The 57671-nt window shown below is 39.3% G+C and carries 46 protein-coding genes (2 of these 46 only partly in view); 21 read left to right on the forward strand and 25 right to left on the reverse strand.

The features are described 5' to 3' along the window. The 3 genes in view from FNW07_RS02180 to hemH are tightly spaced (at most 59 nt apart) and all read right to left on the reverse strand, a layout consistent with a single transcriptional unit that may run on beyond the window. Positions 1-896: the 5' portion of an ATP-binding protein gene (locus FNW07_RS02180; RefSeq protein ID WP_126742484.1), read on the reverse strand. Its footprint begins 520 nt before the window's first position; the window shows 896 of its 1416 coding nt (coding positions 1-896); it begins with the start codon at positions 894-896; its stop codon lies beyond the left edge, outside the window. Between the two features lie 59 nt (positions 897-955). Then, the gene (locus tag FNW07_RS02185) at positions 956-1501 is read right to left on the reverse strand and encodes a CopD family protein (RefSeq protein ID WP_126742387.1); all 546 of its coding nucleotides are present in this window, start codon (positions 1499-1501) and stop codon (positions 956-958) included. An 8-nt stretch (positions 1502-1509) separates the two neighbouring features. After that, positions 1510-2526 (reverse strand): ferrochelatase, encoded by a 1017-nt coding sequence (gene hemH / locus FNW07_RS02190; RefSeq protein WP_126742388.1) that lies wholly within the window; start codon positions 2524-2526, stop codon positions 1510-1512. 253 nt (positions 2527-2779) lie between these two features. Between hemH and FNW07_RS02195 the strand changes: the two genes are divergently transcribed. The 3 genes from FNW07_RS02195 to FNW07_RS02205 are packed head-to-tail and all read left to right on the forward strand — an operon-like array spanning position 2780 to position 5067. Next, positions 2780-3493 (forward strand): hypothetical protein, encoded by a 714-nt coding sequence (locus FNW07_RS02195; RefSeq protein WP_144265607.1) that lies wholly within the window; start codon positions 2780-2782, stop codon positions 3491-3493. A 14-nt stretch (positions 3494-3507) separates the two neighbouring features. Then, positions 3508-4272 carry a hypothetical protein gene (locus tag FNW07_RS02200; RefSeq protein WP_126742390.1) on the forward strand — a complete coding sequence of 255 codons (765 nt, stop codon included), beginning with the start codon at positions 3508-3510 and terminating at the stop codon, positions 4270-4272. Between the two features lie 6 nt (positions 4273-4278). Further along, positions 4279-5067 (forward strand): hypothetical protein, encoded by a 789-nt coding sequence (locus FNW07_RS02205; RefSeq protein WP_126742391.1) that lies wholly within the window; start codon positions 4279-4281, stop codon positions 5065-5067. Between the two features lie 13 nt (positions 5068-5080). Here FNW07_RS02205 and FNW07_RS02210 read toward each other — a convergent pair whose 3' ends face one another. Continuing rightward, a complete protein-coding gene (locus FNW07_RS02210) occupies positions 5081-5947 on the reverse strand; it encodes an AraC family transcriptional regulator (RefSeq protein ID WP_126742392.1) in 867 nt (288 codons plus the stop codon). A gap of 226 nt (positions 5948-6173) precedes the next feature. Here FNW07_RS02210 and hemA point away from each other — a divergent pair, with 226 nt between their 5' ends. The 13 genes from hemA to FNW07_RS02275 all read left to right on the forward strand — a co-directional run bounded on the left by hemA (position 6174) and on the right by FNW07_RS02275 (position 18022). Beyond that, complete coding sequence (gene hemA / locus FNW07_RS02215; RefSeq protein ID WP_126742393.1) at positions 6174-7430, forward strand: glutamyl-tRNA reductase; 1257 nt, start codon at positions 6174-6176, stop codon at positions 7428-7430. Then, positions 7427-8347, forward strand: coding sequence for a hydroxymethylbilane synthase (hemC, locus tag FNW07_RS02220; protein ID WP_126742394.1), 921 nt, complete (start codon positions 7427-7429; stop codon positions 8345-8347). The genes hemA and hemC overlap by 4 nt, the downstream gene beginning before the upstream one ends. Continuing rightward, positions 8344-9027, forward strand: a complete 684-nt coding sequence (locus FNW07_RS02225) for a uroporphyrinogen-III synthase (RefSeq protein ID WP_126742395.1) — start codon at positions 8344-8346, stop codon at positions 9025-9027. Before hemC ends, FNW07_RS02225 begins: the two co-directional genes overlap by 4 nt. 22 nt (positions 9028-9049) lie before the next feature. Next, positions 9050-10075: a uroporphyrinogen decarboxylase gene (gene hemE, locus FNW07_RS02230; RefSeq protein ID WP_126742396.1), complete on the forward strand. Its 1026-nt coding sequence runs from the start codon at positions 9050-9052 to the stop codon at positions 10073-10075. 12 nt (positions 10076-10087) lie between these two features. Next, positions 10088-10621 carry a GNAT family N-acetyltransferase gene (locus FNW07_RS02235; RefSeq protein ID WP_126742397.1) on the forward strand — a complete coding sequence of 178 codons (534 nt, stop codon included), beginning with the start codon at positions 10088-10090 and terminating at the stop codon, positions 10619-10621. Between the two features lie 340 nt (positions 10622-10961). Next, entirely contained in the window at positions 10962-11864 is a 903-nt protein-coding gene (hemF, locus tag FNW07_RS02240; RefSeq protein ID WP_126742398.1) for an oxygen-dependent coproporphyrinogen oxidase, read from the forward strand. Positions 11865-11918: 54 nt separating this feature from the next. Then, entirely contained in the window at positions 11919-12911 is a 993-nt protein-coding gene (gene hemB, locus FNW07_RS02245; protein WP_126742399.1) for a porphobilinogen synthase, read from the forward strand. Between the two features lie 2 nt (positions 12912-12913). Next, entirely contained in the window at positions 12914-13297 is a 384-nt protein-coding gene (locus tag FNW07_RS02250; RefSeq protein WP_126742400.1) for a c-type cytochrome, read from the forward strand. 154 nt (positions 13298-13451) lie between these two features. Next, positions 13452-13922: a methylated-DNA--[protein]-cysteine S-methyltransferase gene (locus FNW07_RS02255; protein ID WP_126742401.1), complete on the forward strand. Its 471-nt coding sequence runs from the start codon at positions 13452-13454 to the stop codon at positions 13920-13922. A gap of 83 nt (positions 13923-14005) precedes the next feature. Beyond that, positions 14006-15157 carry a serine hydrolase gene (locus FNW07_RS02260; protein WP_126742402.1) on the forward strand — a complete coding sequence of 384 codons (1152 nt, stop codon included), beginning with the start codon at positions 14006-14008 and terminating at the stop codon, positions 15155-15157. Then, a complete protein-coding gene (locus FNW07_RS02265) occupies positions 15154-15867 on the forward strand; it encodes a 3'-5' exonuclease (RefSeq protein ID WP_126742403.1) in 714 nt (237 codons plus the stop codon). Before FNW07_RS02260 ends, FNW07_RS02265 begins: the two co-directional genes overlap by 4 nt. Before the next feature lie 60 nt (positions 15868-15927). Then, a complete protein-coding gene (locus FNW07_RS02270; RefSeq protein ID WP_126742404.1) occupies positions 15928-17367 on the forward strand; it encodes a nucleoside recognition domain-containing protein in 1440 nt (479 codons plus the stop codon). A gap of 202 nt (positions 17368-17569) precedes the next feature. Beyond that, positions 17570-18022 (forward strand): DUF1569 domain-containing protein, encoded by a 453-nt coding sequence (locus tag FNW07_RS02275; RefSeq protein ID WP_126742405.1) that lies wholly within the window; start codon positions 17570-17572, stop codon positions 18020-18022. A gap of 100 nt (positions 18023-18122) precedes the next feature. Here the strand turns inward: FNW07_RS02275 and FNW07_RS02280 are convergent, their stop codons facing one another. The 14 genes from FNW07_RS02280 to FNW07_RS02345 form a co-directional block, all read right to left on the reverse strand. Further along, positions 18123-21740, reverse strand: coding sequence for a T9SS type A sorting domain-containing protein (locus tag FNW07_RS02280; protein WP_126742406.1), 3618 nt, complete (start codon positions 21738-21740; stop codon positions 18123-18125). A gap of 188 nt (positions 21741-21928) precedes the next feature. Beyond that, a complete protein-coding gene (locus tag FNW07_RS02285; RefSeq protein WP_126742407.1) occupies positions 21929-25882 on the reverse strand; it encodes a GEVED domain-containing protein in 3954 nt (1317 codons plus the stop codon). Between the two features lie 124 nt (positions 25883-26006). After that, positions 26007-29051, reverse strand: coding sequence for a M4 family metallopeptidase (locus FNW07_RS02290; protein WP_126742408.1), 3045 nt, complete (start codon positions 29049-29051; stop codon positions 26007-26009). Between the two features lie 251 nt (positions 29052-29302). Further along, on the reverse strand, positions 29303-29962 hold the full coding sequence (locus FNW07_RS02295; protein ID WP_126742409.1) for a 3-oxoacid CoA-transferase subunit B: 660 nt from the start codon (positions 29960-29962) through the stop codon (positions 29303-29305). A 2-nt stretch (positions 29963-29964) separates the two neighbouring features. After that, positions 29965-30666, reverse strand: coding sequence for a CoA transferase subunit A (locus tag FNW07_RS02300; protein WP_126742410.1), 702 nt, complete (start codon positions 30664-30666; stop codon positions 29965-29967). A gap of 87 nt (positions 30667-30753) precedes the next feature. Next, positions 30754-33054 carry a penicillin-binding protein 1A gene (locus tag FNW07_RS02305; protein ID WP_126742411.1) on the reverse strand — a complete coding sequence of 767 codons (2301 nt, stop codon included), beginning with the start codon at positions 33052-33054 and terminating at the stop codon, positions 30754-30756. Between the two features lie 5 nt (positions 33055-33059). After that, positions 33060-33545 (reverse strand): gliding motility lipoprotein GldH, encoded by a 486-nt coding sequence (locus FNW07_RS02310; protein ID WP_126742412.1) that lies wholly within the window; start codon positions 33543-33545, stop codon positions 33060-33062. Further along, the gene (locus FNW07_RS02315) at positions 33529-34830 is read right to left on the reverse strand and encodes a regulatory iron-sulfur-containing complex subunit RicT (protein ID WP_126742413.1); all 1302 of its coding nucleotides are present in this window, start codon (positions 34828-34830) and stop codon (positions 33529-33531) included. The genes FNW07_RS02310 and FNW07_RS02315 overlap by 17 nt, the downstream gene beginning before the upstream one ends. Before the next feature lie 160 nt (positions 34831-34990). Beyond that, positions 34991-36025: a radical SAM protein gene (locus FNW07_RS02320; RefSeq protein WP_126742414.1), complete on the reverse strand. Its 1035-nt coding sequence runs from the start codon at positions 36023-36025 to the stop codon at positions 34991-34993. Positions 36026-36035: 10 nt separating this feature from the next. Further along, complete coding sequence (locus FNW07_RS02325; RefSeq protein ID WP_126742415.1) at positions 36036-37385, reverse strand: rhodanese-related sulfurtransferase; 1350 nt, start codon at positions 37383-37385, stop codon at positions 36036-36038. A gap of 225 nt (positions 37386-37610) precedes the next feature. After that, positions 37611-38021, reverse strand: coding sequence for a BrxA/BrxB family bacilliredoxin (locus FNW07_RS02330; RefSeq protein WP_126742416.1), 411 nt, complete (start codon positions 38019-38021; stop codon positions 37611-37613). Positions 38022-38099: 78 nt separating this feature from the next. Then, on the reverse strand, positions 38100-39278 hold the full coding sequence (locus FNW07_RS02335; protein ID WP_126742417.1) for a lycopene cyclase family protein: 1179 nt from the start codon (positions 39276-39278) through the stop codon (positions 38100-38102). Positions 39279-39313: 35 nt separating this feature from the next. After that, complete coding sequence (locus FNW07_RS02340; protein ID WP_126742418.1) at positions 39314-39778, reverse strand: DUF255 domain-containing protein; 465 nt, start codon at positions 39776-39778, stop codon at positions 39314-39316. Beyond that, positions 39779-42067, reverse strand: a complete 2289-nt coding sequence (locus FNW07_RS02345) for a TonB-dependent receptor (protein ID WP_126742419.1) — start codon at positions 42065-42067, stop codon at positions 39779-39781. Positions 42068-42174: 107 nt separating this feature from the next. Here FNW07_RS02345 and FNW07_RS02350 point away from each other — a divergent pair, with 107 nt between their 5' ends. The 3 genes from FNW07_RS02350 (at position 42175) to FNW07_RS02360 (ending at position 45247) form a co-directional block, all read left to right on the forward strand. Then, a complete protein-coding gene (locus FNW07_RS02350) occupies positions 42175-44046 on the forward strand; it encodes an Nramp family divalent metal transporter (protein WP_126742420.1) in 1872 nt (623 codons plus the stop codon). An 87-nt stretch (positions 44047-44133) separates the two neighbouring features. After that, positions 44134-44787 (forward strand): metal-dependent transcriptional regulator, encoded by a 654-nt coding sequence (locus tag FNW07_RS02355; RefSeq protein WP_126742421.1) that lies wholly within the window; start codon positions 44134-44136, stop codon positions 44785-44787. A gap of 43 nt (positions 44788-44830) precedes the next feature. Continuing rightward, positions 44831-45247: a hypothetical protein gene (locus FNW07_RS02360; RefSeq protein ID WP_126742422.1), complete on the forward strand. Its 417-nt coding sequence runs from the start codon at positions 44831-44833 to the stop codon at positions 45245-45247. Here FNW07_RS02360 and FNW07_RS02365 read toward each other — a convergent pair whose 3' ends face one another. The 4 genes from FNW07_RS02365 to FNW07_RS02380 all read right to left on the reverse strand — a co-directional run bounded on the left by FNW07_RS02365 (position 45248) and on the right by FNW07_RS02380 (position 48486). Then, entirely contained in the window at positions 45248-45370 is a 123-nt protein-coding gene (locus tag FNW07_RS02365; protein WP_126742423.1) for a FeoB-associated Cys-rich membrane protein, read from the reverse strand. It lies immediately after the preceding gene. Between the two features lie 5 nt (positions 45371-45375). After that, complete coding sequence (gene feoB, locus FNW07_RS02370) at positions 45376-47475, reverse strand: ferrous iron transport protein B (protein ID WP_126742424.1); 2100 nt, start codon at positions 47473-47475, stop codon at positions 45376-45378. Continuing rightward, positions 47475-47714: a FeoA family protein gene (locus FNW07_RS02375; RefSeq protein ID WP_126742425.1), complete on the reverse strand. Its 240-nt coding sequence runs from the start codon at positions 47712-47714 to the stop codon at positions 47475-47477. Before FNW07_RS02375 ends, feoB begins: the two co-directional genes overlap by 1 nt. Before the next feature lie 103 nt (positions 47715-47817). Continuing rightward, complete coding sequence (locus FNW07_RS02380; RefSeq protein ID WP_126742426.1) at positions 47818-48486, reverse strand: SCO family protein; 669 nt, start codon at positions 48484-48486, stop codon at positions 47818-47820. A 113-nt stretch (positions 48487-48599) separates the two neighbouring features. Between FNW07_RS02380 and FNW07_RS02385 the strand changes: the two genes are divergently transcribed. Both FNW07_RS02385 and FNW07_RS02390 read left to right on the forward strand, forming a co-directional pair. Next, positions 48600-51983 carry a T9SS type A sorting domain-containing protein gene (locus FNW07_RS02385; protein WP_126742427.1) on the forward strand — a complete coding sequence of 1128 codons (3384 nt, stop codon included), beginning with the start codon at positions 48600-48602 and terminating at the stop codon, positions 51981-51983. Positions 51984-52018: 35 nt separating this feature from the next. After that, positions 52019-54082 carry a M13 family metallopeptidase gene (locus FNW07_RS02390; protein WP_126742428.1) on the forward strand — a complete coding sequence of 688 codons (2064 nt, stop codon included), beginning with the start codon at positions 52019-52021 and terminating at the stop codon, positions 54080-54082. A gap of 85 nt (positions 54083-54167) precedes the next feature. Here the strand turns inward: FNW07_RS02390 and FNW07_RS02395 are convergent, their stop codons facing one another. The 3 genes in view from FNW07_RS02395 to FNW07_RS02405 are tightly spaced (at most 1 nt apart) and all read right to left on the reverse strand, a layout consistent with a single transcriptional unit that may run on beyond the window. After that, a complete protein-coding gene (locus tag FNW07_RS02395) occupies positions 54168-55115 on the reverse strand; it encodes a DMT family transporter (RefSeq protein WP_255512715.1) in 948 nt (315 codons plus the stop codon). 1 nt (position 55116) lies between these two features. After that, a complete protein-coding gene (locus tag FNW07_RS02400; RefSeq protein ID WP_126742429.1) occupies positions 55117-55920 on the reverse strand; it encodes an SDR family oxidoreductase in 804 nt (267 codons plus the stop codon). Continuing rightward, positions 55907-57671, reverse strand: the 3' portion of a protein-coding gene (locus tag FNW07_RS02405; RefSeq protein WP_255512716.1) for a M28 family peptidase. Its footprint extends 635 nt past the window's final position; only the last 1765 of its 2400 coding nucleotides appear in the window; its start codon lies beyond the right edge, outside the window; it ends in the stop codon at positions 55907-55909. The genes FNW07_RS02400 and FNW07_RS02405 overlap by 14 nt, the downstream gene beginning before the upstream one ends.

A 57671-nucleotide genomic window follows, 5' to 3' on the forward strand; every position in this document is an offset into this window, starting at 1 on the left:
GAATAGTCACTCAGTTTTTGTTTTAATTCGGGATCGTTCGGATCAAATTTTCGCTGAAAACTCTGTACCGTCAGGCGCATCGGCGTCAAGGGGTTTTTAATCTCGTGTGCTACTTGTTTGGCCATTTCCCTCCAGGCTTCTTCTCTTTCGCTTTGGGCCAGTTTGACAGCACTTTTCTCGAGTTCATCCACCATTCCGTTGTATGCCGTAATCAGCAAATTGATTTCTTTGCTATTGGCTTCTAGCACAATTTTTTCGTTTTTTTGGTTCAGACTCGTTTCGCTTAACTTGTCGGAGATGGTCTTCAGAGATTTTGTAATATAAGTCGAAAGGAAATAGGCCAATCCGAAAGCAATTACCAACATGAATGAATACACCTGTGCTAATCGGATCAGGAAATTTTGCAGTTCATTTTCGTAAAAACTATCATCTTCGACATAAGGTAAATTGAGGATTCCCAAAGGTTTGAATTTCTCGTCCTTAATCTGGCTATAGGATGAACGGTTCTTTTGTCCATCAATGTTTTTAATGTCCACATATCTTTTTTCGATGGAGGACTGGACTAATTTAAGAATGTATTTGGGTATCGGAGGAGAAACATTATCTACTGAAAAGGACGCTTTTGATGATTTTAATAATTTGCCATCCAGCCCGTAAATGTTGATTTCAAGATTGTGGATTTGCGCCAATTCATGGATTTTGTCTTTAAAAATTAAATCCAGATTATTAGTGGTAAGTGGGTAGGTAGTGTTGGAAAGGACATAATTAATATGCTCTTTTATGGCGCTTTCTTTTCGTTCTAAACGTTCCTGATGGTATTCTTTGGCTTCGTTTTTAAATTGGATGATCGAAATGGACGCCATCAAAATGGAGGCCATCAAAATCAATACAATCATCGAAAGGAAAATCCTGATTCGCAGCGAAAGCATTGACATTTGGAACCTTTTTGGCATGGTTACGTTTTGTTTTTTTCTCTTATTCGTTTGTACATTTTAAATCCCAACATGATAATAATCGAAAACAGGAAGATTCCGAGCACACCATAAATCCAATTTACGGCATTTTTTAATATAACCAGAAAAACTACTGCAAAAAGAATAATCGTTGCCCCTTCATTCCATAAGCGCATGAAATTGGAAGACTGTTTTATTTCATCCTTTTGCAATTGCAGGTAAATTTGATGACATTTTAATTGATACAGATAAAGCAGAAAAACGAATCCCAATTTGACCTGCATCCAATCCTGTTCTAAAAATCCCGGCATTAGATATAAAAGTGAAAAGGCAAAAATGCTGGCTAATATTGCCGAAGGCCACGTGATAATATACCATAATCTGTACGTCATGATTTTATACTGCTTCTGCAAAATCTCCTTCTCAGGCGATTGTTTTTCAGCAGCTTCAATCTGATAAACAAACAGACGTACAATATAAAATAACCCGGCAAACCAGGTGATGACAAAAATCAGGTGCAGTGATTTCAGATAATTATAATATTCCATAACGTCGTTTATTTGTCTGCCCAAGTATTAATCCAACTGCTGATGGTTTTGCACCATTCTTCATCATCATTCAGGCAGGGAATGGCCAGAAAATCGGTCCCTCCATGTTCTTTGAATTGGTGATTGGCTTCCATGGCAATTTCTTCTAATGTTTCCAGGCAATCCGAAACAAAAGCAGGGGTTACGACGGCCAGTTTTTTGATTCCTTTCTCAGGCATTTTATTGATTTCGACGTCGGTATAGGGATCCAGCCATTTATCGCCGGCTAATCTGGACTGATAGGTCTGGCTGTATTTTCCTTCAGGGATATTTAAGTATTCCACCACCAGTCGGGTCGTTTCGGTACACTGATGACGATAGCAAAATTCATGTGCCGGTGACGGTGTGTTACAACAGGAGCCATCAATGGTGCAATGTGATTTGGTGACATCCGTTTTGCGGATATGGCGCTCCGGAATTCCATGATAAGAGAACAATAAGTGGTCGTATTCGAAATTTTGTAAATGTATTTTGATGGAGTCCGATAAATTCCTGATGTAATCCGGTTTATTATAAAATGCCGGAACGATCGTGAATTTCATGTTTGGAAAATATTTTTTTCGATGCTCTTCGGCCAAAACCAAAATGGTTTCAGTGGAAGCCATGGCGTGCTGCGGATATAGTGGAAATAACAAAACTTCGGTAACACCTTTATCAGACAATTCCTGAAGTCCGCTCAAAAGAGACGGCTTTCCGTAACGCATCGCCAAAGAAACAGGTATTTCCACCTTTCGTTTTACTATTTCATGCATTCTTTTGGATAGGACGATCAGGGGAGAACCTTCGTCCCACCATATCTTTTTATAGGCTGCCGCCGCTTTTTCAGGGCGTTTGCGAAGAATAATTCCTCGGACTAATAAGGCACGCAATAAAAACGGAACATCAATTACCCGTTTATCCATCAGAAACTCGTCCAAATAAGGCTTAACATCCTTTGGAGTTGGACTTTCAGGAGAACCGAGATTAACTAATAATACACCTTTCATAAAATCTTTTTTTCAAAAGTACTACATAAATTATTATTGTTAAGGGATGGGTTTTAGTTTAATACAAGAAAAAAGTAGAACATCGACAATTTTATACACTTTATCGATTTTGTGTAAATATTTTGCATTTTTTTAATGGTTATTTTAATTATATGTTAATTTGGCAAGTAGAAATTTAACAGATTATAAGGGAAAAGTAGCACATTATATAAAGTTGTCCGAACGATAGTGATTAATATTTAACATAAGATTTATGACGAAAAATTACATATTTATGACTTTATTGATAGCTTTCACTACAAATGCGCAAACAGGAGTAGGAGTAGGAACCACAAGCCCCCAACAAAAGTTGCATTTGACAAACAGTGTTGGAACGGTTAGAATAGAAGGTTTAAACAAAAACAACAGCCCTTATAATGGCGGTTTAATAAACGATCCGGCCACAACCTACCCGTTATATGTGGATTGTAACGGTGTCCTAACCCTTAAATTGGACCCGTATACAAACAGTGATGGTAGCGATGCTATAGACAATTCTTTATTCCCGGCTACTAACCTGATCTTACTTGCGGCTGATGCAGATGGTAAGGAAGAAACTACTTTCTATACTTACGCCATCAATGTGACACGGAATATCATGTTGGAAATCAAATACAATATCAGTTTCGATGTTTATGCGAATAACACGCTTGCCAAAGTTAATGACGGTGCGGCCAGAAGAATTTCAACGTATTATACGGTGGATGCCGGCACAAGAAGGTATGGTCCCGCTTCCAAATGTTATTTTAATAATGCAGCAACCGGCGTAGAGGGCACAATATTTAATTCCAGTACCACGTACATCCCTTTAGCAGCCGGAGCTCATACCATAAAATTTAAAGCTGAAGTATCCACAGCAGTACCAGCGGTCGCCACCTACGTGAAATTGGCTGTAGACACAGATGCTGTTTTTATGAGATTTTACTAATAACCTACCGACTTATGAGAAAAACAATACTCTTATTATTCATTCCCGTTCTAATACAAGCCCAAGTAGGAATTGGGACAGTTAACCCTCAGGCTGATTTACATATCGCGGGAACGACATCCACCATTAGAATTGAAAGCTTAAATTCAACGAACCAACCAATTTTAAATACGGGGTCAAAATTAGCTCCAGCTTTTGTTACCGCTGAAGGCGACATCACAGTAAGCCCATCCGGTTATTCCACAGGGATTGTAGCAGGTTCTATAGCTCCTTTGAATTTTTTGCTGTCTTTTGATAATTTCATTCCTGACGGGCCGTTTTCTAATGGGGTGGTGGTCAATAGTGATGCATTAGTGACATTAATTACCAAACCTATTTATACGGTACCATTTACCAGTCCGCAATCCGCTTTGATTGAAGTAAAATACGGGATAACTATAGTTATATCTTCAACTGATCTGGACACGCCCCCTTACGGCACTACTTTTACTGATTTATCCGCTCGATCCTTCAGGGTATATTTTTGTATTGATTTGAATAATAATGGCCTTGATGCCACGGAATTATCGAAAAGGTATGGTGTGAAAGGGCAAGCCTATGCTTCCGCGAGTCAGGGAAGTCTTGGTTATCCATATATGAATTCACAAGGATATGCCAATATACCGGCGGGAAATCACTCCCTTAAATTTTTCGGTGAAGTAGAAGATGCTCCTTCCAAATATACCAGTGTTGGTTTCGGTGGAGCCCAGGATTTTTTGAAACTTCGAATCTATAATTAAAACATCATGGAAAGATATTTATGCCTTATAGTTTTGTGTCCAATGATTTGCTTGGCGCAAGTTGGAATTAATACGATTGCGCCGCTTCAGGGCGTTCATGTTGCCGGAGCCACATCGACAGTAAAAATCGAAGGTTTAAACAGCCCCAATAATGTTAAAAATTTCGGAGGAGCCAATTCATCCCGGGTTTTTGTGAATGCAAATGGGGATTTAGTGCTGGGAGATGTCGCCAACAATATCGAAGTTATTTTCGATGCCGAAAATTATTTATCAGATGCCCAAGATACTGGAGGGGCTGATGCGAATGACTGTTTGCAGACAGGTACTGGATCCGGATATACAGTAGTAGGATGGCCAAGAGTGATAGGTCCCGGGTCATCAACGTTCACACTTACAAGACCGGCAATAGTTGAAATAAATTACTCGCTTTCGTGGGGAAATATTGAAAAAGCAGGAATTAGACTGAGTGATGGACACGCCAGAATTGTACAGTGTTTTATGTACCTAAAATCTGGCGGACCTGCAGGAGCAGATGTAATCAATGATTTGGATGGTCAGCCAATTGGACTTATTGGACCCAACGGCCAGTTTTACACCAATAATTCATTCACCCGCGGCGAAAGAAACACGTTTCACAATACTGGAACGGATTATGTAAAATTACCGGCGGGAACCTATTGCCCCATGTTTAAAGCCCAGCTGGCGGTTTCCGATACAGGAGGTACCGGGGCCGTAAAAATGTTTTGGGGAGTTGGGAATGATGAGGTGCAAATTATAGCCCATTATTATCAGTAAGGTACTTTGAATACTAAGACTTCTTTTCCAATAAGTATTTTTTGGGAGTGGTCGCAAATTTCTTTTTAAAAGCTGTAATAAAATGACTGCCGGTACTATAACCAATTTTCAATCCGACTTCATTCACATTATAAGAGCCCGAATCCAATAGTTTTCGGGCATATTCCATTTTGTAGTCGAACAGAAATCCGTATACGGTATCACCATAAATTTGCTTAAAACCCATTTTTAGCTTCTTCAGATTGATGCCGACCTGATCCGAAAGTTCCTGCAGTCCTGGCGGTTCTGCCATATTCGCAATTACAATATCCTTGGCTTTACGGATTTTCATCACATTACTTTCATCAATTAAAAAAGGACATTGTTCCGCATTCGGATCTTCCGTCCGGTTAAAATACAAACTCAGGAGTTCATACCCTTTTCCTTTGTAATATAAATTCTTTATGGAAGGATGTAAGTTATAATGAAACAACTGGCTCAATACAATGGCCATCGACGGACTGATGTTTCCTTCATTATAATATTTTTTATCTTTATTGTCATCACTTAAAAAAGTGATATAATCCGCTTCGGTTGAAAATAAGGCATGGAATTTCTTGATTGAAATGATCAGCGAAATTACCCACGAGTTTGGGGCCAATTCTAAATTCAACGGTAATTGTTTCTGTGGATTGTAGAGCAGCAATGATTTTTCTTCCTTTAAATCCAATGCATAATTTCCCTGATTGAATATGAATTTAGCATTTCCCTTGATCCCGAAATGAAACTGGATCAATCCTTGTTCGATTTCCCGTTCGGCACGGAAGACCTCGTTTCCGTCATTCTGAAAACGAATCAGAACAAAATCTTCTTCTATTTTTATAACTTCCTGGGAACCCATAGCGATATTTTATTGAATTAAAATTTTAAAAATGAATCAAAATTATTTAGAATTGTTCTACATAAGACAATTCCCAGGTCTTGATTCTAGTGCAAATTTAAAAGAAATTCCCTTATTTTAAGCATTTTATATGAAAATATCTCATAGCGACACAAATAGTCCTTCCAGCGTTATTTTTATAAAAGGTATAACGATAATTTTGTTGAACTTTTAGGAAAGTGATTTTATGGAAAATAATAACGTATCAAAGCACCACTATTTCTACGCAGTAGGATTAAGCTATAAAAAGGCAGATGCTGAGATGAGGGGGAAGTTCAGTTTGGATACTGCAGCCAAGACACGGCTGTTAGAACAGGCTAAAAGTGAGGGTATTGAAAGTCTGATAGTAACATCTACATGCAACAGAACCGAAATATATGGTTTTGCGGAGCACCCTTTCCAATTAATCAAATTGATTTGCGAAAACAGTCTGGGTACCGTGGAAGCATTCCAAAATGTAGGTTTCGTCTATAAAAACCAGGAAGCCATCAATCATATGTTTCGGGTTGGAACCGGATTGGACAGCCAGATTTTGGGCGATTTCGAAATTATCAGCCAATTAAAATCCAGTTTTAAAGAATCCAAATCTTTCGGATTAATCAATACGTTTTTGGATCGATTGATTAATGCCGTGATTCAGGCCAGCAAAAAAATAAAAAACGAAACCGAAATCAGCTCCGGGGCCACTTCTGTTTCTTTTGCGTCGGTACAATATATTATCAAAAATGTCGAAAATATCGGCAGTAAGAATATTCTTTTATTCGGGACCGGAAAAATAGGAAGAAATACGTGCGAAAATTTAGTGAAACACACTAAAAATGAGCACATCACCCTAATCAATAGAACCAAAGAAAAGGCTGAAAAATTAGCCGGAAAATTAAACCTGATTGTAAAGGATTATTCGGAATTGCATCTCGAACTGCAAAATGCAGATGTCGTAATCGTAGCAACGGGTGCACAAAACCCCACAATTGACAAAGCAATCCTGAATCTGAAAAAACCAATTCTTATTTTGGATTTATCGATTCCGAAGAACGTCAATGAAGATGTGAAAGATTTGAAAGAAGTGACGTTAATTCATATGGATCACCTGGCGCAGATGACCGATGACACTTTGGAAAACAGAAAAAAATACATTCCTGCCGCCGAAGCAATCATTGCTGAGGTAAAAGAGGAATTTATGGCCTGGACGAAAGCCCGAAAATTTGCACCCACGATTCATGCTCTGAAAGCAAAACTGAATGCCATCAAAAAGGCAGAATTGAATTTTCAAAGCAAAAAAATTATTGATTTCAATGAAGAACAAGCAGAAATTATAAGCAATCGAATCATACAAAAGATAACAACCCATTTTGCCAATCACCTGAAAGATGACAATACCATGGTCGATGAAAGTATCGAGTGGATTGAAAAAGTTTTTCGAATTGAAGCGCCCTCAAAATAATGAGCAAAACAATCCGCATCGGAACGCGTGACAGTGAACTCGCATTATGGCAAGCCCATACCGTTGAAAAACAGTTAAATGATTTAGGCTATAAAACTGAAATTATCGCTGTTAAATCACAAGGGGATATTATTCTCGACAAACCATTATATGAATTGGGAATTACCGGTATTTTCACAAAAACTTTAGATGTGGCAATGATTAATGACCAAGTCGATATTGCCGTGCATTCGATGAAAGACGTCCCTACGGCATTGCCTACAGGAATAGTTCAATCGGCAGTACTGGAGCGAGCCAATACCTTAGACATATTAGTTCACAAAGGGAATCTTGATTTTCTGGAAGGCAACGGAATTATTGCCACCGGAAGTTTACGCCGTCGCGCACAATGGCTGCATAAATACCCCAAACACACTGCGGTGGATTTGCGTGGAAATGTCAATACCCGAATGCAAAAATTACACGATAATAATTGGGACGGTGCTGTTTTCGCTGCTGCCGGTCTCGAACGCATCAACCTGAAACCGGCAACTTTCATGGATTTGGATTGGATGGTGCCGGCACCTGCACAAGGAGCCATGGTTGTCGTTGCAATGCAAAACGATGACTTCTGTAAAGATGCAGTTTCAGAACTGAATGATATTGAAGCCGAAGTCTGTACCCATATCGAAAGACAATTTCTAAGAATACTCGAAGGAGGATGTACGGCACCCATTGGCGCTTTGGCGACTTTCACCGAAGATACCATCGAGTTTAAAGGTGTTTTGTTTTCTATTGATGGAATCCAAAAAATAGAAGTTATTAAGTCTGTTCCGTTACAGGAATGGAAGAAATTAGGGTTTTATTCTGCTCAAGAAATTCTGAATAATGGTGGAACAAAATTGATGACAGAAATTAAAAATAATTTGAAGAAATGAGCCAAACAAGCATTTTATCCACCAAAACATTGTCGACAGAACAAAGGCAGGTATTTCTAGATGCTAATTTTGATCTTTTAGAAGAAGATTTCATCGAAATTAAAAACAACATTTTTGAACTGAATAAAATCAACGACAACTTAATTTTTAGCAGCCAAAATGCTGTTTTAAGTTTGATAGAGCAAAACGGTTGGGAATTTTTAAAGACTAAACCTGTTTTTTGTGTAGGTATAAAAACCAAGGAATTGCTTGAATCACATGGCTTTACAGTTGATGTTTATTTGGATTACGCATCTGAATTAGCCGAAATAATCACTTTGATTTACAACAAGGTAAGCTATACTTTTTTAAGCGGAAATTTGCGTAAAGAAACGTTGCCTGAAGCATTAAAAAGCGCCGGAATAACTTTTAACGAAATCGAAGTTTATCAAACAACACTTGCGCCTTTTAAAATATCAGACGAAGAAAATTTTGACGGAATTATGTTTTTTAGCCCATCTGCAGTTGAAAGTTATTTGACAAATAATAAAATCAAGAATGAAGTTTGTTTTTGCGTAGGCACAACTACAGCATTAGCATTAGAAACAAAGAAAATAAAAAATATAGTAATTGCCGAAACACCAACTATCGAAGAGGTGATTTTGGGCGTTATTGAATATTATAAAACGGAAAGCATCTAGCAATCTGCTAAAATTTAAATACATGATTAAGAACGACCTATTTTTAAAAGCACTAAAAGGAGAAACAGTACAACGCCCACCCGTTTGGATGATGCGTCAGGCGGGAAGATATTTACCGGAATTCATCGCACTTCGCGACAAATATGATTTCTTCACCCGTTGCCAGACTCCCGAATTAGCTGCTGAAATTACGGTTCAGCCCATCAGGAGAATTGCTCCGGATGCGGCGATTTTGTTTTCGGATATATTGGTAATTCCTCAAGCGATGGGAATTGAAGTGCTGATGAAAGAGAATTTTGGGCCTTTTTTACCCAATCCAATCCGTACCATTCAGGATGTGGAGAAAGTAATCGTTCCTGATGTTAATGAAACATTAGGTTACGTTTTTGACGCCATCAAACTGACCAAAGAAATGCTGAATGATGAGGTGCCTTTAATAGGTTTTGCAGGTTCTCCTTGGACAATCATGTGTTATGCAGTGGAAGGAAAAGGTTCCAAAAGTTTTGATATGGCCAAAGGATTCTGTTTTACACATCCGGAAGCAGCGCACGTTTTATTGCAAAAAATCACCGACACCACTATTTTATATTTAAAAGAAAAAGTAAAAGCAGGAGTAAATGCTGTTCAGATTTTTGACTCTTGGGGAGGAATGCTTTCTCCTGTTGATTACCAGGAATTCTCATGGAAATACATCAATCAGATTATTGAAGCATTAGCCGATGTAACCCCGGTGATTGTTTTCGGAAAGGGATGTTGGTTTGCCTTGGGCGAAATGGGAAAAAGCCGAGCCTCAGCTCTTGGGGTTGACTGGACTTGTTCTCCAAGAAATGCCCGTTATTTATCAGGGGGAAACATTACGCTGCAAGGGAATTTTGACCCGTCAAGACTACTTTCGCCAATCCCGACGATTAAGAAAATGGTGCATCAGATGATTGACGAATTCGGAAAAGACAAATATATTGTGAATCTGGGCCACGGAATCCTTCCAAATATTCCGGTAGATCACGCCAAAGCATTTATCGATGCGGTAAAAGAGTACAATCAATAAAAATACTTTTCAATGCTGAACGAGAACTTCATTATTGATACTTTGAAACCATCTGATGCAAAACAGTTGTATCAGTTTGTCTTGGACAATAATGAAAGACTAAGTAAATATTTTCCAGTTACCCTTTCCAGTAACTCAACTCTGGAAAAGTCTACAGAATATATTGAAATTAAAGCTAAAGAAATTGAGCAAAAAATAAATTTCACCTTTGCTATCCGAGAAATTGATTCCCAAAAAATTATGGGATTGATTATCATTAAAAAAATTGATTGGGTAAAAAGTATTGGTGAACTAGCGTATTGTATCGGAAGCGATTTTGAAGGAAAAGGCATAATAACTAAAACCGTTAAAGCAATTTCAGATTTCGCTCATGAGGAATTAGGGCTGAAAACGATTCAAATTATGGCCCATATAACGAATCTTGCCAGCTTGAAAGTGGCTCGAAATTCTGGCTTTATCTGGAAAAAAACGTTATTGAATCAATTTACGCCTGTTAATGAACCTGCATTAGACATGGAATTATATGAACATACAAATGAGAAATAAATTCTATACCTACATAAAATTGGTTTTTAAGATTCTATTTTTTGGATTTTATTATTTTTGGATTATTAATGCACTTATATTTTATCTTTTTCCAAATAATAAATACAATACTTCAAATGGAGCGTGTGCTGCAGGATGGATGATGATAGGTTATCCAATCATAATTGTGTCTCTGACTATATTATATTTATTAATAATTTTAATTTATTTTAAATTTTTTAAAACTAAAGACGTCATTCCCTATATTAAGTTAATAGTTTATCCATTAATATTATCAGGAATATTTTTCTGGACTTTTGTATTCATTTTTTCAATTTTCAAATAATAACACAAGTTAAAAATGAAAAATAAATTCTACACCTATATACAAACTCTTCAGGATCAAATTTGCAAAGGTTTGGAAGTGGCTGATGGTCAGGCCAAATTCCGCGAAGATCTTTGGGAACGTCCGGAAGGCGGAGGAGGAAGAACGCGCGTAATCGAAAACGGAAACGTATTCGAAAAAGGCGGCGTTAATATTTCAGCGGTTCACGGAAAACTGCCGGAAGCAATGCAGGAAATGTTCAATGTAGGCGAAGCTGATTTTTTTGCCTGCGGACTGAGTTTGGTTATTCACCCAAAAAGTCCAATGGTGCCAACGGTTCATGCCAACTGGCGTTATTTCGAAATGTATGATGACAAGGGGAATATTATCCAGCAATGGTTTGGGGGCGGACAGGATTTAACACCGTATTATCTGTTTGAGGAAGATGCCAAACATTTTCATCTAACTTGTAAAACTGCCTGTGACAAGCACAATCCCGAGTTTTATCCAAAATATAAAAAACAATGTGACGCCTATTTCTGGAATGCACACCGCAATGAAGCAAGGGGAATTGGGGGATTGTTTTTCGATTATTGCAAAGCTACTGACGATATGACTATGCAAAACTGGTTCGATTTCGTTTCAGAAGTGGGTAATAGTTTCCTTCAGGCATATGTCCCGATAGTGGAAAGAAGAAAAGAATTGCCTTCTACTGCGGAACAAAGAACCTGGCAGGAAATCCGACGCGGCCGTTATGTTGAATTTAATTTGGTGCATGATAAAGGCACTCTATTTGGACTAAAAACCAACGGAAGAATTGAAAGTATCCTTATGAGTTTACCGCCTCATGTGCAGTGGGTTTATGATCATCATCCGGAATCGGGAAGTGAAGAAGAAAAATTACTTAAAACATTAAAATCACCAGTTGATTGGATTTAAGCGCAAAGTGAAGCAACTTCAAACCTTAGACTTTTCAAACTTAAAAAAAAATATATGTTTCCATTACACAGAGGTAGAAGATTAAGAACGAACGAATCCATCAGAAGCCTGGTGCGTGAAACAAGTTTGAGTCCAGCCGACTTTATGTTTCCGATGTTCATTACAGAAGGAGAAAATTTTCAGGTGGAAATCCCTTCTATGGTTGGAATTTACCGTCGTTCGTTAGATTTAACGGTGAAAGAAGTCCAGGAAATTTACGACTTAGGGATTCGTGCTGTAAACATTTATGTGAAAGTTGATGAATCGTTAAAAGACAATACCGGAAAAGAGGCTTGGAACCCAAACGGATTGATGCAAAATGCGATCCGTGCCATAAAAGCAGCATGCCCGGAAATGATTGTGATGCCCGATGTGGCTTTGGACCCATATTCTATTTACGGTCATGACGGAATCATCGAAAATGGTGATATCGCAAATGATGCCACTAATGCTGCTTTGGTAAAAATGGCCGTTTCGCATGCTGAAGCGGGTGCCGATTTCGTAGCGCCTTCTGATATGATGGACGGTCGTGTATTGCGTTTACGAGAAGGTTTGGATAAAGCCGGTTTTCATAATGTGGGAATCATGAGTTATTCGGCCAAATATGCTTCTGCATTTTACGGTCCTTTCCGTGATGCTTTGGACAGCGCTCCTGTTGATGCCACCGAAATTCCAAAAGACAAAAAAACCTACCAGATGGATTATGCCAATCGCCTGGAAGCCATCAAAGAAGCTTTGTGGGATGTCGAAGAAGGTGCCGATATGGTGATGGTAAAACCGGGAATTGCGTATTTGGACATCGTTCGCGAGGTTAAAAATGCGGTAAATGTTCCTGTAACGGTATTTCATGTTTCTGGTGAATATGCGATGATTAAAGCCGCCGCCGAAAGAGGCTGGTTAGATCATGACAAAATTATGATGGAACAGTTAATGTGTATCAAACGCGCCGGCGCCAGTCTGATTTCGACCTATTTTGCCAAAGAGGCAGCGATACTTCTGAATAAATAACCATGAAAAACGTACTCTTATTATTGACGTTTTTTTTGATTTTCTCCTGCAAGGAGGAAGTAAAAATAGAAGCCGCAAATACCGATGTCCAAGGGATGTCTGCAACGGCGCCGGAACAACTCGGTAAGGAGATTTTCGAAGGAAAAGGAAACTGCAGTGCTTGTCACCAGCCCAACACTAAAGTTATCGGCCCCAGCATTAGCGATATCGCTAAAAAATACAAAGAACAAAACGGGAATCTGATCGCCTTTTTAAAGGAAGAGAGCGCCCCTATTGTCGACCCAAGCCAATACGAAGTCATGCGCACCAATTTTGCCATTACAAAAACATTCTCCGAAGAGGAATTAAAAGCTGTTGAAGCCTATTTTTATTCCCATTTGAAATAATTTTCAGGAGCTGATCCCGCTATCCACTGTATCCGCGCAAAAAAGCGCGGGATGCCGTTCCTATCGGGGCTAAAATTACATGAACCATCTCTATCGGGATGGTTTTTTTATGTCCCAAAATAGCATTTCAGCCAAAAAATAAATACCTTTAACTATGGAAACTGCATACATTAAAACGCCACTGGGCATCGCAAGAATTGAAGGGGATGAGGACGGTATTTCCGTTATTTCTGTAGTGGATCAAGGCGAAACTTCTTCTGCGATTCCACCTGTACTGACCGAAGCAGTAACCCAACTGTATGATTATTTCGACGGAAAAAGAAATGATTTCAATTTCCCAATCAATCCTGCGGGAACCGAATTCCAGCAAAAAGTATGGAAAGGTCTGTTGGAAATCCCATTCGGGAAAACGATGTCCTATCTGGAACTGTCTAAAAAATTAGGCGATGTAAAGGCCATTCGGGCAGTGGCTTCTGCGAATGGGAAAAATCCGCTTTGGATTGTGGTACCGTGCCATCGTGTTATTGGTGCCGATGGATCATTAACGGGATATGCCGGAGGTTTGTGGCGCAAAAAATGGCTGCTCGAGCATGAGAATCCATTGAAGCAACAATGTCTCTTCTAAAATATTTAATACATTTTCCTCGTTTTCGAAAAAGGGAAAGAGAAATACTGTAAATTCGCTATTTGTAGCTAAATTCTTAATATATGAGATTCTTAAAAAAATTCCTGATTGGGTTTTTCGTTGTAATTGTTTCGTTAATTGCATTGGCCTATGTCCTCAATATGGATTATTTGCTGAGAGCCGTGCGGACTATTTATGGGAATGGTCATAAAACGGCTTTTTTGGAAGATTACAACGAATTTGATAACCGCGTCATTGCAAAAGGCACGACGGCACAACCTTGGGCAATACATACAAAGTATAACACCGTAAAAGCCACGCCAGCATTAGAAAAAGTTCATCAAAAACTCGGCACCGTGGCTTTTCTTATCATCAAAAATGACAGCATCTGGTACGAGAGTTATTACGATGGATATGATAAAAATTCGAAATCCAATTCCTTTTCGATGGCTAAGAGCATTGTTTCTGCAGCGCTTGGCAAAGCCATAATGGAGCATAAAATCAAAAGTCTGGATCAGTTGGTTTCTGATTTTTATCCCGAGTTCAAAGAAGGAAAGGCGGCTAAAATGACGGTGGGCGATTTGTCGTCAATGGCATCCGGCTTAAATTGGGATGAATCCTATTACAGTCCTTTTTCGATCACTACCAGGGCCTATTTTGACGGAAATCTGAAGAAATTGATATTGGGACTCAAAGCAACAGACGAACCCGGAAAAGAGTACAAATACTTAAGTGGGAACACGCAATTACTGGCCATGATTATTGAAAAAGCAACCGGGCAAAATTTAGCAAGCTATGTTTCCGAGAAATTCTGGAAGCCGATAGGGGCCGAAAACGATGCGCTTTGGCAAACCGACAATAAGAATGGGATAGTGAAGGCTTTCTGTTGTATTGCCAGTGATGCAAGGGATTTTGCGCGTTTTGGAAAACTGTACAAACAATATGGAAAATGGAACGGACAACAGATCCTGGACAGTGCTTACGTGGCCAAATCCATCACGCCGCGATTTACAAGTTCGCCACAATACGGCTATGGCTGGTGGCTGAGCAATTACAAGAATAAAAAAATATTTTCGATGCGGGGCCATTTGGGACAATACGTAATCGTTATTCCGGAAGACAATTTGATCATCGTTAGATTGGGTCATTTGAAGGGATTACAGTCTTCAAATGCCACGTTCACGGATGACTTTTACGCATATATTGATGAATCGTACAAAATGTTAGGTAAATGATAGAAAAAGTGAACCTCGAACACATCTTGTTCCTGGATATTGAAACCGTTCCCGAGGCTCCATACTTTAATGAACTGGACGATGAAATGAAATCCCTATGGGAAAACAAAACACAATACCAACGAAAAGAGGATTACTCCCCGGAAGAGTTTTATGACCGTGCGGGAATTTGGGCCGAATTCGGGAAAATCATCTGCATTTCTGTCGGTTATTTTACATTTAAGGGTGATATCCGTCATTTTCGGGTAACCTCATTTTTTGGCGAGGAAAAGAAAATTCTGCAGGACTTTAATAATCTTTTGAACAATCACTTCAGTCAGCCGCAACATATCCTATGTGGCCATAATGCCAAAGAATTTGATATTCCGTTTATTGCCCGGAGAATGATTATCAACCAAATCCCAATTCCAAACAAACTGAATTTATTTGGCAAAAAACCATGGGAAATCCCACATTTGGACACGTTGGAATTATGGAAATTCGGCGATTACAAAAACTTCACTTCCTTAAAACTATTAACTAAAATACTCGGAATCCCTTCTTCAAAAGGCGATATCGATGGTAGTCAGGTAGGCCATGTTTTTTATGTGGAAAAAGATATCGACCGGATTGTCACGTATTGTGAAAAGGATACGATTGCCGTAGCGCAGGTTTTCCTTCGTTTGCGTCGCGAAGATTTGTTGATTGAAGACGAGATTATACATATTTAGTTTTTGAAACTCGGTGGGCAGATTCCACGATAAATGTTACATTTACCAAAAAAACAGATTATGGTTTTAAGTAGATTTTGGCTTGTGATTTTTATTTCCTCAATTGTATTTGTTGTATTCAGTTTGTTTTCCGGCAACAGTTACACCATTGATTATGTTTTGAATGGAAAAAAAGACGACCGGGTTTTAATCTCAGAAAAACACCTTTACCAAATGCCACCTTTCGTAAAAGACAGTATTGAGAAAGCGCCCGAAAATACCATCATAATCAATAATAATCCCAAAGACGCGGATACAACTTACGTTTATAAAAGCCAGACCGTAAAAGTGTACAGCGGTGTCCAGAAATCGGACGGTTTATTACCAACTTGTAAAGCTACATTGCTCGATTTGATTATTCCACTTATCGCTTATTTGGCTTTTTTCTGTGGATTAATGGAGCTTTTGATTATCTCCGGGGCAACCGAAAAATTAGCCAAATCCTTAAGCCCTGTCTTTGTAAAAGTCTTTCCAAGTGTTCCAAAAAACCATCCGTCTATTTCCTATATGACCTTAAACTTTGCTGCTAATTTTCTGGGCTTGGATTCTGCGGCCACTCCGTTTGGACTAAAAGCCATGGAAAGTCTGCAAGAAATTAATCCCGATAAAGAAAAAGCTAGCGATGCGCAGATTATGTTCATGTGCCTGCACGCGTCAGGACTGACATTAATTGCAACGTCTATTATTGGTTATCGGGCTGCTGCAAATGCAAGCAATCCTGCCGATGTAATGCTGCCTTGTATCATCACTTCTTTTATCGGTACGATAGCGGCTTTCCTTATCGTTGGAATCAAACAAAAAATTAATTTCAAAAGCGCTTCATTGGTAGTGGCTCTGATGGTAATGATTGCTGCAATAGTGGGTTTGCTGATGTATGTAAACCATTTGGATTTAATTGGCAAAAACTATTTCACGTCCAATCTTTCAGCATTGATACTGGTTGGGATTATTGGTTTCACTTTGCTTTTTGCCTTTATTAAGGAAAAGAAATTTGCCGAGGCGGGTACCACTGTTTACGAGGCCTTTGTAACCGGAGCCAATAATGGAATTAAAACCGGAGTTACTATTTTCCCTTATGTTTTGGGAATGCTGGTGGCTATTTCTTTGTTCAGAAACAGTGGTTTATTTGAAATTATAAGTAACGGGATTGCGTTTGTTTTCTCAAATATGGGCGTAAGTAAGGAAATCACCGATGCTTTACCTGTAGCCATGCTCAGGCCTTTTAGTTCCGCAGGATCACGAGGATTTTTGATTGATTCGATGAATACTTTCGGAGCCGATTCCTTAACTGCGAGATTAAGCAGTATTTTTCAATGCAGTGCCGAAAGTACTTTTTATGTGATTGCGGTTTACTTTGGTTCGGTCAATATAAAAAATACCCGATACGCTTTAGGAACGATGCTTTTAGTGGATTTAATTTGTGTGATTACCGCAATATTTGTGGCAAGTTGGTTTTTTTAAGGAAGTGTAAAAATGAACTTATTGCATACTTTAATAAATCATTTCGTTGGGAATTTTGCCATGTGGCTATATTATTGAGGCCGATAATCTATTGATGAAATTGTTTCGATTCTAGGATTGATTATAATTATTTTAGCATTTATTCTTTTTTTAATTTTCAATAACAAATAATTATAAAAAAAGAGACCTAATTTATTTAAATATGAAGAATATATTTAATCCGGAAAATAACAAGGAATTAATGGAAAGATTACAGAAATTATCTCCTGATTCCCAAAAGCAATGGGGAAAAATGACCGTTTCCCAAATGCTGCTGCACTGTCAAAAACCTTTGGAAGTAGCAGAACAAAAGCTAGTAGTAAAAAGAGGTTTTATCAGTTTTCTGTTCGGAAAAATGATGAAGACCAAATTAATCAATAAAGGGGAGAGCTTCACTCAAAACCTGCCAACGGCAAAGGAATTCATAATAGATACAGAGGTTGATTTTGAAAAGGAGAAACAAACCTTAAAGAATATGTTAGAAGATTATGGGTTGCGAGGCGAGAGCGTCATTGTGATGGCGACGCATCCTTTTTTCGGGAACCTGTCCCCGGAGGAATGGGGGATTTTGTTTTACAAACACCTCGATCATCATTTTACTCAATTCAGCGTTTAATAAAAAAGCCTCACATTTCTGTGAGGCTTTACTTTTTCAATTATTTTTTTATTTTGAAGATTTATGAGAATAGGGAATTTCTAGCTTAAAATCGATTTCTTTATTCTTTGATGAACTTCCTGGATAAAACAGCTTCATTATTATGTAATATAATTATGTAAAAACCATTTGTCAAATTGCTTACATTTATAGTGTTGCCAGAGACTATGTTTTCGACTACTTTTTTACCAATTAAGTCGTAAATCTCGTATTTATGAATGTTCGTTTCAGTTGAAGTAAAATGTAATAAATCTTTTACTGGATTAGGATATAAGACAAGTAATTTTTTTTCATATGTATTAATCGATGTAGAAAGCGTAGTAATATTTCCCATTAACCGAACAAGTCGATTGGATATTTGCGTTTTATATAATGTAAAATCTCCTCCAACTAAAATTTTTCCATCGGTTTGTAAGACTATTGCATTAACAACATTGTCAAATCCTGTTGCCGTATTAAATGTTGCATCTTTAGTACCATCATTATTTAATCGTATCAGACTTTTAGAAGCAATTCCATTATAAGTAGTGAAAAAGCCGCCAACTAAAATTTTTCCATCGCTTTGTATCGCTATTGATTTGATGATATTGTCAAATCCTGTCCCAATATTAAAAAGAGAATCTATACTACCATCATTATTTAGTCGTATCAATTTGTTTGCAGGGACTCCATTATAAGTACTAAAAATGCCGCCCATTAGAATTTTCCCATTAGATTGGGAAATAATTGTGTTAACTAAACCATTAAGACCTGTTCCTGTATCAAAAGAGGTATCTATACCACCATCGTTGTTTAATCTGATTAATCTGTTTTTTGTGACTCCATTATACGTAGTGAAATCACCTCCTACCAAAATTTTTCCGTCCGTTTGAAGGGTTATTGTATTTAACAAATTATTAAAACCTGCTCCTGTGTTAAAGGTTGTATCTATACTACCATTGCTGTTTAATCGTATTATTCTATTTACTGCTGTGCCATTATAGGAGGTAAAATAACCTCCAACTAAAATTTTCCCGTCATTTTGTAAGGAAATTGCAGATACAGAGTTATTAAATCCTGTTCCTACATTAAATGCAGGGTCAACAATACCATTACCGTTTAATCGGATTATTCTGTTAGTGATGATTCCATTAAAATTTGTAAAATCACCTCCAGCTAAAATTTTTCCGTCTGGCTGTAGGACTATTGTCTTTAAACTGTAATTAAAGCCGGATTCAGTATTAAATGAAGTGTCAATATTAGCATTATTGTTTAGTCTTATCAGCCTATTTGTGGTAGCTCCATTATAAGCTGTATAATCACCACTTGCTAAAATTTTTCCATCCGGCTGTAAAGCTATTGCATTTACGGAGTTGTTAAAACCTGTTGATGAATTAAAAAAAGTATCAGGATTGCCATTACTATCGAGTTTTATTATTCTATTGTTAGGCGTACCATTATTATATCGTAAGAAAGAACCGCCAACTACAATTCCGCCATCTGATTGTAGGTTTAATGTGTTTACCACTGTATCTGCCATATACCCACCATCAAATCCACTAATAGTTGAATTAAAGCTCATATCATGGCTTCCATTGCTATTTAATCTTATTATCTTCTGAGAAACCAAGTTATTGTAGGTATAAAAATCACCACCTACAAAAATTTTGCCATCTGGTTGTAAGGTCATTGTAATTACAGAAGAATCAAAAGCTGTTGCTCCTATTATAAACGAAGGGTCAATACTTCCATCATTATTTAATCTGATGATACGTCCTGCGGAAATGCCTTTGTAAGTGGTAAACCCTCCTCCGGCCAAAATTTTCCCATCGGGTTGCACAACTATTGATAATATTCCATAATTAAATCCTGTTCCTACAACAAAGGACGTGTCTATACTGCCGTCATTATTTAATCGTATAATTTTATTTGCAGTAGTACTGTTATAGATAGTAAAGTTACCCCCTATTAATATTTTGCCATCAGGTTGCACAACTATTGATAATATTTCATAATTAAATCCTGTTCCTACAACAAAGGTTGGGTCTATACTGCCATTGCTATTTAATCGTATAATTTTATTTGCTGTGATACCGTTGTATGCAGTAAAATTACCACCTATTACTATTTTTCCATCCGATTGGAGGGCTATTGTCCTAACTTTTGTAATCAAATAAGGTCCGGCAAAACCAGTTCCGGAATTAAAAGTGGTATCTATACTTCCGTCATTATTAAGTCTTATTATGCCCTTTGAGGGGGAGCCATTATAATTAGTAAATTCACCACAGGCTATAATTTTTCCGTCTGGTTGTATAGCTATTGCAGTTATTTCGTAATTAAATCCTGGTCCTGTATTAAAAGAAGGGTCGATGCTGCCATTACTATTTAGTCTGATTAATTTTCCAGCTATCGTACTGTTATAAGAATCAAATCTACCGCCCATCAAAATTTTTCCATCTTGTTGTTGGGCTGACGTTTTTACAATGCTGTTAAACCCTTTGCCTGTATTAAAGTTAGGGTCTTTACTGCCATCATTGTGCAATTTGATTATGCAAAGATTATCATAACCATCATATTCACCCATACCACCTCCTGATATAATGCTACCATCAGGCTGAACTGTTAAGGTATCTACAGTTCCATTAAAACCTTTCCCAATATTAAAAGAGGTATCTATACTCCCGTCATTATTAAATCTTATTATATTTTTAAATGAATTACCGTTATAAGAATCAAATTGCCCTCCTGCTAAAATTTTACCATCTGCTTGGATAACTATTTTTTCTAAAATATCATTAAATCCATTAAATCCTGTTGTAATAAATGTGGGGTCAATAGTACCATCATTATTTAACCGTATGATTCTATTTGCTGTCGTTCCATTATAAGTAGTAAATTCTCCTCCAACTAGAATTTTACTGTCTGGTTGCAGAGCTAATGTTTTAACAAAAGTGTTTGAGCCTGTTCCAGTATTAAATGAGAGGTCTTTAGTGCCATCACTGTTTAATCGTATAATTCTATTAGAAGTTGTGCCTTGATAGGTCGTAAAATCACCTCCTACCAAAATTTTACCGTCTGGCTGCAAAACAATTGTTTGTACAGTTTTATTAAAGCCTGTTCCTATATTAAATGAGGTGTCTATGCTACCATCACTATTTAATCGTATTATTCTTTTAGAAGAAACACCTTTGTAATAAGTAAAATCACCTCCCACTAAGATTTTCCCATCAGGCTGAACAACTAAGGCAACTACGGCCTTAATAATAATAACACCTGCAGTATCTTTAAAACCTGTTCCTACAATAAAAGACGGATCAACAGTACCATTGTTATTTAATCTCACGATTCCTTTAGCAGTATAGTCGAAATCACCGGCAGCTAAAATTTTCCCATCACTTTGTTGAGTAATTGCATATACATTAGTAAGCTCATTTAGTAAGAACGAATCGTCTTTACTCCCATCCATATTCAATCGGATCAATCCACGGGCAGTTAAATTATTGTATTTACTAAATTGACCTCCAGCTAAAATTTTGCCGTCTGATTGGATAAAAATTGAATAGACATGATTATTCGTAAAACCGATGAGAGCACTTGATGGTATAGTTGAATAAAAACTTGGATCTAATGATGCTGAATCTTGGGCAAAACCAATAAGACTAAAAAGTAAAAAGCAAAATAGATGTAGTTTTTTTATCATGATCTGAGATTTTTTATAAAAGTATATGTTTTTTATGTACTATATGAAATTCTGATTAAGAATTTTATAGTAATCACCTCCGTTGATTACGAATGACCGAAGCAGTCATTTAAAGACTAAAGAAATTTTGAAAATCAAAAAAAGCCTCACAGAAATGTGAGGCTTTAATTTTTAGTTTAAAAGAAAGATTATTTCTTAATGAATTTCTTCGTAATTGTTTTTTGACCATCGTTCACTTCGAAAATGTATGTTCCGATGCCTAATTTGCTAACATTTATAACATTATTGGATACTTTCCCAGAAGCAACTTCTTGTCCTAAATAGTTGATGATTCTAAAAGAAACAACTCTGTTATCGACCATGGCAACATTCAACAGATCACCTACCGGGTTTGGATACATGGCAAAATCAAAGAGATTGGTTTCATTGCCCAGTTCTCCTGCTATGGTTGTAGTGGAAGCTGCGATTGCTCCGCCAATATTTACCGTATAGTCTTCCACTTCCCCATAAGAGAACGTTTCACAGGCAGTTGGTGCTGCATTGTATTTCATGGAAACTCTCATTCTGGTTGTTCCGGATAAGGCTGAAGTTGGAACGGTAAACGAGTATGAAAGATTGCTGCTCAAAGAAGAAGATCCTGCCACTATTTGTTCGGTGGTTTCGAAAGTTCCGTTCTTGTTGAAATCAATCCAAACAGCCCAAAATTCGGTATATGCGGAAACACTAAATCCGGCGCTTATCACAATTGTATTGGATCCATAAGGAAGATTTCCTGTCAGACTGGTAAAGTTTCCATAACCGGCATTTGCACCAGTTGTATTTGCAATTCCACCAATTCCAACGTAATCGATGAATTCATCAGCCGCACTGTTTCCATTACTGGCACAATAAGTTACAGTAATTCCTGATGTAGTTACGCTCACTACATTACTGGAAGCAGAAGTATTTCCGGCTGCATCTTTTGCCTTCACAGAAAAAGTATATGCAGTAGCTGCAGTCAATCCTGTAACACCGTATGTAGTTCCTGTAACCGAACCTTTAAAAGTAGCTCCCTGATATACATCATATCCGGTAACCCCCACATTATCAGTGGAAGCGGTCCATGACAGATTTGTTGTAGTGGTTGTAGTTCCTGAAGCTGCCAAATTAGTTGGTACAGTTGGGGCTTGACCATCTCCCGTGATAAGGTTAACTGCATAATCTTCTACTTCTCCATAAGGGAACATTTCACAAGGGGTAGCAATGCCATTATATTTCAAGGACACTCTCATTCTTGATAAACCAGAAATAGCGCTATTCGGAACTATAAAAGACCCTGAAACCGGAGTATTTGCTGAAGCTGCGATACTCCATACCAATTCGCCTGCATCATCAAAATCTTTATCTCCATTTAAGTCAATCCACACGGCACAACCTTCCGCATAAGCAGAGCCTGTCCATGTTGGTGTAACCGTAATGGTTGAAGAAGCTCCTTTTGTTAGATTGGTTGAAATAGCGGTAAAATCACTATAGCCAGTTCCTCCGGTAGAGGCGTTATTGATGGTGCCCAATTGTACTCTTCCTATGTATTCATCAGCAACGCTGTTTCCTTTTGAAGCACAATAAGCAGCTACAACTGCAGTTGTAGTAATGGCAGCGGTATTACTTGCGGTTGATAAATTTCCGGCGGCATCTTTTGCTTTAACTGTAAAACTATAGGCTGTGCTGGCTGCTAATCCCGTAACGGTATAAGTTGTTGTTGCAACAGTTGTTACTAAAGTTGTTCCGTTGTAAACATTATATCCTGTTACCCCTACGTTATCAGTGGAAGCTGTCCATAATAAGTTGGTCGTTGTAGATGTAGTTCCTGAAGCAGCTAAACTGGTTGGTGCAGTTGGTGCCTGATTATCTATCACAGAAGTGATGGAAGCTCTCCAAATTCCTCTTCCATAAGTGGCAGCGGTAATGTTGTTGTCTACATAATTGATTTCTAAATCTGTTACGGAAACGTTAGGTAAATTTGTGTCAAAAGGTTCCCAAGCCGTTAAGGTATCATCTTTATAATATACACCAAGAGTAGTTCCCACATACAAAGGATTTGCAGAATTTTGAGCCTGATGCGCAATTACATTTTTCCCGATTGCGGGAAGACCATTACTTATGCTGGTAAATATAGTTCCTCCATTATTTGATTGGTAAACCAAACCACCAGTTCCCTGAGTGATTGCATATATAATGGAACTATTGGAAGAGTGGACGAGTATATTATTAACAGTTGTCGGGAACGTATAAACTTCCGTAAAAACATTCCCTTTGTCGGTACTTTTATACAACTTAGAACCATCAGAAACATACATAATGTTGTTGTTTGAAGGATCTATAATCACATTTTCAACATTACTGGTGAATGTGGTAGAACTACCAACCCAAGAGGTTCCATTCAATCTGTAAACTTTTGTATAGCCGCCAAAAACTTCTCCCAGCGAGTTAATAGCTAATGGTGTTACCCAGTTTCCATTGGCAGGGCCTGCTACTTCTGATGTTAAACTATTACCAGCATCAGTTGTTATATACAAACTAGATCCATATTGAATATATCCATAATATTTGCTGCTGTTGGCAGGATCTACTCCGGTATCCATTCCGTCAGCGCCATAGTAATTTTTCCATTGATTATTGCTGTAGGCATGTCCGCCATTATCTTGCAATCCACCCACCATATTTCCGGATGATTGTTTAGAAACGGCGATTTTATAAAACTGGCTAATTTGCAATCCTGCTGTTAAACTGGTAAAATTAGTTCCGGTATCAGAAGAAACATATACACCTCCGTCACTTCCACAATATAATTTATCACCATAATATCTCAAAAAGTGAATGTCAGCATGTGTATAAGCAGCTGCAGTAGGGGAACTCCAGTTGTTTACTTTTGTGAATGAAGTTCCGCCATTAATAGTTTTCCAAATATTCAGACAGCCGGTAAATACCACCTCTGCATTGGTTCGGGATACTGCTAATGCCATATCATAAAAAGCTTGAGTAGATTCGAAAATATCCGTTGTAGCACTGGATTTTGTAAATGAAGCTCCACTATTGATAGAGCGATATAGCCCTTGGAAGCCATTTGATGTATTGGCGCTCAGCACATATACATAAGCTGAATTAGCCGGTGTTACATCAATAACCAAACGACTTGAACTTGCCGGTAACCCCGAAGTTACTGTAGTAAAAATAGAACCTCCGTCAGTTGATTTGTAAAAAGAAGAAGAGCTTACAGCATATATAGTGTTTGGGTCTCCGGGTTTTAATTTAATGTCTTTAATGTTACCACTTAAAACATTTGTCCAGGATACGCCGGCATTTAGAGTTTTGTAAAGCCCTGCACTTGTAGCCACCCATAAAATATTGGAATTTGTCGGGTGAATATAAATATCGCCGGCCATTGTTGAGGTATTTGCAAAAGATAATCCAGTAGTATTCCAAGTAAGTCCACCGTCAGTTGACTTTAAAACTCCGATAGAATAGGTATCGCCAGCATCTTTATCTCCAGTGGCGATATAGATAATATTGGAATTCGTTGGATCTGTTACAATTCCGGAAACACCTATTTGCGGTAGTTGATCAGATAAGGGAATCCAAGTGCTTCCGGCATTCGTAGATTTCCATATTCCTCCTGCGGGAGATCCAACGTAAATGGTGCTGGAATTACTTGGATCTACATATACCACATTTACCCTTCCTTGACCGGACGACCATGAACCCGTACCAGTGTGGGTAAACGGCCCAACGGGCTGCCAGTTGCTCACTTTAGAGAAAGAAGTGTTATTTTTTGAGTTTTTGGATTGTTTTTTACTCCTCCAGGCCGCCCACATCTCTGAAGGGGTAATAAAACTTCCATCGGGATGCATATTATTTCTCCATTGATATTCCCAACGCATAAAAGGTTTATGCCCGGATCCTTTCTTGTTTTTGTCGTGTGTTGACCAATAGGCCTCAAATGAAGCTACCATCTCGTTCATCGTAAGTTGTTTTCCTTTTGATTTTGCTGCTGCATCTTTCATCCAGGGGGCATCTGCATTAAACTGTGCGCTCATGCTGGAGGGCATAAAGACTGTAAAACCTATTACCAGTAAGGTAATTTTTCTAAGTAATTTAATTTTCATTTTGTTTAATTTTTATTTTTGGTTTGGTTAATAAATTATTGTTGTATTGTAAGTATGAATGTGGATTTTTTGACTTTAAAAATAAAGGCCGCTTAATAGCGACCTCTTTTTTTATAGATTAGAATTATTTCCTTATAAATTTCTTTGTCATTGATTTCTGACCGTCGTTTACTTCAAATAGATAAATTCCGGTTCCTAATTTGCTCACATCAATAGCATTTCCGGATAATTTACCTGAATCTACCTGTTGTCCCAAATAGTTGATTACTCTGAAAGAAACTTCCCTGTTGTCTGCCATTCTAACATTAATGAATTCAGAAGTTGGATTTGGGTACATCGTATAATCAAAGATATTGTTTTCATAACCCAATTCTCCTGCTATAGTTGTATTGGTAGCTGCAATCGCCCCGCCGCCAATATTTACAGTATAATCTTCCACTTCTCCATAAGAAAATGTTTCACATGCAGTTTGAGCGACACTATATTTCATAGAAACTCTCATTCTTGTTGTTCCGGCTAAAGCAGTTGTCGGTACAGTAAATGTACTTGTAAGATTAGTACTGACAGCAGAAGTTCCTGAAACAACTAGTTCTGTAGTGTCAAAAACTCCATTTTTATTATAATCAATCCAAATTTTCCAATACTCAGTATAAGCAGCACCTGAGAAACCAGCACTAAATAAAATGGTATTTGAACCATAAGGTACATTACCCACTAAATTTGTGAAATTGCCATATCCTGCATTTCCTCCTGTAGTATTTGCAATACCTCCAATATTAACGTAGTCAATATATTCATCAGCAACACTGTTTCCTTTTGAAACACAGTAAGTAACTGTCGAAGCCTGTGTAGTTACATTTACCACATTACTGGATGCTGAAACATTTCCTGCAGCATCTTTTGCTTTGACAGAAAAAGTATAAGCTGTAGCGGCTGTTAATCCAGTTGCTGTATAGGTAGTTCCGGTTACTGTTGTTAAAAGAACGGCTCCTTTATAAACATTGTATCCTGTAACGCCAACATTGTCTGTAGAAGCTCCCCAAGATAGATTCGTTGTTGTAGTAGTGGTTCCAGAGGCAGTTAAGCTTGTAGGTGTAGAAGGAACAGTAGTGTCACCGGTTGCAGCACTTGTAGTTACATTTACAGCATTACTAACTGCTGATATATTTCCGGCTGCATCTTTTGCTTTTACAGTAAAAGTGTATGCGGTACTGGCAGTTAATCCAGTTACCGTATAGGTCAGTCCAGTTACTGTTGTCACCAAAGTGGCTCCGTTGTAAACATTATATCCTGTAACGGCTACATTATCAGTAGCGGCAGTCCATGATAAATTTGTTGTAGTTGAAGTCGTACCGGCAGCTGCTAGATTTGTTGGCGCAGTTGGCGCAGTTACATCAGTCGCTCCAACATAAGCGGCTCCAACACCAACAGCGTAAAATGCATTTGTCGTGGCAATTACCTCTGCCGAACCTGCTCCATATAAATCCGTTGCAGCCTGGATTCCGTAGGCTCTGGCATTGGCATACGTTGAATTTGCAGATAAATACACACTTTCCAGACGGTAAGCGATTCTTGCCGCTTTGTCGATCGTGATTCCAGTAACATTAAAGGCACTTCCGATATCATTGGTACCTGATTTACCTACTGATAAAATATAAAACCAGTGGTTCAAAACTCCTGAATTGGTGTGTACTCCACATTGGTCATTAGCGTTTGAAGGCGTACAATTAATATTTACCCAATAGGTTCCGCCATAGGTGTCCGGCTGACCTTCGACATTAGGATTGCTCATCGAACGCAAAGCGGTATGGCCTGCTCTTCTTTCAATATCTTCTCCAATTAACCAAGTTGATTTTGTCGGCGCTGCTCGATATTCAATACAGGCACCCCAAATATCAGAGAAAGCCTCGTTCATAGCACCCGACTCCTTTTGGTATGCTAAATTTGCCGTAAACGTACAAACAGCATGTCCGATTTCGTGTCCGGCCACATCCATCGCGGTCAAAACATCAAAAACAGTTCCGCTTCCGTCGCCGTATGTCATCACGCTTCCATTCCAGAAAGCATTGTTGTTGTCCGGATATCCGGCAGCAATCAAGTTGTAATGAACATAACTTTTGATTTTTGCACCAGCATTATCATAACTGTTTCGACCATGAACTGCTGACCAATAATCATAGGTCATTTCAGCTCCCCAATGGGCATCCAATGCGCCATTGTCCTTGTTCGTATTATTAAATTCGGCTGCGGTCCAGTTGTTATCGGCGTCGGTAAAATTCGTCGTTGGATAAGTCGCTGTCCTTGCCGAGTTATACGTCTGAACGCCTAATCCACGGCTGGTATCTGATAATATATAAGAAGAACCGCTTAAAGTAGTTTGGATCGATTGCGTTCCGCTGTATCGCGTAGCCGCATTTGCAGCAACTACAACCGAAGTTTTTGCCTCAGGAGTTGTAACTTTAGTATGGCCGCCATGACTGTATTCGCCAAGATGCTTGATGGTTGCATTATAAAATAACGATTCTCCGGAAACAGCGTCAATATAGATATCGCCTCTGCTTACCGGATTAGCCGCATAAATATCAAATTTATAGGCCAGTCTTACATTATTTTCTTTGTGTTTAGAGGCGCCATTGTCCATTATTGGCACCAATACCAGTTCACCTGTTGGCTTTTGGTAATTCATTGCAGCTGCATCTGAGGGAACGTCCCAAAGATATTGTATGGCTCCAATTTTTTTTACTGCATATTCCAATGCTTGTTGGGGTGATAGTTTAGGATTGGTATTTACATCCTCCATGTCATAAAATTCACCATTCATGGATTCCAATCTTCCTGATTTGGAATGCAACATGTAAGTAGCGAATTCCACTTTGATTCCTTTGTAATATTGTTGGAATTTTTCGTGAACAAATCCCAATTTATCAGATTCTGATTTGATTTTTGAAAAGGCGGAGTTTTCTTTAATGCCTAATTGATCTTTAAAAACCTGTTGCGAATCACCTGCTTTGTAAGACGATTTTTCGTTGAAGGTAATCAGTGTGGGTTTTCCATTTTGATCGGTTAACTTCTGCTTGACGTTTTTGTCGCCTTCCTGAGCCGACAATGTTAAGGCAAAAAAAGAGACTGCCATCGAGAGGACAATTTTTCCTTGTAATTCTTTTTTCATTGGTTTGGTTTTTTGGTTGGTTAATAGCTGGTAAAACTATTTCATTATGGAGAGACCTTTTTACGGTTTTTCCATAATTTTTGTTAAATTAACATAATATTTAAACATAAAATAAAATATTTATTAACTAAAAGAAGATTTAAGATTAAACGCGTCTTTTTATCGACGAAGTGCATTTGATAAAAAACAGCCATAAAACAAAAAAACAACCCGGATGGAGTTGTTTTTTGTAAGCTGGAAAATATCTTTTATTAGTCAATCTGCATCTCCGGAATGGTTCCTTCAATAATTAAATCGGCTTCTGTTGCTGCAATAATATCGTCTACGGAGACTCCCGGAGCTCTTTCCAGTAATTGGAAACCTTTCGGCGTTATTTCCAAAACGGCTAACTCGGTCACCACTTTTTTCACGCATCCTACACCCGTTAATGGAAGCGTACATCGTTTAAGGATTTTGGATTCGCCGGCTTTGTTGACATGCATCATGGCCACGATGATATTTTCTGCAGAAGCCACCAGGTCCATGGCTCCGCCCATTCCTTTTACCATTTTTCCCGGAATTTTCCAATTGGCGATGTCGCCATTTTCGGAAACTTCCATGGCTCCTAAAATGGTTAAATCTACTTTTTGGGCACGTATCATACCGAAGCTGAAAGCCGAATCAAAGAAACTGGCCCCATCTAATGTGGTAATGGTTTGTTTACCCGCGTTGATGATGTCGGCGTCTTCTTCTCCTTCAAATGGGAAAGGCCCCATCCCTAAAACTCCGTTTTCACTTTGAAATTCCACTGCAATATCATGACGGACATAATTGGCTACCAATGTTGGGATTCCAATCCCTAAATTTACAAAATAACCATCTTTAACTTCTTTGGCGATTCTTTTTGCAATTTGATTTTTATCTAAAGCCATGATTACTCTCTTTTACGGGTTGTGCGTTGTTCAATTCTCTTTTCAAATTTTTCGCCTTGGAAGATACGCTGTATCATGATTCCTGGCATATGGATTTGATTTGGATCTAATGTCCCTGCAGGCACCAATTCCTCCACCTCAGCGATAGTGATTTTGGCGGCCCCGGCCATACAAGCGTTAAAATTACGCGCCGTTCCCTTGAAGATTAAATTTCCTGCTTCATCCCCTTTCCAGGCTTTGACAATGGAGAAATCAGCTTTGTAGGCCAATTCCATCACGTGCATTTTACCGTTGAATTCTCGGGCTTCCTTTCCTTCGGCAACTTCAGTTCCGTAGCCGGCTGGCGTAAAAAAAGCTGGAATTCCGGCCTGTGCCGCACGACATTTTTCGGCCAAAGTTCCCTGAGGCGTCAATTCGACATCCAGTTCTCCGGAAAGCATCTGGCGTTCAAATTCCGCATTTTCCCCTACGTAAGAAGAAATCATTTTTTTGATTTGTTTTTTTTGTAATAGCAATCCCAAACCAAAATCATCTACACCAGCATTGTTGGAAATGCAGGTCAAATCTTTGGTTTCTTTAATTACCAGTTCGGCAATACTGTTCTCGGGAATTCCGCAAAGGCCGAATCCGCCAAGCATAATGGTCATTCCGTCTTCAATTCCCTGAAGGGCTTCTTGTACGTTGTTTACTTTTTTGTTGATCATACGGTATTTTTTAGCCCGGATGGAAGCGGCATCCCACGCTTTTTTTGCGTGGATACAGCGTACAGCCGGAATAGCTTCTAATAAATATTATAATTCAAATTCTTCGGTACTTTGTTCGATGTCGGTTGTGTCTTTTACGGCTGCAGGGCGGGACCAACAGTCTACTTTTATCGAAAGATTATCGGGTCTTTCGAATTCTTCTTTGGAAACGGTCAGATCTTTATCCTCGTAATTTTTTTTCATGAAAAGTCCCCAAATCGGTAGAGCCGCTACAGCTCCCTGTCCATAGGTAATACTCTTGAAACGGGCGGAACGGTCTTCGCATCCAACCCAAACGCCGGTTACCAGATTAGGAACCATTCCCATGAACCAACCATCGGATTGATTTTGTGTAGTACCTGTTTTTCCTGCAATAGGGTTCGTGAACATATAGGGATAACCGGTTACTCTTTCATAACCATAGCCACCTCCTTGTGTTCTCAATCGCGATCCGGTGCCTTCCTGCGTTACACCTTCCAATAATTTGACAATGGCAAAGGCGATGTCTTTGTTTAAAACGTCATGGGACTCCGGAATAGGTTCGTAGATAACGACGCCGTTTTTATCTTCTATACGGGTAATGAATTGCGGTTTAATGTATACGCCCTGATTCGCAAAAGTGCTGAAGGCTGCCACCATATCGTGAACTGTGATTTCAACAGCTCCCAACGCAATGGACGGCTGAACCGGGATTTCAGATTTAACCCCTAATTTATGGGTCAATTCTACCACCGCTTCCGGGCCTACTTTATCTATTAATTTAGCAGAAACCGTGTTGATGGAATTTGCCAGTGCCTTTTTCAAAGTCACCATTCCGCGGTACTTATTGTCGGAATTGCTTGGTGTCCAGGTTTCTGTTACGTGGTGCCTTCCTACCGGAATAGTAAAAGGGGAGTCAATAATGGAATCACACGGAGACATGTTCAGTTGTTCGATAGCGGTTGCATACACAAACGGTTTGAAGGTCGATCCTACTTGTCTTGCGCCCTGACCTACGTGATCGTATTGGAAATATTTGTAATTGATTCCGCCCACCCATGCTTTTACATGTCCGGTCTGTGGCTCCATGGCCATTAATCCGGATTGTAAATAGTGCTTGTAATAACGGATGGAATCCATTGGAGTCATGACGGTATCTTTTTCGCCTTTCCAGGTGAAAACAGTCATGCTTGTTTTAATGTCAAAAGATTTGATGATTTCGTCATCGCTCATATCCTGTGCTTTCAGAACTCTCCATCTTTCGGAAGATTTCATTGCCTGATTCAGGATTTTTTGCGTTTCCACATTAGAAAGGTTTACAAAGGGCGCATTCTTATTGGTTTTTGACTGGATGAAAAATTCTTTCTGAAGATTGGTAAGGTGCTCGGTCACGGCATCCTCTGCATGCTGTTGCATACGGGAATCAATAGTGGTGTAAATTTTCAGACCGTCCTTGTAAATATCATATTCGGAGCCATCCGCTTTTTTATTGTCCTTTACCCAATTTTTCATGAACTCACGCAAGTATTCCCTAAAATAAGTTCCAATTCCTTCTTTATGACTTTCCGGGTGAAAGTTCAAAACGATTGGTTCTTTTTCTAAACTAGCTTTAGCGGCGGGTTCCAGAAAATCGTTTTTTACCATTTGGCCTAAAACAGTATTTCTTCGGGCGGTTACTTTTTCCAATCGACGTACCGGATTGAAAAGTGACGGGTTTTTCAACATCCCGACCAACATGGCGCTTTCGTTGATCGATAAATCGCGGGGTTCTTTGCCAAAATAAACTTTAGCTGCCGAACGGATTCCGACTGCGGTGTTAACAAAATCAGCCTTGTTGAGGTACATGGCAATGATTTCGTTTTTAGTGTATTGTCTTTCCAGACGAATGGCGATTATCCATTCTTTGGCTTTTTGTATGATTCGAAATGGCAAGAATCGAGATCCTTCGCCGTGGAATAATTGCTTGGCCAACTGTTGGGTTAGTGTACTGGCCCCGCCACTGGTCCCTAAACTGGCAACAGCCCTCATTGTTCCCCTGCCGTCGATACCGGCATGCTCATAGAAACGCTCGTCTTCGGTTGCGACTAAAGCGTCAACAAGATGTTTAGGTAAATCTTTGTATTTGATTGAAGTCCGGTTTTCGTTGTAGAACTTTCCGATAGTTACTCCGTCAGAAGAAATTACTTCGGTAGCCAAATTGGAGTCCGGATTTTCAAGATCTTCAAAGGAAGGCATAAATCCCAAAAGCCCCCAAGAGGCAAAGAGGAAAAAAAGTGCCAATGCTCCCATGCCATAGAAGAAAATTCTCCAGAACTTCCTTTGATAATGGGCGATATCTTTGGTTTGGTTGGTGTTTTTTTTAGTAACCATATTTTTTATTCTAGTGATTCTATTCTAAAGCCGACTTGGGTAATGCCTTCGAGATTTTCGACGCCAACCACTTTTCCGGTTTGACGCACGGCTTGCTTGATGAGTACTTTGTTTTTCTTTGAAGATTTAAACTGAACACCGCTTTTATAGAAGAGCTTGCTTTCCTTGATATCTGAAAAACCGTCTCCAAGCAATGTTCCGTCAGGCTCGGCCATCAGATATTCCAGGGTATCGACCTTGGTTAATCCGTCCGGCTGCTCCAAGGCAACAATCAGGAATAAATTATTAAATTTATAACCGTCATTGGCCCTTAAATTGACAAACAGATTGTACTTTTTGGTCGTATCCATTTCAGGCAGATTAAACTCAACAACAGTTTTTTTATTCCAGGCGTCTCCCACCGATTTGTATTCGTCAAAGACTCTTTTTTTATCACAAGAAAACAAGAGTCCGGCAATCAGTATAAAAAGGATACTATTTTTTAGGCTCATTTTTATTAATGGGTTTTATCTTATTTTCGTTTGGCCTGATTTTATTGTCCGGGCGAGGTTTGTTATCTGCCGGACGGTTTTCATTCGGCTTAATTTTATTGTCGCCAGGTTTTCTGTTTGTTGCAGGTTTGGTAGCTGCTGCCGCATTTTCAGTAACCGGTTTGCGTTTGCTGTTTGGTTTTTTCTTCTTTTTCGGCTGATCGAAACGTGTTAAACTTTCCTGGCCCATTGCGTTATTGAAGTCTTTTTCAGGAGTTACAGTGATTTCGATAGCATAGTCTTCCAATGAAGAAACTTTATTCTTCAATTTATTTTCGGCCATGATTTCTTTCACCTGCTCTATTTTCAAGATGTGCCAGTTGGCAAAATTATTGGTGTAGGCAAACCACATCAAGCCTTTAAAGATATCCTGTTTTTGGCAGATAGCATCGCCTTTTTCGGTCACTAATTTGGTTTCGAATTCCGGGAATCCCTGTAATGCATCCATATAAGTATCCAGCTCGTAGTTCAGACAACACTTTAGTTTTCCGCATTGTCCGGCTAGTTTTTGTGGATTCAAAGACAATTGCTGGTAACGGGCTGCAGAGGTATTAACACTCCTGAAGTCGGTTAGCCAAGTGGAACAACACAATTCTCTTCCGCATGAACCGATACCACCTAAACGGGCCGCTTCCTGACGGAAACCTACTTGTTTCATTTCAACTCTGGTGCTGAATTCTTTGGCGAAATCCTTAATCAAAAGACGGAAGTCAATCCGGTCGTTTGCGGTATAATAAAAAGTTGCTTTTGAACCGTCACCCTGGAATTCAATATCGGAAATCTTCATTTCCAATTTTTGGGAGATTGCCAATTCACGGGCCCTTACTTTCATCGGTTCTTCCCTGTTTCGGGCAGTTGACCAAATGTCAATATCTTTTTGGGAAGCTTTTCTATAGATTTTCGGGACGTCACTACTGGTATGATTCACTCCTTTTTTCTTCATTTGGATTTTTACCAATTCTCCGGTCAGCGTAACAATTCCGACGTCATGACCCGGCGAGGCCTCAGTGGCTACAATATCTCCGATGCTTAACGTTAATTTTTCGGTATTGCGGTAAAATTCTTTTCTGCCATTCTTGAAACGGACTTCGACGCAGTCAAATGGTGCCTCGCCCGTTGGTAAACTCATATTTGAAAGCCAATCGAAAACAGTTAATTTGTTGCAGCTATCGGTGCCGCAAGTCCCATTATTTTTACAACCCTTTGGTGCGCCACCATCAGAAGTTGAACAACTTGTACATGCCATAATTTTATATGTAGTGTTGTGACGGGCACAACTTAAGTTCGTAAGATATTAATTTGTAAAGATAGTATTTTTTAGTTTTAAGTTACAAAGATTGAAACGGCTAAAAAAGCATAAAATTGTAATAAAAAAAGCAGCCTGAAGTGGGCCGATGTAAATGTTTCTAATTGATTTCAACCGAATAATTCAGCATATTCCTGTTGGTGGTTTCCAGTTTCTTTTTGGAAACGAAGACATTTTTTAATAATGAAGAATTCCAATTGTTTCTTTGCTGCCAGTTTGAAAAGGTTTCCGTTTTCCAGTCAAAATCGTCCTTCCAGAAGTATTTCGGCGACACATAACAATACGTATACGGAATAAGATACGAGCTGTCATTGCCGGTTTTTACTTTCAGAGTTTCGTCCTCGTTTCTATAAATCGACTGCGGATAAAGAAGCGTGATTTTGCGTTTTTGCGCCTCGTTTTTCAGAAAATCCGAAACTTCAAAATAACTTTCCTCGATGGCCTTCAGACTGAATTCGTTATACTTCGTTTCGCCAATTTTATCAATCGGACGCAATTGTATAATATCAATGGCGTATTGGTCATAAACGGAAAAAAAGTCTTTCAGTTCATGAAAATTATCCTGGTTGAACGTATAATTGATGCGTAAGCGCAATTTGGGATGTGTCTTTTTTTGCTCGGTGATATACTGCAAAACGGCATGAAATTTTTCATAAATGCCTTTGTCCATCAAATCCTCGTAAGTTGTTTTGGTAACGCCATGCATTGACAGGATAAATTCATCCAACCCCGCAGTTGCAAAATCAGAAACGTCTTTTTTATCCAAAAGATTCCCATTGGTCACCATGCTGATGTAGGGGACTTTGTAATTTTTGGCAATTTCAATCAATTTGGTGTTGTGTTTGAAAAGGGTCGGTTCCGCACCGCAACCAATCTGTAATTTCAACGCATTTTTAAAAATAGCTTTCGCGACATTTTCCAGATTTTCTTCTGCAAAAATACCTTTCATATTCTTTTTGACATAATCGTCATCTGTGAAATAACACATTTTGCAACGTAAATTACAGGCCAGGACCGGATCCATCTGAATGGCTAAATATCTTTTATTTAAAACCGACAACAGCCACAGCCCTAAGAACTTAACCCTGTGGCTTTTGACGCTATTGTTGAATTTTAATATTTTATAGATATCCATGAATGGGAAATTATAATTTATATAATTTGTCGGATAAACGGATTCGGAACGGTAGTTTGAACGTACAGCTGTCGCCGGCAACCGCTTTTTCGGAATCAGTACCATTTACGAGCATGTGATCAATAACCAATTCCTGATTTCCGGTGGTGGTTCCTTTGATCAGAATCCTGTCCCCGATTTTTATTTCATTTTCCTCGATCAAAAACTGACCGATACTTGGTTTTGGGAAGAAATGTGTCCCTTTTCCGACATAGGTTTTTTTTATTTTTGGATCCTTTTTAACAATGCTTTTTGGCTTTTGAAGCACAGCAAATTCGTGATTGTCTTCGTTGTTTTTGAAAGTTAAAACGTCAGATTTTCCTTTTTTGAAGATTTTATTACCATTTTTAAGGCCTCTGCGGATGGTTTTTTGTTCTTCTTCCGGTAAATGGATGATCGTCGAGCAATCTGCGGAACAACAACCTTCCATGGCCGTGGCACATTCCTCACACTGGATGAACAATAGATGACAGCCTTCGTTGGCGCAATTGGTGTGCACATCGCAAGGTTTGCCACACTGATGGCATTGCGATACAATATCATCCGTAATCCTTTCGCCCAAACGGTGATCAAATACAAAGTTTTTACCGATGAATTTGCTTTCCAGTCCTTCGGCTTTTACCTGACGGGTGTATTCAATAATCCCACCTTCTAATTGGTATACGTTTTCAAAACCTTTATGCTTGAAATAAGCACTCGCTTTTTCACAACGAATACCGCCGGTGCAGTACATCAATAATTTTTTATCTTGTTTGTGTTCGGATAGCTGATCTTCAATAATGGGCAAACTTTCTCTAAAAGTATCCACATCGGGTTTGATGGCGTTTGTAAAATGCCCGATTTCGCTTTCGTAATGATTACGCATATCGACAACTATCGTATTGGGATCTTCAAGTAGTTCATTGAATTCCTTGGCTTTCAGATGGATTCCGATGTTAGTGACATCAAACGTTTGATCGACCAATCCGTCGGCCACAATTTTATCGCGGACTTTTATTGTTAGTTTCAAAAAGGAATGATCATCATGTTCCACCGCAACATTCAGACGGATGCCTTTCATGAAATCATAGGCTTCAATGGTATCCTTAAATTCATAGAAATGATCGGCAGGAAGCGATAATTGGGCGTTGATGCCTTCGTGGGCCACATAGATCCGACCAAGAACTTCTAATGGGTTCCAAGCAAGAAATAACTCGTTTCTGAATTGAGTGGGGTTTTCGATCTGCGCATAAGCATAGAAAGACAGCGTCAGGCGTTGCTTTCCGGCATCATCAATCATGATGGCTCTTTCTTCTGCGCTTAAGGTGTTGTACAGTTGCATGCTATAAACAGTTAAGTTGAGAAAATTATTTTTTATTCCGGGACAAAAGTAAGGAATAATTTGGAAACCCAATAATCTTCTGATTGTAAATGCCCTAGCCCTGATGGAAGGGAAAATCCTTTTTGTTCGTTTTTTCGACGGACAAATAGATTGGAATGACAGCGGGAAGCAGCTCCAAATAAAAAAACCACGAATAAACGTGGTTTTATAGAGAAGGTACGGTGATTAACAGTACTCGTTGAAAGCGTCTTTCAGGTTTTCGGCAATTACTTCTGCCGGGCGGCCTTCGATGTGGTGGCGCTCCAACATGTGTACCAATTCTCCGTTTTTGAACAACGCCATGCTAGGCGAAGAGGGAGGAAATGGGAACATATGTTGTCTTGCCGCATCCACAGCATCTTTGTCGACACCTGCAAAAACCGTGATTAATTGCGATGGTTTTTTATCATTGTCCAAGCTCATTTTTACTCCCGGACGGGCATTTCTGGCGGCGCAACCGCATACAGAATTCACTACTACTAAAGTGGTTCCTTCTGCTTTTAAAGCGTTTTCAACCGCTTCGGCACTATGTAAATCTTGAAAACCAGCCGTTGTTAATTCGGCTTCCATTGGTTTTACCATTTCGTCTGGATACATATTTTTTTATTTAAAAAAGTTAAATTTCGTTGTTATGCTGCAAAGTTACAAAGTTTAGGTGCAACAAAAGTATTTGGATTATAAAGTTTTGTTATAGTTTAATTGGTGTTTTATTTTTTTGATTGCGACTTTAAAAACCGCTTCGAGAAACAGGACTTTCGGGCATTTAAAAATAACGCTAAGGTCCTGTGGAAAAGATGTTTTTTCGTCGAGGAATTTGAAAATAAGACCCGGATTTCCTGCTTTGAACAGTGAGGAAAAAATTTCAGAACCCTTTTCATTTTTTCGGTTTAAGATATCCAACAGGAACAAGTCATAGAACCAGAACTTATTCTTTTTGTGGAATTTCCAGAAATGCTTTCCCGTTTGAAGAAAAGCAACAAGGGCTTGGGATTTGCCGTCGGCATTCTTAAAGGTATACCCGGTACTGGCCTTGGTCCATCCTCCGGCGCTGCCGATATTGATGACATTCCGGGTGTTTTGGTTCCAAAACGGAAAGCAGGTCATTGGAATACTTCCCTGTTCTTTTTCGAGGATTTCATATTGGGTGCTCCCGAGTTTTTGAAGGTATTGCTGGATTTCATTTTCGTATTCTTCAGCGGGAAGTCGGCTTTCGGAAAAAAGCGTGTATTCAATCAAGGCTTCGGTGGAAGAAACCGGCAGGACATACATGAATCGGGTATTCCCTTTTTGGGCCACCGAAAAATCCATAAAAGTTACCTGCTCCGGATTAAAAACAGCCTGTTCGCTTTTGACAGTCCAACCAATAAAATGCTGTTGCAAAATCGGGTATTCCGATTGGCTGCCGACTCTTGGAGAGTTGTAAATGCTGTTTAAAAGACGGTTGCAGGAGAAGGATTCCGATTCAGTTTCGACCATAATGGTGGATCCGGACTCTTCAATTTCCGTTACTTTTTGGTTTAGGAAAGTGATGTTCTCCTGTGTTGAAAGCAATTCAAAAACGTGATTGTAAAAATCCAGTCCGCGAACCATTTTGTAATGATAGGGTTTCAAGTCCAAATCCCGTTGGAATGTTTCATTGGCAAATAGCGCCGTTTCCCATTTTTTGTGGACAATGGATTCCCAGTTTCCAGCTCCTTCTTCCCAAAAACACCAGATCCTGTCGTTGGTTTTTTTTGGATTTTCATCCAGAAGCAAAATAGTCTGATGCCTGAATTTACCCGAAAGTACCATTTGGTATACCGTCATTAATGCGGACAAACCTGCGCCTGTAAAAATATAATGGTAGTGTTTCATGTTACTTTAGGATAAATCCACTCAAAAGTAACTAATTATTTTATTTTGTCAAGAATACCAAGAAGCGTTCTGTCATCCAAATACGAATGTTTTTGAAAGAGGATTGAAAAGTCAGTTGCCAGAACGACCGTAGTGGGATAGATTACGTTATTGTCGATAGTGGCTAACTCGGTGGCCAATTGATGAATTCCGGTATTGGGGCCCGTAGGTTTGAATTTAAATACGTGGTTATTGAAAACGATATCATTTGTGCTCTCCGCATCCATTGAAACGAAGTAGTAGTTGGCATTTAAACGCGTTATGAGCTCGGGCTTTTTAAAGGTTGTATTTTCCATCATCCCGCAGTATTTACACCAGGAAGTATGGATAAAAACGACAATAGGTTTTGGATTTTCTTTGGAAAGTTTTTCGGCTTCCTCAAAGGAATATATTTTCAATTGGGCTACACTAGATGGCACTGCGCAAAAGAAAATCAATACTATGAATAAAAGTCGTTTCATTTATTTTAAAGTATAACGCAATCCGAAAAAGCTTCGGATGCCTTGATTTGGGCCGTAAACATAGCCCGGGTCAAAAGTTAGGGCATAAGGGTTGTCGGCGGTGTCGACTACTTGCCCATTTGGGACAGTTTGCCCACTTAGACCTACAGCAGTACCGTCAGAAATTTGTACATTTTGGTCAAAAGGATCGTCCGCTCGTGCAATAATAAACGGATTTCCTTTATTTGGAGTCCAATTCAGCAGGTTTTTTACACCCATGTAGATTTCCAAATTTTTAATTTTGTTATACGTAAACTGTATGTTCTGAATGCTCCAAGTTGGAGAGTATTCTTTTCTTGGATCCAATTTACCCAAGAGTGGTAAACGCATCGGCCCATAAAGGTTTCCGGTGTAATCAATATCGACAAATGCTTTCTTAAGACGGTATGAAATCGCCCACGTGCCGGAAAAACGCTCTGTTAGAATTTGTCTGGTAGTGACGTTTTTTTCTGTCTTGGTCACATCCATATATGTAGCCCCCACAATCATTTTCAGCCCGTTATTTAGCACCACGTCAATATTCGTACTGATTCCTTGGGTAATGGCATGACCGTCGAGGTTTTTATAAATAATCTGATTGGGATTGGTATCGTAATCCGGCACGATGGAATTCGTGAAATAGGTGTACCAGGCCGTGGTCTCCACCCCAATGAAGTTTCCGTTTTTAGAGTAGATTTTCTTCAGGTAATTCAGATTGGCATTGTAAGAGCGTTCCGGTTTCAGTTCTTCCAGCACAATTACATCGCGTGAACCCGTAAGTGCTGCGTGTTCTTCAGTAAAAAGATTCACAATACGGAATCCCGTCCCGGTATTGAAACGCAAAATATTATCCTTGTTGATTTTCCATTTATATGCGAGTCTTGGTGTAAAAATAGAGCCATGATTGCTGTTATAATCGTAACGAGCACCCAATAAAAGATTGTGTTTTTCACTCAGATGAATTTCGTCCTGAACAAAAAGACTAGGAATCCAATTAATGTCAGCCTCTGTTGTGGCGGTAGTATTGTCATTGTAGAATTGGTAGCGTATGGCGGTCCCGAAGAGTACATCGTGCTTATTGAATTTTTTATCCCATGTCAATTGTCCGAAACCAATTTTTTGCTGTGCCATATAAGGAATATCCCCATAAACAGAGTTCTGATCATGATCCGTATACGAAAAAGAAAGCTTCATTTTCTGTGTAAATGGAAGTTCATAAGCGCCTAATAATTCCCAACGTTTGGTATAAATGCTTTCACCATAGACTTCACTACCACCGCGGTATTTTTTCTCCCATTGCATTTCGCCGCCCCAACGGTCTTCATAAAATAAACGGCCTGCCATCGAAAATAATTTATTGCTCCTGCGATTAAAATTCCATTTTTGAAAAACGGAAATCCGATCCTGTAGGGTCACATCAGTAAAATTATCGTGGTTGTTGTCAATCGGATTACTGTAATTAAAATAATTGACACCCGTCAGTAAGGAAGCACTTTTACCCAAATTGGCCTTGAAGCCTAAATCTAGATTGGCCTCGCCCCAACTGTTGGAAAATCCATCTGCTGAATAAATAGGTGCGTTTTTTGGGTTTTTGGTGATAATATTGATAAGTCCGCCAACGGCTTCGCTTCCATATAATGACGATGCAGGTCCTTTGACAATTTCAATCCGTTCCAATAACGAATTAGGAATTCCTGACAATCCATACACCGTCGAGAGTCCGCTGACGATCGGCATTCCGTCAATTAAAACCAAAGTATAAGGGCCTTCCAGACCGTTGATATGAATATCGCCCGTATTACAGACGTTGCAGTTCAACTGCGGGCGGACACCGTTCACATTTTGCAGCGCCTCAAAAATATTGGCAGTCGGATTCTTTTTGAAAAAAGTCGGTTTATACACTTCCACCGGAACAGCGCTCTCCAATCGGGAAACGGGTTTTAAGGTTCCCGTTATGACCACTTCATCTAAGGCATTGTTTTCCTTTAATTCAAAATCCAGAGCAATATCGATACTGTCTGTAACGGTAATGTTTTTTTTCTGCGTGCGGAATCCCTCAAATGATGCCGTGACTTCATAATTGCCTGAAGGCACATTGTTAATTATATAGGTTCCATTATAGGAGCTTTTATCTGAAAATTTCGTGTTTTTCAATACAATATTAGTCTGGGACAAAGGCATTCCCTCGGAAGTAATTTTTCCTTTGATGTTGCTTTGGGCGAAAGAAAATGTGCCGATGATGACGGCAATAAGCGAAATTAGATTTTTCACAACTAAATTTTAGATTTACTTAAAATTAATATTTAGGCAAAGCTAAAAATTATATTCCGCATAACAAATTTTTTAATTACTTTTGTATCAATAATTTAATTTCAACCATGAGCAAATCACTTGAAGAAGTACACCAATCGGTTGCTACACAAAACAAAACATCGGTATTCAGAAAGATATTGGCGTTTTTTGGACCAGCCTATTTAGTCAGTGTCGGGTATATGGATCCGGGAAATTGGGCGACGGATATTGCCGGGGGCAGCCAATTTGGATATGCCTTGCTTTGGGTTTTATTGATGAGTAACATTATGGCGCTTTTGCTGCAAAGTTTCAGTGCCCGGTTGGGAATCGTGACGCAGCGTGATCTGGCACAGGCTTCGCGTGAAACCTATTCCAGATTTATCAATTACATCCTATATTTTCTGGCCGAGATCGCTATCGCTGCCTGTGATTTGGCCGAAGTGCTGGGAATGGCGATTGGTATTAATTTGTTGTTCGACATTCCTTTATTAGAAGGCGTTCTGATTACTGTTCTGGATACCTTTTTGTTATTGTTTCTGATTAATAAGGGCATCCGAAAAATTGAAGCGTTCATCATCGCTTTGGTAATGGTGATTGGCGTATCTTTTATATTTGAAATGATTTTTGCGCAGCCGGAAACCGGAAAAGTACTGTATGGATTAATCCCTTCGATGCCAAGTGAAGCGGCTCTGTATATTGCTATCGGAATTATCGGAGCGACAGTAATGCCCCATAATTTATACCTGCATTCGTCCCTGGTGCAAACCCGAAAGTTCGACCGCAGCGTCGCCGGTATTAAACAGGCCCTGAAATATAATTTTATAGATTCTACCATAGCACTGAATTTGGCATTCTTCGTCAATGCCGCCATTTTGATTCTCGCCGCTGCTACTTTTTATAAGAACGGAATGTTCAATGTAGCCGAAATTCAGGATGCACACCAGTTTCTGCAGCCGATTTTAGGCACCAAATGGGCGCCAATCCTTTTTGCCGTAGCCTTGATTGCCGCTGGACAAAGTTCCACTATTACCGGAACCCTTGCAGGGCAGATCGTGATGGAAGGCTATCTGAATTTACGCATCCAGCCATGGGTTCGCCGAATAATCACCCGATTGTTGGCAATAGTTCCGGCGGTTATTGTAATTTCTATTTTTGGCGAAAGCGTTACTGGAAAATTATTAATCTTAAGTCAGGTAATCCTGAGTCTGCAATTGGGTTTTGCGATTATTCCACTGATACATTTTGTCAGTGACAAATCCAAAATGAAGGGCTTTCACATCAGCAGGCCAACCCAAATTGCGGGTTGGATTGTGGCATTAATCATCGTTTCGCTGAATGCCAAACTGGTTTTTGAGGAAATAAAAGGCTGGCTCGAAACTTCAGAAAATCCAATCATATTGTGGTTGACCGTGGTTCCCTTAGCAATTGGTTTCCTTATTTTACTACTTTTTATCGTATTCAAACCTTTCATATCCAAATCGAAAATCGATATCGAAAATCACTCTCCACACAGTCTCAAACTGAAATTTTCCAAAACAGCGGTAAGCAGCAAAAAAAATATTGCCGTGGCCGTGGATTTCTCGCATGCCGATGAAATTGCGCTCAACAGTGCATTCGAATTGGGCGGCCTGGAAGCCAAATACACATTGATTCATATCGTAGAAACGGTCGGCGCCATGATGTATGGCGAGAAAATAGATGATCACGAAACCCTGATTGACGAAAAATTACTGGAAGAATACAAAGTGTTATTGGAGTCCAAAGGTCTCAAAGTCGTTACCCAACTAGGATTCGGAAAGCCAACAGTGATGCTGCCAAAACTTATCAATAAAGGTCATTACGACCTGTTGGTCATGGGGACGCACGGGCATACCGGATTCAAGGATTTGGTCTTTGGAACAACAGTCAACAAGTTGCGACACAAAATTGCGATTCCATTACTGATTGTTAAAAAATAATTTTTTCAGGAGCTATTTCCCGCCATCCGCTGTATCCACGCAAAAAAGCGTGGGATGCCGCTACTGTCGGGGCTAAAAAAAACAAACATGACTTTTTCAGAAGAAAACTATCTTAAAACGATTTACCACCTTACGACCATTTCAGATGCCGAAGTAAGTACCAATGCCATTGCGGAAATGATGGAAACCAAAGCGTCTTCGGTAACCGACATGCTGAAGAAACTCTCGGAAAAGGACCTGATCAATTATAAAAAATACCAGGGTGTATCCTTGACCGCAAACGGGATGCTGGCTGCCAAGATGATTGTTCGGAAGCACCGTCTGTGGGAAGTTTTCTTAGTTGAAAAATTAGACTTCACATGGGATGAGGTTCACGATGTGGCCGAGCAGCTCGAGCATATCAAATCAGAAAAACTGATCAACAAACTGGATGATTTCCTGGGCAACCCCACTGAGGACCCACATGGCGACCCTATTCCCGATATGAACGGACGTATCATTAAAATTGAAAAGCAACTGCTGTCGGAATTAACCGAAAATCAAAGGGGAATTTGTGTTGGGGTAAAAGATACGTCTTCCGAATTTTTGAAATACCTCGACAAACAGGAAATCGCTTTGGGTTCTAAAATTGAGATTATCAGCAAGGAAAGTTTTGATTTGTCGCTGAAGATAAAAGTGGACACTAAGGACCTGACGATTTCGAACAAAATCGCGAGCAACCTTTTTGTCAAAATAATATAGGATAAAACGAGTATTATCTGAATACAGTTAAAAATTAATTGCCATGAAAAAGTTCCTCCTCATCATTCTGCTGGTTTTTAGTGTTTCGGTAAAATCTCAAAGTGGAGAAGCTGAAAATGTTTCATCTTTTAAAATTACCCAAAAAACCTGCATCAATAAAAAAGGCAATCATCTGCGGCTGAAAAAAATTGTGTCGGACTCCCGATGTCCCGAAGGCGCGAACTGTATATGGGCCGGAGAGGTTTCGATAATCGTTTCCTATTATCGGGACGGCAAATTCATAGAGGATAAAACTATTGTTTTTTCGCATAAAAACGCTGAGGAAAACAAGGAATGGTTTGCCAGGCGGGTGCCTGAAAAATATCAGAAAGTGACTGACATTGTGGTATTCCCATATCCTAAAAATGGCAATACGCTGAATACAAAAAAATACTACGTGAAAGTGAACTACCAGGAGTAGTTAGTTACAGCCACAATTATCGCTGCCGCAATTTTTATCAGATTTTTTCTTTTTGAAAAAGAATTTTTTGATCAAAAAAGCAACTGCAATTCCTAAAGTGATAAATGCAATTATTTCCTGCATAACATTTATTTTAAAATCTGATACGCGATCAGAGCGATGATATAGGCGAAACCGCTCATAAAAATCAATTGTCCTAAAGGCCATTTCCAGCTGTTGGTTTCCTTTTTCGTAATCGCAAGGGTACTGGCGCACTGCATCGCAAAGGCATAGAACAACAGCAAGGATATCCCGGAAGCAAAATTGAATATTTTCTCCCCGGTCTCAGCATTAACTTCAGCCGCCATCTTGTTTTTGATCGTTGTTTCATTATCGGTACCGCCAACACTGTAAATTGTGGCCAGGGTTCCGACAAAAACCTCTCTTGCAGCAAAGGAACTCAACACCGCAATCCCGATTTTCCAATCGTAACCCAAGGGTGAAATGGCGGGTTCAATACTTTTCCCCATAATCCCAATATACGAATTCTCCAACTTATACGAAGCGACTTTATTCTTGAATTCGGCTGCCGGAAGGGTTTTGTTTTCTGCTTTTGAAAGCATTATCGCTTCGGCATTGTTGAATTTTTTACCCGGACCATAGGATGCCAGAAACCACAACACAATCGATATGGCGAGAATGATTTTACCGGCTCCAAAAACGAATGCTTTAGTTTTTTCGACCACATTGATCGCTACATTTTTAATCAACGGCAATTTATAATTTGGCATTTCTACCACGAAGAACGTTTTCCCTTTTATTTTCAGTATTTTATTCAGGATATAAGCCGAAAAAATAGCCATTCCGAATCCCAATAGATACAACAGCATCAATGTCAGCCCCTGAAGATTCAGAAAGCCAAAAAGCCGTTTATCGGGAATGACCAATGCAATAATGATGGCATATACAGGTAATCGTGCAGAACAGGTTGTAAATGGTGTTACCAGAATAGTGATGAGCCGTTCTTTCCAGTTTTCGATATTTCGGGTTGCCATAATGGCCGGTATGGCACAGGCAGTTCCTGAAATTAAGGGCACTACACTTTTTCCGGAAAGACCAAACTTTCGCATGATTTTATCCATCAGAAAAACGACACGGCTCATATAACCACTTTCTTCCAGAATGGAAATGAAGAGGAACAGGAATGCAATTTGAGGAATAAAAATCAGGATTCCGCCGATTCCGGGAATAATTCCCTGCGAAATTAAATTGGTAAGAACTCCCGCCGGAAGCGAATCATTGGCAAGTGTACTTAACGACGCAAAAGTACTGTCTATAAAATCCATCGGCACTTTGGACCATTCAAAAATGGACTGGAAAATGACAAATAATATAACGAAGAAAATGACATAGCCCCACACTTTATGCGTCAGGACCCGGTCGAGTTTACTGCGGAAATCTTTGGCGACAGTAGCGTCTACTTTGAGGCCTTCTTTGAGGACATCATTTATGAATTGATATCGTTTGATGGTCTCTTTCTGCTGTAAGCGTTTTAAATCCGAATGGGATTTGGTAAATGAACTCCCGATTTCATTCCGGTCCAGGTTTAGGAAATTGACGTCTTGGGTGATGACCAGCCACAGTTTGTATAAAAGCTGGTTAGGGAATGCCTTGCGGAGATTGTTGAAATAGTCCGGATCGATGCTCGACGCATTGAGGCAAGGTTCATTCGAGAGTGTTTTGTAACTGACGATTAGATTTTTCAGGTCATCGATGCCAAAACCCTTTCGGGAACTGATCAGTGCAATCTTAGTTTTTAAGTGTTGTTCGAGATACGTAATATCCAATGAAATTCCCTTGTATTTCATACGGTCAGCCATATTGATAACTAATATGGTTGGGATTTCCAGGTCTTTTATTTGGGTGAAAAGCAGTAAATTACGTTTTAGGTTTTCCACATCGGTAACCACAAGGGCCACATCGGGATATAATTTGTCATTTTTATTCAGTAACAATTCAATGACCACATTCTCATCAATGGAACTGGCATTTAAGCTGTAAGTTCCCGGTAGATCCAGAATATTGGCTTTGATGTTATTGGGAAGTTTGCAAAAGCCTATTTTTTTCTCAACGGTAATTCCCGGGTAATTTCCGACTTGCTGGTTTAATCCCGTCAGCTGATTGAATACCGAGGTTTTACCGACGTTTGGATTTCCAATTAAGGCAACATTGATATTTTTACTGGTCATTACAAGTTGCTTTTGATTATTTCAACTTCAATTTCACGTGCAGTTTCCACTCGGATAGCAAGGTGCGAACCATTTACATCCAGATACAAAGGATCCCCGAAAGGTGCAATTTGAAGTAATTCCACCATATTACCAGGCAAGCATCCCATTTCCAATAATTTTAAAGGAACGATGTCAATGTCAAAGTCTTTAATGATCGCTTTTTCTCCTTTTTTAAGGGAATTTATGGTTGTTCGCAAGTCTTATTTAGATTGAATTAAGATTACAAAAATACATATTATATACCAAATACGACGCTATTTATCATTTTTGTAACTATAGAGCTTGGAAGACTGGGGATTGTTATTCTTCGGTGCATAAAAAGTTAATATCAGCAATTAACCGTTGAATATCTTCTTTGCTAGTTCCGTCGTAAAAACCACGGACACGCCTTTTAGTATCGACCAATACGAAGTTTTCGGTATGGACCATATCATACAATTCGCTGGGTTTTCCTAATTTCACGGCCAGATACGATTTGCGGGCCATTGTATAAATGATTTTCTTATCCCCGGTAACCAAATTCCATTTGCTGTCATTCACCCCGTTTTTTAGAGCATATTCCTTTAAAACCGGAACACTGTCCATTTCTGGAAGCACACTATGCGAAAGCAGCATGACTTTTGGATTAGTAATAAAAGCTTTTTGGACTTCGACTAAATTATTGGTCATTTTAGGGCAGATGGAGCCACAGGTCGTAAAGAAAAAATCGGCTACATAAATTTTGCCTTCATAGTCTTTTTGGCTAATTGTTTTTCCATTTTGGTTCACAAAGGAAAAATCTGCGATCTTATGATATTTACTGACGTATTGTACCGTACTGTCGACCAATTCAGGATTCACCATCGAAGGATTATAGATGGCCAATCTCTTTTTGGGCAATAAAGCACTGTAAAACAAAGTGATAATAACAATGGAAAGAGCAGCCATGACACCGAAAAAAAGTCGGTAGGTCTTGAAAAAAGAAAGCATACAGTAATTTTTTCGCAAAAATACAAAAGATAAATTGTAACAAATTGATAATAAGGTGTTAATTAATCGAATTTTAAAAAAAGTTCACTAAATTTGGCCAAACTCTATTTTAAATGAAAAAATTATACCTACTAATCATTCTATTGTGCTCTACTTTAGGCTTTTCGCAATTTAATGAACTGGCCCCATGGATGCAAGCTGAAAACATTTCGAAAAAGGAAAATGCCACGATGGATGAAATTGTAGCCTCTTTCAATGAGTATTGGCAGCATCATGATAAAAGCAAAAAGGCAAGTGGGTATAAGCCGTTTATGCGTTGGGAAACCCATTGGAGAAATAAAACAAACGAACAGGGTTATTTAATAACGCCGCAAGAAATGTGGCAAGCATGGGCTCAAAAAAAGAATGCGAAGGCGGTGACAAATCAAAACAGAAGCCTTCCTGTCAGTAACTGGCTCCCGGTTGGGCCTTTTACACATGTTAATACCGGTTCCTGGTCATCTGGGCAGGGACGCGTAGGTGTCGTATGTGTGGACCCATCGAATGCCGCTACACTGTATGTGGGGTCTCCGGCTGGAGGGATATGGAAATCAACTGATTCTGGATTAAACTGGTCCCCAATGTCTGATAATTTGCCTCAGATTGGTGTTTCCGGAATTGCAGTAGATTATTCAAATCCAAATACCATTTACATAGCAACTGGTGATAAAGATGCATCGGACACTTATTCGATAGGTGTGCTTAAATCCACGGATGGGGGAGTAACCTGGAATACGACCGGATTGACTTTTACAAACACAACCACCTTGGCCGGAGACCTGATAATTCATCCCACCAACAACCAAATTTTATGGTGCGCTACCACTACCGGAATTTGGAGAACTACTGATGGAGGTACTAACTGGACCAACGAGCAGGCCGGAAATTTTGCTCAAGGTTCAATCAGAATTAAACCGTCAGATCCTACAACCGTTTATGCAGTTTCAAACAATAGATTTTATAAGTCGACAAATACCGGGGATTCATTCGCTGCAGTATTAACAGGATTACCACTTTCTTCGGGCAGGTTAATATTGGATGTTACACCCGCAAATGCAAATTATATTTACATTCTAAGTTCGACAACCGGGAATGCTTTTCAAGGGATTTATCGGTCAACCAACAGTGGAACCGGTTTCACTAAAACATCGGGAACTACAGATATTTTTGAAGGTACTCAATCATGGTATGATATGGCCTTAGCAGCTTCAAGTACTAATGCTGACGAGGTTTATACGGGATGTCTGAACGTATGGAAATCGACTAACGGAGGTGCGGCTGTTACAAAAATAAACAGTTGGAGCTCACCTACAGCAGCTTCTTACACCCATGCGGATGTTCATTTTTTACGATTTTTCAATAATAACCTATATGCCGGGACCGACGGAGGTGTATATGTTTCATCTAATGGAGGAACCAATTTCTCCAGTTTAACAGCAGGATTACAAATCAGCCAATTTTATAAAATTGCTGTTTCAAAACAGTCGGCCGATAAAATGGTGGGCGGACTTCAGGACAACGGAGGTCATGCATACAGTTCCGGGGCATGGAAAAATTATTATGGTGCTGATGGGATGGATACTGCTGTTGACCCTAACAACAGCGATAAATATTATGGGTTCATTCAAAATGGAAGTACTTTGTACATCAGCAGCAGCGGAGGAAACAGCATCAGTTCGTCGGTAGCTTCTCCATCAGGGGAAACCGGTAACTGGGTGACGCCGTTAGCAACAAATGCTGCAGGAGAATTATTTGCCGGATACGGACAGTTATATAAATTGAACGGGGGAGCCTGGGTACAGCAAAATACAAGTAGTCTGGGAACAGGAAATGTTGAACTTATCGCCATCGATCCCAGCAATGATAATACTATATATGTAGTTAATGGAGCCAGTTTATACAAAAGCACTGACAAGGGAATAGCATTTACTAACGTCTATAGTGCTGCTGCAAACATCACTTCTGTTTGTGTGCATTCATCAGACAGTAGTATCGTATATATTACCACATCCGGGACGGGGGGACAAGCGTTAAAGTCTACTACAGGAGGAACTTCATTTACGTCATTTTCAACAGGTCTGCCTGCTATTGGAAAAAATGTAATCCGCCACCAAGGCCGTCATTCATTGAATCCATTGTACCTCGGGACTAGCTTAGGAGTTTATTACAGAGATGATTCCATGTCGCAATGGGAGCCGTTTGATGCCAATTTACCGAATGTCAGTGTTACCGATTTGGAAATTAACTTAGAGGATGCAAAAATTACCGCCGCAACTTATGGAAGAGGGATTTGGCAATCAGTTATTCCTGCAGAAATTCCACAGGATGATATTAAATTAGAAAGCATACGCTATCCTACCATTGAAATTTCCTGTGGATCCGTAACGCCACAAATCTCCGTGAAGAATAAAGGTTTGAATGCCGTCACTACCGTAACAATCAATTATCAGTATAATGGTACGCCACTGAATTATGTATGGAATGGTACCATCAGCCCTTCCGGGTCGGCAACTATTAATTTACCACAAATAACTACTGCAAGAGGAGTGTATACTTTGGATGTTACAACGACAATTGTAAATGATGCATATGCCGATAATAATCATGTGGCAGCGATCTTTTATGTTAATGATGCCGGAACGCCGGCGGTAGTTAATACGTTTACTGCCCCCGCGGATAATTTATTGACATATATTGAAGGATCAACGACAAGTCAATGGCAGAGAGGAATCAGAACCGGAGGCGTCTTAGCTACCGGAACCAATAACGTGTACACAACCAATTTTACCGGTAATTATCCTGATGGAATTAAGAGTTATTTGGTTTCCCAATGTTATAATTTAACGACAGTAACGAATCCAACCATCCGATTTAAAATGGCATTTGATTTGGAACCGAATTGGGATATCGTCTACGTGGAATATTCTACCAATTTTGGTCAGAACTGGAATGTTCTGGGAGCTCAGGGAACCAATTGGTACAACAGTAACAGAACGCCATTAACCACCGGAGCAGATTGTAATAACTGCCCTGGAGCACAATGGACAGCAACCAATACGACATTACAGGAATATTTTTATCCGCTGAACGCATTGGCGGGAGAAACGAATGTCATCTTCAGAATTGTATTCCATTCCGATGAATCAGCAAATCAATTGGGAGTAGTCGTTGATGATTTTATAATTGACGGAACATTGGCGAACGAACAATTTGAATTGAATAATATTGCAATTTATCCAAATCCGTCCAAAGGAATTTTTAATATTGCTATGGGCACGATTACACCAAAGACAATTGAAGTATTTGATCTTACCGGAAAAATTATTTTTTCAAGAACGGATTTCCAAGATAATGCAAGTGATATCAAAATCGATTTGTCAGCAGTTTCTTCAGGGATTTATTTTGTAAAAATCGCTTCTGAAAATCAGTCTGTCGCCAGAAGAATTATCAAAAATTAATACAAATATATCGGCAACTTAACAAACCATAAAATATGAAAATGCAGTTCAGTAAAAAATTTCTTTTTGTAATTCCGGCCATCATCGGATTTACGCCTTGCATGGCGCAAAAAGGACCCGCTCAGAAAGAACCGGGGATTAACGTTTCCTTCATGGATAAATCGGTAAAACCGGGTGATGATTTCTTCCGCTTCGTAAACGGAACCTGGTTTGATAAAACCGAAATCCCAAGCGATAAAACCCGATGGGGAAGTTTTGATGAATTGCGTCAAAAAACTGATACCGATGCGTTGGCTATTTTAAAACAGGCAGCCACCAATCCAAAATACAAATCCAATACCGATCAGGGTAAAGCTGTCAATCTCTACAAATCCATCATGGATAAGGTAGCCAGAAACAAACAGGGTATTAATCCGTTAAAACCATATTTGGCAAAAATCGATGCGGTACGCAACATCAACGACCTGCAAAAATTAATGATAGAGATGGAACCTGTTGGAGGAATAGGTTTCTTTGGCGTGGGCGTTGGTGCTGATGATAAAGACAGTAATAAAAACTCGGTGAGTTTAGGAGCCGGAAGATTAGGCTTGCCAGACAAGGATTATTATGTTTCTGAAGATAACGATTCGAAAGAAAAACGTGAAAAATACTTGCAGCACGTTGCCCGAATGTTACAATTTATTGGAGAAAATCCTGAAAAAGCAAAAGAAAGCGCGAAACAAATTTTAGCTTTGGAAATTGAATTGTCAAAACCAAGATTGGACCGTGTGGAACGCAGAGACAGCAGATTGCAATACAATCCGATGACTGTTGCCGAACTTCAACAAATGACGCCGGCCATCAATTGGGAAAAATATCTTTCCGGAGTTGGTTTCCCTAAATTAGGATCAATCATCGTAACGCAGCCAAGATACATGAAGGCGTTGCAAAATACTTTAGCGGAAAACAAAGTAGAGGATTGGAAAGCATACATGAAATGGTCGTTATTGAACCGAGCTTCAGGGCAGTTGTCTACTGAAATCGGTGCGGCTAATTTTGATTTCTACGGAAAAGCATTAACCGGAGCTATCAAACAACGTCCTTTAGAAGAAAGAGCTTTGCAAACGATCAACGGTTCTGTTGGTGAAGCGTTGGGGAAATTATATGTAGAGAAAATGTTCCCGGCTGAAGCCAAAGTGAAAGCCGAAAAAATGATCAGAAATGTCATTAAGGCGTATCAGAACAGATTGAGTAATTTATCATGGATGTCGCCTGAAACCAAAAAAAGCGCCATTGAGAAATTAAATAAAGTGGCCATTAAAATTGGTTACCCGGACAAATGGAAGGATTATTCGGCTTTAAACCTGAAAAGCCCTGCTGAAGGCGGAAGCTATTTCGACAATGTTAACAGTCTCTCCCGTTGGAGCTATAATGATGACCTATCAAAATTAACCAAACCGGTAGATAAAACAGAGTGGGGAATGTCGCCACAAACGGTAAATGCGTATTACAATCCTTCGTATAACGAAATTGTATTCCCGGCAGCTATTTTGCAAGCGCCTTTTTATAACTACCAAGCGGATGAAGCCGTAAATTATGGTGGAATCGGAGCGGTGATCGGTCATGAGATTTCTCATGGATTTGACGATTCAGGAGCACGATACAATGCGGAGGGAAATCTTGTAGACTGGTGGACAGCAGAGGATCTGAAACAATTTACAGTATTAGGAAATGCACTTGCCGATCAATACAGCGCGTTGGAGCCATTACCTGGAATCCACGTAGACGGGAAATTTACTTTGGGAGAAAACATTGGTGACTTAGGTGGAATCAACGCAGCATATGATGGGTTGCAATTGTATCTGAAAGAAAATGGAAACCCCGGATTAATCGACGGTTACACTCCGGAACAACGTTTGTTTATTTCTTGGGCAACAATCTGGCGTTCAAAAATGCGTGATGAGGCGATCAAAAATCAGGTAAAAACAGACCCACATACTCCGGGAATGTACCGTGCCTACGTACCGATTCAAAACGTTGATGCTTTTTATGAAGCCTTCGGAATCAAAAAAGGTGACGGAATGTATGTTGCACCGGAAAACCGTGTAAAAATCTGGTAGTATCCGTTCTATAAAAAATAAAAATCCCATTCGCTCTCTGCGGATGGGATTTTTTTATGGAGTTTACTTTTTCAAAAAGCAATTTTTAACTTGTTGGAACTATGTTCTTCCGTGTTTTTCGTCGGATGGAAATATTGACAATATACAGTCCGGCTAATGTGGTGCAGCCGCCAATAATAATCAGTATGGTAAACGGTTCCTCAAAAATGATAGCGCCAATAATTAAGGCCACAATCGGATTGATATAGGCATAAAGGCTGTTGACTTCTGTCGGTAAATGCTGCAGCGAATAGATAAAAGCAATAAAGGTAAGTACCGAACCAAAGATGACCAGATACCCAATGGCAAGCCATGAAATCATCGGGATAGCAGAAAAAGGAACGCTGGTACCGGTCAGGTCCGTGGCGCCAAACAAGACAAAACTGGAAATCATCATCTGAAGGCCCAAACTGAAATACGGATTGAAACTGGCCGCTTTTTCTTTGGTGTAAATCGTCGTAAAAGCCCATGTTAAGGTAGCGATAATGGATAAGAAAATACCAAATCGAAAATCAGCCTTTAAGAAATCACCTAAATAATCATAGAAAATAATACAGATGCCAAAAAAACTGACCAGTAACCCTTTTACCGCGAGTGATGAAATCCTTTCGCCCCGAAAAAAAGTGATGATAACAATCCACAAGGGAAAAAGGGAACCGATAATGGCGCCCAAACCACTGCTGATATATTTCACGCCCCATGTGCTGAGTCCATTACTGAGCATAAAATTCAATACACTCAAAATAAGGATGGTGCGCCACTGCTTGCGATTGGGCCATTTGGTTTTTTTAAACAAGAAATAAGTAAGGTAAATACAACCGCCAAAAAACTGACGCATCGCCACCAATTGAAGCGCGGGCATGTGTTTTACGCCTTCTTTTGACGCAATCCAAGTGGTTCCCCAAAAAAAACTAACCCAGCATAACGCCAATACCGGCAATCCGATGGTGCTTATTTTGGATGAAAAGAAAGTATGTAATTTGGTTCGGGCCACGTTAGGGTTGAGTTATGGTAAATTGATAATCCAGCACTTTTTCTACTCTATCACTGAGGATGACTTTTCCTTTGGAGGGCAGCTGATGATTGAATTCGGGTGTGACCAAATTAAGCTGGGTAGCTTTTTGCGAATAATATTCCTTGCGGGAAGGATGAAAAGGAGCGACCGCATTGAACACATCACCCCAAGTCTCTTTTTTAATAATTTTTGAAATGATACCGATGCAATCGCTCTGATGAATCAGATTTATGGGTCCATCCGGATTTTCAAGGTTTTGGCGTCCGGCTAAAAAATGTATCGGATGACGATTGTCGCCAATCAACCCGCCAAAACGAAGAACGGTGGTTTTAAAATGGGTACTGGATTGCAAAAATTGTTCTGCCTGCAATAATTGCTTCCCGGACTCGGTATCGGGTTGTGCATTTGTATTTTCTGTGATTACCGAATTATCATCAGCGTAAATAGAAGTGGAACTGACAAATAGTACTTTTTCTACCGAAGATTTTTCAATATAGGCAATAAGCAACTGAATTTTCGCAACAAAATTTTCCTTGTCCGGCCCACGTAATTTGGGCGGAATATCTATAATTAACACTTCTGTTTCATACAAAAAATCGGTAATAGTGCCCTGAATTCCATTTTCCGTCAGGGCAATCAAAAACGGCTCCATTCCGGATTTTTCCAATACCTCAAGTTTCTCTGATGAAGTGGTAGAACCTTTCACCAGATGTCCTTCTGCAATTAAATGTTCCGCTAAGGGGAATCCCAGCCAGCCACAGCCTAAAATACTAATTTGTTTCATTTCCGGATGGGATTGTATTGTTGACCGGCAGATTCGAAGCTTGGTAATCCTCAACTAATGGCGATGGCACGATCACCTCCATTTTTGGTGTGGGTTTCAGTTTTTGCGTAATTACTACGGCATCATTCAATACAAAAGGCATTGGCATCATCCATGAAGCTCTTTTGGACATCTTAAATTCTGGGTTGGATATTAAATCAAACGAAGATTCAATAAGGCTCATGTCCAAAACGGTTTCTTTGGGGATTGAGAACTGCATTTCCAATGGCTCATTATCTACGACATAATAACTGATTATCTTTTTGCCATTCCGCGGATATTTCGACCCTTTCTGACCTAATGCGGCCGCGCCATTGGCTTTAAAATTATGAAAAACCATTTTTTCATTGGCAAAAACGTCATAGCGGTTGACTTTCCGGTTTGGAGAAATTTTAATTTTAAGATGCCTTTGCGTTCCAATAATAGTATCCCGGAGAAATTCTACAGTCGGTTTGGTCAGTGTTATTTTTGGCGCGGCAGCCATATAGGTAAAACCAGAATTGTATTTGCTGTATAATGGATTGTTGTTTAATGTCGCCGCATTTTTCGGGTTTTCACCTAAGTATTTTTTTGTCCATTCGTCCAGATTAGTGTCATAAGTTGTCCAGACTGCAGCTTCTTTATCGGCATCATAGACATACAAAAGACTGTTGGGTTTTGCTTTTCCTTTTGCATAATCGGAATTCAGATGGGCTTTTACAAAAAAACCAATGGAAATGAAAATCAACATCAAAGCCCAGATTCTTTTATTATAAAAATTACCAAAAACAGGAAGCAATAATCCAAACACCAATACCGTCAAAATAGCGCTTCCCGCCAGAATTTTCAATCCCAATCCAATTGGAAACATAATAATGAACGGCACAAATAGCAATAATGCCGGTATACTCAAAATTAAGGTAAGGGTTTTGTGGATTTTTTGGGTAATGACAAAATACGCCAATATCAGCAATCCAGAAAATACCGGAATGATAAAGAATCCGGCTCCCGGAAGCAGAAATGCGATGGCCCCATTGATACAAATCCATATCAATAGCGGAACCACAGATTGGTTCATGATTCCACTTTCTGACATAGGTTTTTTATAAGCAATAAAGGATATGGCCAGACTTAAAAAAATGAAAGCTGCAATGTAATCGTGTCCGTTATAAGTGAATCCCTGAAGAATGTCGCTGTATTGCGGATAAAACAGCAAAAGGATTTTCCAGCCTAAAAACGTTATCAATCCCGATAATAGCAGTGCAGTAGCAAAAGGGATAAAGGCTTTTCCAATTTCCCGCGGAATCAAAATCCGTTTTCCGATACCAATAAATATCAAAAGCACAAACATTACAACCGAGATGATCCACATCGGAACAATCCATGAAAAAGGATAACTCGCAAAATAGAAAGGCATATTGAAATACACATAATCGTCAGCTGAATTCATTTTTGTTAAATCAGCATTCGAAAAATAATGCAGCAACGGCATTAAATAAGTTCCCTGATGCGCCACTGTTTTTTTGCTTAAATGCTTGAGGTCATCCTGCGCCGTATGATAATTAAAATGATCGTCAATAAAGGCAAAGTTAAAACCGGGAATCTTTCCCTGCTCTCTCAAAACGGTCAGATCGGTATCATTGGGAAGCATTTTATATATACTATACATCAGGGAATTCGAAACGGGATATTTCGAACATGCTTCCGAAAAACCGTGCACCATGGCTGCATTT

Source organism: Flavobacterium sp. GT3R68 (genome assembly GCF_007109225.1).
Lineage (GTDB): Bacteria > Bacteroidota > Bacteroidia > Flavobacteriales > Flavobacteriaceae > Flavobacterium.

Bases quoted from the DNA above. Each gene is read 5' to 3' on its own strand.
- FNW07_RS02285 (WP_126742407.1), bottom strand. From the start codon at position 25,882: ATGAAAATTAAATTACTTAGAAAAATTACCTTACTGGTAATAGGTTTT.
- FNW07_RS02385 (WP_126742427.1), top strand. From the start codon at position 48,600: ATGAAAAAATTATACCTACTAATCATTCTATTGTGCTCTACTTTAGGC.
- FNW07_RS02320 (WP_126742414.1), bottom strand. From the start codon at position 36,025: ATGGATATCTATAAAATATTAAAATTCAACAATAGCGTCAAAAGCCAC.
- FNW07_RS02205 (WP_126742391.1), top strand. From the start codon at position 4,279: ATGGAAAGATATTTATGCCTTATAGTTTTGTGTCCAATGATTTGCTTG.
- hemH (WP_126742388.1), bottom strand. From the start codon at position 2,526: ATGAAAGGTGTATTATTAGTTAATCTCGGTTCTCCTGAAAGTCCAACT.
- FNW07_RS02335 (WP_126742417.1), bottom strand. From the start codon at position 39,278: ATGAAACACTACCATTATATTTTTACAGGCGCAGGTTTGTCCGCATTA.
- FNW07_RS02390 (WP_126742428.1), top strand. From the start codon at position 52,019: ATGAAAATGCAGTTCAGTAAAAAATTTCTTTTTGTAATTCCGGCCATC.
- FNW07_RS02400 (WP_126742429.1), bottom strand. From the start codon at position 55,920: ATGAAACAAATTAGTATTTTAGGCTGTGGCTGGCTGGGATTCCCCTTA.
- FNW07_RS02270 (WP_126742404.1), top strand. From the start codon at position 15,928: ATGGTTTTAAGTAGATTTTGGCTTGTGATTTTTATTTCCTCAATTGTA.
- FNW07_RS02195 (WP_144265607.1), top strand. From the start codon at position 2,780: ATGACGAAAAATTACATATTTATGACTTTATTGATAGCTTTCACTACA.
- FNW07_RS02310 (WP_126742412.1), bottom strand. From the start codon at position 33,545: ATGAGCCTAAAAAATAGTATCCTTTTTATACTGATTGCCGGACTCTTG.
- FNW07_RS02380 (WP_126742426.1), bottom strand. From the start codon at position 48,486: ATGCTTTCTTTTTTCAAGACCTACCGACTTTTTTTCGGTGTCATGGCT.
- FNW07_RS02185 (WP_126742387.1), bottom strand. From the start codon at position 1,501: ATGGAATATTATAATTATCTGAAATCACTGCACCTGATTTTTGTCATC.
- FNW07_RS02210 (WP_126742392.1), bottom strand. From the start codon at position 5,947: ATGGGTTCCCAGGAAGTTATAAAAATAGAAGAAGATTTTGTTCTGATT.
- FNW07_RS02265 (WP_126742403.1), top strand. From the start codon at position 15,154: ATGATAGAAAAAGTGAACCTCGAACACATCTTGTTCCTGGATATTGAA.
- FNW07_RS02365 (WP_126742423.1), bottom strand. From the start codon at position 45,370: ATGCAGGAAATAATTGCATTTATCACTTTAGGAATTGCAGTTGCTTTT.
- FNW07_RS02290 (WP_126742408.1), bottom strand. From the start codon at position 29,051: ATGAAAAAAGAATTACAAGGAAAAATTGTCCTCTCGATGGCAGTCTCT.
- hemA (WP_126742393.1), top strand. From the start codon at position 6,174: ATGGAAAATAATAACGTATCAAAGCACCACTATTTCTACGCAGTAGGA.
- FNW07_RS02315 (WP_126742413.1), bottom strand. From the start codon at position 34,830: ATGGCATGTACAAGTTGTTCAACTTCTGATGGTGGCGCACCAAAGGGT.
- FNW07_RS02340 (WP_126742418.1), bottom strand. From the start codon at position 39,778: ATGAAACGACTTTTATTCATAGTATTGATTTTCTTTTGCGCAGTGCCA.
- FNW07_RS02260 (WP_126742402.1), top strand. From the start codon at position 14,006: ATGAGATTCTTAAAAAAATTCCTGATTGGGTTTTTCGTTGTAATTGTT.
- feoB (WP_126742424.1), bottom strand. From the start codon at position 47,475: ATGACCAGTAAAAATATCAATGTTGCCTTAATTGGAAATCCAAACGTC.
- FNW07_RS02305 (WP_126742411.1), bottom strand. From the start codon at position 33,054: ATGGTTACTAAAAAAAACACCAACCAAACCAAAGATATCGCCCATTAT.
- hemE (WP_126742396.1), top strand. From the start codon at position 9,050: ATGATTAAGAACGACCTATTTTTAAAAGCACTAAAAGGAGAAACAGTA.
- FNW07_RS02295 (WP_126742409.1), bottom strand. From the start codon at position 29,962: ATGGCTTTAGATAAAAATCAAATTGCAAAAAGAATCGCCAAAGAAGTT.
- FNW07_RS02300 (WP_126742410.1), bottom strand. From the start codon at position 30,666: ATGATCAACAAAAAAGTAAACAACGTACAAGAAGCCCTTCAGGGAATT.
- FNW07_RS02200 (WP_126742390.1), top strand. From the start codon at position 3,508: ATGAGAAAAACAATACTCTTATTATTCATTCCCGTTCTAATACAAGCC.
- FNW07_RS02355 (WP_126742421.1), top strand. From the start codon at position 44,134: ATGACTTTTTCAGAAGAAAACTATCTTAAAACGATTTACCACCTTACG.
- FNW07_RS02350 (WP_126742420.1), top strand. From the start codon at position 42,175: ATGAGCAAATCACTTGAAGAAGTACACCAATCGGTTGCTACACAAAAC.
- FNW07_RS02275 (WP_126742405.1), top strand. From the start codon at position 17,570: ATGAAGAATATATTTAATCCGGAAAATAACAAGGAATTAATGGAAAGA.
- FNW07_RS02255 (WP_126742401.1), top strand. From the start codon at position 13,452: ATGGAAACTGCATACATTAAAACGCCACTGGGCATCGCAAGAATTGAA.
- hemF (WP_126742398.1), top strand. From the start codon at position 10,962: ATGAAAAATAAATTCTACACCTATATACAAACTCTTCAGGATCAAATT.
- FNW07_RS02250 (WP_126742400.1), top strand. From the start codon at position 12,914: ATGAAAAACGTACTCTTATTATTGACGTTTTTTTTGATTTTCTCCTGC.
- FNW07_RS02325 (WP_126742415.1), bottom strand. From the start codon at position 37,385: ATGCAACTGTACAACACCTTAAGCGCAGAAGAAAGAGCCATCATGATT.
- FNW07_RS02225 (WP_126742395.1), top strand. From the start codon at position 8,344: ATGAGCCAAACAAGCATTTTATCCACCAAAACATTGTCGACAGAACAA.
- FNW07_RS02235 (WP_126742397.1), top strand. From the start codon at position 10,088: ATGCTGAACGAGAACTTCATTATTGATACTTTGAAACCATCTGATGCA.
- hemB (WP_126742399.1), top strand. From the start codon at position 11,919: ATGTTTCCATTACACAGAGGTAGAAGATTAAGAACGAACGAATCCATC.
- FNW07_RS02280 (WP_126742406.1), bottom strand. From the start codon at position 21,740: ATGATAAAAAAACTACATCTATTTTGCTTTTTACTTTTTAGTCTTATT.
- FNW07_RS02330 (WP_126742416.1), bottom strand. From the start codon at position 38,021: ATGTATCCAGACGAAATGGTAAAACCAATGGAAGCCGAATTAACAACG.
- FNW07_RS02360 (WP_126742422.1), top strand. From the start codon at position 44,831: ATGAAAAAGTTCCTCCTCATCATTCTGCTGGTTTTTAGTGTTTCGGTA.